Source organism: Paraburkholderia sp. USG1, from assembly GCF_031570135.1.
Lineage (GTDB): Bacteria > Pseudomonadota > Gammaproteobacteria > Burkholderiales > Burkholderiaceae > Paraburkholderia > Paraburkholderia dioscoreae.
In genome coordinates this window covers 1-56951 of sequence record NZ_JAMWXW010000005.1, presented here as the reverse complement: position 1 = coordinate 56951, position 56951 = coordinate 1, and the positions used below count along the sequence as shown (strand labels likewise).

General features: G+C 60.9%; 51 protein-coding genes (1 of these 51 running past the window's edge). 15 read left to right on the top strand and 36 right to left on the bottom strand.

Annotated features, from left to right (window positions below):
• Nucleotides 1–629, bottom strand: the 5' portion of a protein-coding gene (locus NE850_RS08390) for an SDR family oxidoreductase (protein ID WP_165189347.1). The gene continues 145 nt to the left of window position 1, outside the view; 629 of the gene's 774 nt are visible here — the first part of the coding sequence; the start codon lies at nucleotides 627–629; the stop codon falls past the left edge of the window.
• A gap of 334 nt (nucleotides 630–963) precedes the next feature.
• Here NE850_RS08390 and NE850_RS08385 point away from each other — a divergent pair, with 334 nt between their 5' ends.
• The 3 genes from NE850_RS08385 to NE850_RS08375 all read left to right on the top strand — a co-directional run bounded on the left by NE850_RS08385 (nucleotide 964) and on the right by NE850_RS08375 (nucleotide 4103).
• Nucleotides 964–2196 (top strand): sugar ABC transporter substrate-binding protein, encoded by a 1233-nt coding sequence (locus NE850_RS08385; RefSeq protein WP_007178308.1) that lies wholly within the window; start codon nucleotides 964–966, stop codon nucleotides 2194–2196.
• A 168-nt stretch (nucleotides 2197–2364) separates the two neighbouring features.
• Nucleotides 2365–3255, top strand: a complete 891-nt coding sequence (locus tag NE850_RS08380; RefSeq protein ID WP_007178309.1) for a carbohydrate ABC transporter permease — start codon at nucleotides 2365–2367, stop codon at nucleotides 3253–3255.
• Entirely contained in the window at nucleotides 3252–4103 is an 852-nt protein-coding gene (locus NE850_RS08375; protein ID WP_165189350.1) for a carbohydrate ABC transporter permease, read from the top strand. Before NE850_RS08380 ends, NE850_RS08375 begins: the two co-directional genes overlap by 4 nt.
• Before the next feature lie 114 nt (nucleotides 4104–4217).
• On the opposite strand, the gene NE850_RS08370 is transcribed toward NE850_RS08375, so the two are convergent.
• The gene (locus NE850_RS08370; RefSeq protein WP_007178311.1) at nucleotides 4218–4511 is read right to left on the bottom strand and encodes a DUF1330 domain-containing protein; all 294 of its coding nucleotides are present in this window, start codon (nucleotides 4509–4511) and stop codon (nucleotides 4218–4220) included.
• Between the two features lie 277 nt (nucleotides 4512–4788).
• Here NE850_RS08370 and NE850_RS08365 point away from each other — a divergent pair, with 277 nt between their 5' ends.
• Nucleotides 4789–5454 carry a DsbA family oxidoreductase gene (locus NE850_RS08365; RefSeq protein WP_165189353.1) on the top strand — a complete coding sequence of 222 codons (666 nt, stop codon included), beginning with the start codon at nucleotides 4789–4791 and terminating at the stop codon, nucleotides 5452–5454.
• A gap of 175 nt (nucleotides 5455–5629) precedes the next feature.
• Here the strand turns inward: NE850_RS08365 and NE850_RS08360 are convergent, their stop codons facing one another.
• The 8 genes from NE850_RS08360 to NE850_RS08325 form a co-directional block, all read right to left on the bottom strand.
• Nucleotides 5630–6790 (bottom strand): porin, encoded by a 1161-nt coding sequence (locus tag NE850_RS08360; RefSeq protein WP_007178313.1) that lies wholly within the window; start codon nucleotides 6788–6790, stop codon nucleotides 5630–5632.
• A gap of 469 nt (nucleotides 6791–7259) precedes the next feature.
• A complete protein-coding gene (locus NE850_RS08355) occupies nucleotides 7260–7844 on the bottom strand; it encodes a nucleoside 2-deoxyribosyltransferase (protein ID WP_165189355.1) in 585 nt (194 codons plus the stop codon).
• Nucleotides 7845–8041: 197 nt separating this feature from the next.
• Nucleotides 8042–8482: a hypothetical protein gene (locus NE850_RS08350; protein WP_007178315.1), complete on the bottom strand. Its 441-nt coding sequence runs from the start codon at nucleotides 8480–8482 to the stop codon at nucleotides 8042–8044.
• A 326-nt stretch (nucleotides 8483–8808) separates the two neighbouring features.
• A complete protein-coding gene (locus tag NE850_RS08345) occupies nucleotides 8809–10500 on the bottom strand; it encodes a metallophosphoesterase family protein (protein WP_007178316.1) in 1692 nt (563 codons plus the stop codon).
• 452 nt (nucleotides 10501–10952) lie between these two features.
• On the bottom strand, nucleotides 10953–11177 hold the full coding sequence (locus NE850_RS08340; RefSeq protein ID WP_007178317.1) for a hypothetical protein: 225 nt from the start codon (nucleotides 11175–11177) through the stop codon (nucleotides 10953–10955).
• 138 nt (nucleotides 11178–11315) lie between these two features.
• The gene (locus NE850_RS08335; protein WP_007178318.1) at nucleotides 11316–11735 is read right to left on the bottom strand and encodes a hypothetical protein; all 420 of its coding nucleotides are present in this window, start codon (nucleotides 11733–11735) and stop codon (nucleotides 11316–11318) included.
• A 30-nt stretch (nucleotides 11736–11765) separates the two neighbouring features.
• Entirely contained in the window at nucleotides 11766–13697 is a 1932-nt protein-coding gene (locus NE850_RS08330) for a bifunctional diguanylate cyclase/phosphodiesterase (RefSeq protein WP_007178319.1), read from the bottom strand.
• 156 nt (nucleotides 13698–13853) lie between these two features.
• The gene (locus NE850_RS08325) at nucleotides 13854–14792 is read right to left on the bottom strand and encodes a LysR family transcriptional regulator (protein WP_007178320.1); all 939 of its coding nucleotides are present in this window, start codon (nucleotides 14790–14792) and stop codon (nucleotides 13854–13856) included.
• A 98-nt stretch (nucleotides 14793–14890) separates the two neighbouring features.
• Here NE850_RS08325 and NE850_RS08320 point away from each other — a divergent pair, with 98 nt between their 5' ends.
• The 3 genes from NE850_RS08320 (at nucleotide 14891) to trpS (ending at nucleotide 18104) form a co-directional block, all read left to right on the top strand.
• Complete coding sequence (locus NE850_RS08320; protein ID WP_007178321.1) at nucleotides 14891–16330, top strand: aldehyde dehydrogenase family protein; 1440 nt, start codon at nucleotides 14891–14893, stop codon at nucleotides 16328–16330.
• A 168-nt stretch (nucleotides 16331–16498) separates the two neighbouring features.
• A complete protein-coding gene (locus NE850_RS08315) occupies nucleotides 16499–16837 on the top strand; it encodes a hypothetical protein (protein WP_007178322.1) in 339 nt (112 codons plus the stop codon).
• A 238-nt stretch (nucleotides 16838–17075) separates the two neighbouring features.
• Complete coding sequence (gene trpS, locus NE850_RS08310; protein ID WP_310698634.1) at nucleotides 17076–18104, top strand: tryptophan--tRNA ligase; 1029 nt, start codon at nucleotides 17076–17078, stop codon at nucleotides 18102–18104.
• Nucleotides 18105–18158: 54 nt separating this feature from the next.
• Here trpS and NE850_RS08305 read toward each other — a convergent pair whose 3' ends face one another.
• The 4 genes from NE850_RS08305 to NE850_RS08290 all read right to left on the bottom strand — a co-directional run bounded on the left by NE850_RS08305 (nucleotide 18159) and on the right by NE850_RS08290 (nucleotide 20801).
• Entirely contained in the window at nucleotides 18159–18470 is a 312-nt protein-coding gene (locus NE850_RS08305) for a hypothetical protein (RefSeq protein ID WP_007178325.1), read from the bottom strand.
• A gap of 116 nt (nucleotides 18471–18586) precedes the next feature.
• A complete protein-coding gene (locus tag NE850_RS08300) occupies nucleotides 18587–19231 on the bottom strand; it encodes a UdgX family uracil-DNA binding protein (protein WP_007178326.1) in 645 nt (214 codons plus the stop codon).
• Between the two features lie 85 nt (nucleotides 19232–19316).
• On the bottom strand, nucleotides 19317–19724 hold the full coding sequence (locus NE850_RS08295; RefSeq protein ID WP_007178327.1) for a GFA family protein: 408 nt from the start codon (nucleotides 19722–19724) through the stop codon (nucleotides 19317–19319).
• 165 nt (nucleotides 19725–19889) lie between these two features.
• A complete protein-coding gene (locus tag NE850_RS08290) occupies nucleotides 19890–20801 on the bottom strand; it encodes an AraC family transcriptional regulator (RefSeq protein ID WP_165189358.1) in 912 nt (303 codons plus the stop codon).
• 98 nt (nucleotides 20802–20899) lie between these two features.
• Here NE850_RS08290 and NE850_RS08285 point away from each other — a divergent pair, with 98 nt between their 5' ends.
• Entirely contained in the window at nucleotides 20900–21643 is a 744-nt protein-coding gene (locus NE850_RS08285; RefSeq protein ID WP_165189361.1) for an SDR family oxidoreductase, read from the top strand.
• A 24-nt stretch (nucleotides 21644–21667) separates the two neighbouring features.
• Here the strand turns inward: NE850_RS08285 and NE850_RS08280 are convergent, their stop codons facing one another.
• Nucleotides 21668–22372 (bottom strand): SDR family NAD(P)-dependent oxidoreductase, encoded by a 705-nt coding sequence (locus tag NE850_RS08280; RefSeq protein WP_007178330.1) that lies wholly within the window; start codon nucleotides 22370–22372, stop codon nucleotides 21668–21670.
• Between the two features lie 174 nt (nucleotides 22373–22546).
• On the opposite strand from NE850_RS08280, the gene NE850_RS08275 reads away from it, so the two are divergent.
• Nucleotides 22547–23461 carry a LysR family transcriptional regulator gene (locus tag NE850_RS08275; RefSeq protein ID WP_035517412.1) on the top strand — a complete coding sequence of 305 codons (915 nt, stop codon included), beginning with the start codon at nucleotides 22547–22549 and terminating at the stop codon, nucleotides 23459–23461.
• A 46-nt stretch (nucleotides 23462–23507) separates the two neighbouring features.
• Here NE850_RS08275 and NE850_RS08270 read toward each other — a convergent pair whose 3' ends face one another.
• Entirely contained in the window at nucleotides 23508–24671 is a 1164-nt protein-coding gene (locus NE850_RS08270) for an NAD(P)/FAD-dependent oxidoreductase (RefSeq protein ID WP_007178332.1), read from the bottom strand.
• A gap of 53 nt (nucleotides 24672–24724) precedes the next feature.
• On the opposite strand from NE850_RS08270, the gene NE850_RS08265 reads away from it, so the two are divergent.
• A complete protein-coding gene (locus NE850_RS08265) occupies nucleotides 24725–25189 on the top strand; it encodes a MarR family winged helix-turn-helix transcriptional regulator (RefSeq protein ID WP_007178333.1) in 465 nt (154 codons plus the stop codon).
• Nucleotides 25190–25264: 75 nt separating this feature from the next.
• Here NE850_RS08265 and NE850_RS08260 read toward each other — a convergent pair whose 3' ends face one another.
• From NE850_RS08260 to msuE, 8 genes are read right to left on the bottom strand one after another with little or no spacing between them, the layout of a single operon-like run.
• The gene (locus NE850_RS08260; RefSeq protein ID WP_310698633.1) at nucleotides 25265–26095 is read right to left on the bottom strand and encodes an ABC transporter ATP-binding protein; all 831 of its coding nucleotides are present in this window, start codon (nucleotides 26093–26095) and stop codon (nucleotides 25265–25267) included.
• A 2-nt stretch (nucleotides 26096–26097) separates the two neighbouring features.
• A complete protein-coding gene (locus NE850_RS08255; protein WP_007178335.1) occupies nucleotides 26098–27459 on the bottom strand; it encodes an ABC transporter substrate-binding protein in 1362 nt (453 codons plus the stop codon).
• 58 nt (nucleotides 27460–27517) lie between these two features.
• Entirely contained in the window at nucleotides 27518–28585 is a 1068-nt protein-coding gene (locus NE850_RS08250; RefSeq protein WP_007178336.1) for a branched-chain amino acid ABC transporter permease, read from the bottom strand.
• 8 nt (nucleotides 28586–28593) lie between these two features.
• Entirely contained in the window at nucleotides 28594–29475 is an 882-nt protein-coding gene (locus NE850_RS08245; protein ID WP_007178337.1) for a branched-chain amino acid ABC transporter permease, read from the bottom strand.
• A 13-nt stretch (nucleotides 29476–29488) separates the two neighbouring features.
• Entirely contained in the window at nucleotides 29489–30268 is a 780-nt protein-coding gene (locus NE850_RS08240) for an ABC transporter ATP-binding protein (RefSeq protein ID WP_310698632.1), read from the bottom strand.
• Between the two features lie 18 nt (nucleotides 30269–30286).
• Nucleotides 30287–31432: an AMP-binding protein gene (locus NE850_RS08235; RefSeq protein WP_007178339.1), complete on the bottom strand. Its 1146-nt coding sequence runs from the start codon at nucleotides 31430–31432 to the stop codon at nucleotides 30287–30289.
• Nucleotides 31433–31434: 2 nt separating this feature from the next.
• Entirely contained in the window at nucleotides 31435–32538 is a 1104-nt protein-coding gene (gene sfnG / locus NE850_RS08230; RefSeq protein WP_007178340.1) for a dimethylsulfone monooxygenase SfnG, read from the bottom strand.
• 27 nt (nucleotides 32539–32565) lie between these two features.
• Nucleotides 32566–33147 (bottom strand): FMN reductase, encoded by a 582-nt coding sequence (msuE, locus tag NE850_RS08225; protein WP_007178341.1) that lies wholly within the window; start codon nucleotides 33145–33147, stop codon nucleotides 32566–32568.
• A gap of 605 nt (nucleotides 33148–33752) precedes the next feature.
• On the opposite strand from msuE, the gene NE850_RS08220 reads away from it, so the two are divergent.
• The gene (locus NE850_RS08220; RefSeq protein ID WP_165189375.1) at nucleotides 33753–34916 is read left to right on the top strand and encodes an acyl-CoA dehydrogenase family protein; all 1164 of its coding nucleotides are present in this window, start codon (nucleotides 33753–33755) and stop codon (nucleotides 34914–34916) included.
• On the top strand, nucleotides 34913–36028 hold the full coding sequence (locus tag NE850_RS08215; protein WP_157187726.1) for a sigma-54-dependent Fis family transcriptional regulator: 1116 nt from the start codon (nucleotides 34913–34915) through the stop codon (nucleotides 36026–36028). Before NE850_RS08220 ends, NE850_RS08215 begins: the two co-directional genes overlap by 4 nt.
• 117 nt (nucleotides 36029–36145) lie before the next feature.
• Here NE850_RS08215 and NE850_RS08210 read toward each other — a convergent pair whose 3' ends face one another.
• Both NE850_RS08210 and NE850_RS08205 read right to left on the bottom strand, forming a co-directional pair.
• Nucleotides 36146–37387 carry an acyl-CoA dehydrogenase family protein gene (locus NE850_RS08210; protein ID WP_007178344.1) on the bottom strand — a complete coding sequence of 414 codons (1242 nt, stop codon included), beginning with the start codon at nucleotides 37385–37387 and terminating at the stop codon, nucleotides 36146–36148.
• 281 nt (nucleotides 37388–37668) lie between these two features.
• Nucleotides 37669–39789, bottom strand: coding sequence for an EAL domain-containing protein (locus tag NE850_RS08205; protein WP_232064394.1), 2121 nt, complete (start codon nucleotides 39787–39789; stop codon nucleotides 37669–37671).
• Between the two features lie 147 nt (nucleotides 39790–39936).
• On the opposite strand from NE850_RS08205, the gene NE850_RS08200 reads away from it, so the two are divergent.
• A complete protein-coding gene (locus NE850_RS08200) occupies nucleotides 39937–40800 on the top strand; it encodes a LemA family protein (RefSeq protein ID WP_310698631.1) in 864 nt (287 codons plus the stop codon).
• A gap of 41 nt (nucleotides 40801–40841) precedes the next feature.
• Here NE850_RS08200 and NE850_RS08195 read toward each other — a convergent pair whose 3' ends face one another.
• Nucleotides 40842–41978, bottom strand: a complete 1137-nt coding sequence (locus NE850_RS08195; RefSeq protein ID WP_007178347.1) for a porin — start codon at nucleotides 41976–41978, stop codon at nucleotides 40842–40844.
• A gap of 517 nt (nucleotides 41979–42495) precedes the next feature.
• Here NE850_RS08195 and NE850_RS08190 point away from each other — a divergent pair.
• Nucleotides 42496–44010, top strand: a complete 1515-nt coding sequence (locus tag NE850_RS08190; protein WP_007178348.1) for an acetyl-CoA hydrolase/transferase family protein — start codon at nucleotides 42496–42498, stop codon at nucleotides 44008–44010.
• Nucleotides 44011–44111: 101 nt separating this feature from the next.
• Here the strand turns inward: NE850_RS08190 and NE850_RS08185 are convergent, their stop codons facing one another.
• Nucleotides 44112–46295 (bottom strand): FUSC family protein, encoded by a 2184-nt coding sequence (locus NE850_RS08185; RefSeq protein ID WP_165189390.1) that lies wholly within the window; start codon nucleotides 46293–46295, stop codon nucleotides 44112–44114.
• 312 nt (nucleotides 46296–46607) lie between these two features.
• Here NE850_RS08185 and NE850_RS08180 point away from each other — a divergent pair, with 312 nt between their 5' ends.
• Nucleotides 46608–46949, top strand: a complete 342-nt coding sequence (locus tag NE850_RS08180; RefSeq protein ID WP_007178350.1) for a DUF4148 domain-containing protein — start codon at nucleotides 46608–46610, stop codon at nucleotides 46947–46949.
• A gap of 140 nt (nucleotides 46950–47089) precedes the next feature.
• Here NE850_RS08180 and rpoD read toward each other — a convergent pair whose 3' ends face one another.
• The 8 genes from rpoD to hpnK all read right to left on the bottom strand — a co-directional run bounded on the left by rpoD (nucleotide 47090) and on the right by hpnK (nucleotide 56798).
• A complete protein-coding gene (rpoD, locus tag NE850_RS08175; protein WP_310698630.1) occupies nucleotides 47090–48976 on the bottom strand; it encodes an RNA polymerase sigma factor RpoD in 1887 nt (628 codons plus the stop codon).
• A 287-nt stretch (nucleotides 48977–49263) separates the two neighbouring features.
• Nucleotides 49264–50424, bottom strand: coding sequence for a porin (locus NE850_RS08170; RefSeq protein ID WP_007178352.1), 1161 nt, complete (start codon nucleotides 50422–50424; stop codon nucleotides 49264–49266).
• A 278-nt stretch (nucleotides 50425–50702) separates the two neighbouring features.
• The gene (locus tag NE850_RS08165; protein WP_310698629.1) at nucleotides 50703–51005 is read right to left on the bottom strand and encodes a DUF4148 domain-containing protein; all 303 of its coding nucleotides are present in this window, start codon (nucleotides 51003–51005) and stop codon (nucleotides 50703–50705) included.
• A 165-nt stretch (nucleotides 51006–51170) separates the two neighbouring features.
• Entirely contained in the window at nucleotides 51171–52145 is a 975-nt protein-coding gene (locus NE850_RS08160; protein ID WP_310698628.1) for a LysR family transcriptional regulator, read from the bottom strand.
• A 138-nt stretch (nucleotides 52146–52283) separates the two neighbouring features.
• A complete protein-coding gene (locus NE850_RS08155; RefSeq protein ID WP_007178355.1) occupies nucleotides 52284–52811 on the bottom strand; it encodes a flavodoxin in 528 nt (175 codons plus the stop codon).
• Nucleotides 52812–53518: 707 nt separating this feature from the next.
• Nucleotides 53519–54673, bottom strand: coding sequence for a porin (locus NE850_RS08150; protein WP_007178356.1), 1155 nt, complete (start codon nucleotides 54671–54673; stop codon nucleotides 53519–53521).
• 299 nt (nucleotides 54674–54972) lie between these two features.
• Complete coding sequence (locus NE850_RS08145) at nucleotides 54973–55980, bottom strand: lysylphosphatidylglycerol synthase domain-containing protein (RefSeq protein ID WP_165189399.1); 1008 nt, start codon at nucleotides 55978–55980, stop codon at nucleotides 54973–54975.
• 5 nt (nucleotides 55981–55985) lie between these two features.
• Nucleotides 55986–56798, bottom strand: coding sequence for a hopanoid biosynthesis-associated protein HpnK (hpnK, locus tag NE850_RS08140; RefSeq protein ID WP_007178358.1), 813 nt, complete (start codon nucleotides 56796–56798; stop codon nucleotides 55986–55988).
• Nucleotides 56799–56951: the final 153 nt, after the last annotated feature.

The window sequence follows — 56951 nt, the reverse complement described above, 5'->3', positions numbered from 1 at the left end:
GCGAAATCGCGCAACGGGTACCACTTTTTCAGGTCTTCGAAGACCTGCGGATTCTTCTCGACGCGCGCCTGCCAGGCCTGCGTCTTCACCGTGCCCGGACACACGATGTTGGCGCGAATGCCGTAGCGGCCCAGTTCGAGCGCGAGTGCCTTCGTATAACTGATGAGCCCGGCTTTCGCCGCACTGTAGGCCGGATGACCGAGCGCGGCCATGCCGTTCACCGAGCCGATCAGCACCAGCACGCCCTGCCGCCGCTCGATCATGGACGCGCGCACGGCTTCGACCGTGTGATACGTGCCGTTCAGATTCAGATGAATGTCGCGCTGCCAGCTCGCGGCATCCGTCGTGGCCAGCGTCAGACCTTGTGCCGCGCCGGCGTTGGCGACCAGCACGTCGACCGGGCCGCGCGCCGCGACTGCCGCGGCCACTGACCGTTGCACCGCGGCGGCATCGCCGAGATCGACTGCGATTGGCGTGACATACGCCGCGCCGAGTTGTGCGGTCAGCGCGTTCAGTGCGGCGGCGTCGATGTCGACCGCCAGCACCGTATCGCCCTGCTCCACGAAACGCTTGCACAACACGCTGCCGATGCCGCCGCAAGCGCCCGTTACCAACACCGTACGATTCATGTCCGCCTCGTTCTTCAGCCGCGCCGCCAGCACCCGATTAGCTTGTAAATTTCTTACATAACCTGGCTTGACGAGTTACCTGGCCATCCCAAAGATTGGGTATCCGTGACTTCACATTACACAGAATATCGCCTGATTTACAGCATCTTATGCACAAAACCGACCGGGAAAAAATATGGCAGACCCTACGTGACAACCGGTTTTTCGTCATGTAGGATTTTTTCAAACAATCCAACCCAAAGCGGCCGGCGACGGCAGCAAACCACCCCACCATCGCTGGATGGGACCGGAGTAAGCGCTAAACCGCTAACCCCGTTCGACACAGGAGAGAGAAATGTCGTTGCATGCCCGTGCTTCCCTCGCGCTCGGCAAAGTTGCCGTGGCGCTCGCGTTTGCAGGTATCGCCGTCGCGGCTCACGCCGACACGGTCCGCGTGACTGTCGCGCACTACAGCGACGCAACCGCGCCATACTTCGAAAAGATGGCCCGCAACTTCGAGAAGGCCAATCCCGGCACCACCATCAAGATCGAAGACGTGAACTGGGACACGCTGCAACAGAAACTGCAAACCGACATTTCCGGCAACGCCAACGCCGACCTCGCGATCGTCGGCACGCGCTGGCTGCTCGACTTCGTGAAGGACGACGTCGCGGAACCGCTCGACGGTTACATGGACGCAAGCTTCAAGGGCCGCTTTATCGGCCCGTTCCTCGCCCCGGGTGAAATCAACGGCAAGGTGTACGGCCTGCCGATCGCCGCTTCGGCACGCGCGCTGTACTACAACAAGGACCTGCTCGCGAAGGTCGGCTATCCCGACGGTCCGAAGACCTGGAACGACGTGATCGATGCGTCGAAGAAACTGAAGGCGCAGGGCATTGCCGGCTTCGGTCTGCAAGGCAAGGAAATCGAAACGGACGTCTACTATTACTACGCCCTGTGGACCAATGGCGGCGACGTGGTCGGCAAGGACAACAAGGCGGCATTCAATTCGCCGGCCGGTATCAAGGCGGCGACGCTGTACAAATCGATGATCGATCAGGGTCTGACGCAGCCGGGCGTGACCGGCTACAGCCGCGAAGACGTGCAGAACCTCTTCAAGCAAGGCCGCGTTGCGATGGTGATTTCGGCGCCGTTCCTGTCGAAACAGATCAAGAAGGAAGCGCCGAACCTGAAGTACGGTATCGATCCGATTCCGATGGGCACGACGCACGCCACGTACGCCGTCACGGACTCGATCGTGATGTTCAAGAACTCGAAGGTGAAGAAGTCGGCATGGAAGTTCCTCGACTATCTGTTCACGAAGGAACCGCGCGTGGAGTTCACCACGACCGAAGGCTTCCTGCCGACCACCAAGGCTGAATCGACTGACCCGGCGTTCAACGATCCGGACACGAAGGCGTTCGTCGCGTTGCTGCCCACGGCCCGCTTTGCGCCGACGGTGACGGGTTGGGAAGACACCGCGAAAGCCGTGACCGACGCAATGCAGTCGATCTACCTGGGCAAGGCGAAACCGGCTGACGCATTGAATGCGGCGGCCACGCAGGCGAACAAGTCGCTCGGCAAGTAATCGCGCAGTGATCTCCTGCTGAAATCGTACTGACCCCGTCGCGATCTGCTGAACACGGAACGCGCGCCGCCACAGGAAAGGCGGCGCGCGTTTCGGTCGTAATGCACTATCTGGCCCATCCCGTCGCGCCCGCCGATCAACGCGGCCGCGTCTTACGATCGAGCACGCATGAGCCGTTCTGCTTCTTCGCGCCTGCAAGCGCCCTGGTTGCTGATAGCGCCGAGCCTGATACTGGCGCTCTTCATCATCAGCTATCCGATTTTCAACATCGTGTGGCAATCGCTGCACGAGGTCTCGCGCTTCGGCGCAATTCGCGACTTCACCGGCCTGCAGAATTTCTACACGATCTTCGGCGACCCCGCGTTTCTGGCAGCCGCCAAACGAACCATTGTCTGGACCGTGTGCGTGGTCGGCGGCACGGTGCTGATTTCGGTACCCGTTGCGCTGGTATTGAACCAGGATTTCTATGGACGCGGCGTGGCGCGCACGATTGTGATGCTGCCGTGGTCCGTCTCGCTGACCATGACCGCCGTGGTCTGGCGTTGGGCCTTCAACGACGACTACGGCATGGTCAACGTGACGTTGCAGAGGCTGGGCCTGATCAGCGGTCCGATTCATTGGCTGGCCACGCCGGAGCTCGCTTTTCCGGTCGAAATCGCAGTCGGCATCCTGGTGTCGATCCCGTTTACGGTGACGATTCTGCTCGGCGGATTGTCCTCGGTGCCCGGCGATATCTATGAAGCCGCGCGCATGGACGGCGCGAGCGCCTGGCAGCAGTTTCGCAAGCTCACCATGCCGCTGTTGCGGCCGTTCATCAACATGACGATTCTGTTGAACGTGATCTACGTATTCAACTCGTTCCCGATCATCTGGGTGATGACGCAGGGCGGCCCGGACAACAGCACGCATATTCTCGTCACGTATCTCTACGAGCTTGGTTTCCGGCTGGGGCGTCCCGGCGAAGCCGCGGCGGTCTCGCTGATCATGCTCGTCATGCTGTTCGTTTTCTCGATCGCCTATCTGCGCCTGCAGCCCGCGAAAGAAGGAGATCCGTCATGACTCTCAGCATCAAGATGAAGCGTTCGCTGTGGTGCTGGCTCGCACTGTCGCCCCTGGTCGTGGTGGTGCTGTTTCCGTTTGCCGTCATGCTGTTCACCGCTTTGAAGCCGGCCTCAGAGATATTTGTCTACCCGGCGCGGTGGCTGCCGGTGCATTGGCAGTGGAGCAATTTCTCCGACATGTGGGTGGCCGCCAATTTCGGCGTGGCGCTGCGCAACAGCACGGTGATCAGCTTGCTGTCGACCGCGCTTGCGCTGGCCGTCAGTCTGCCGGCCGCTTATGCGTTGGCGAGATTTCCGTTTCGCGGACGCGGCTTCTACCGTCAGTTTCTGCTCGTCACGCAGATGCTGTCGCCTATCCTGCTCGTGGTCGGGTTGTTCCGGCTGGCGGCGATGATTCCTTATGGCGACGGCAACCTGGTGGACTCCAAAATCGGCGTGATCGTTTCTTACGCGGCCTTCAATATCGCGTTTGCCGTGTGGATGCTCTCTTCGTACTTTCAGACGGTGCCGCGCGATCTGGAAGAGTCGGCCTGGCTCGAAGGATGCGGACGGACCAAGGCGGTCTTCAAGGTGTTCCTGCCGCTCGCGGTGCCTGCGATTGTCGTCACCGCGATCTTCACGTTCATCAACGCGTGGAACGAGTTCGCTGTGGTTTATACGTTGATCCGTTCACCGGAGAACAAGACGTTGACCGTGCAGGTCACCGACATGGTTGCCGGGAAATACGTCGTGGAGTGGCATCTGGTCATGGCCGCCACGCTCTGCGCGACGCTGCCGGTTTCGGTTGTGTTCGCGTGGCTACAGCGGTATCTGGTGAAGGGGCTCGCGTTGGGCGCGGTGAAGTAGCTTTTCAGGAAGGCGCGGCAGGTGGCGGCCTGCCATCGCATTCGTCATGCGGCGTTGCGGCGATTGTCAGAGCGCGAACCCGCCTAACGGGCCGCGCTCGCCTCATGCTTCGTGTTACTCCGTACCGCGCACAATCCGCAGGTCGCGCTCGACGCCATCACCCAACGCCTCCAGCGCTTTCTTGTAGGCATCGCTTTCATAGGCGGCGACGGCCGCTTCGTAGGTCGAAAACTCGATGACGACCGTACGCTCCTTCAAGCCTTGCTCACGGGCCTCGTCCGCCACGCCACGCACGATGAACTTGCCGCCGGCAGCCGCCACGGCGGGCGCGGCGAGTTGCGCATACGCGGCCAGTTTTGCCGCGTCCTTCGTTGCGCGATATGACGTCACCCAATATCCCTTGCTCATTTGAAGCTCCTTTCAACGTTGGAAAAGCAGTCGTTGTCGTGCACGACGGCAAAGACGGATTATGACGCTTGCCGGCATCCCTGTTGCTCGCAGGGTCAATCGTCGGCATTGCTGTGGTGAATTGTAAGACCCCGGCTTGCATGCCGTCTCGAGCCAAGTTCTGCAAATACCGGCAATTCCGGTTACGCTGTTTGCGACTGCCGCTCTGGAACCGAAGCCGGCGCGCAACAGATTATCTCCAGCCGCAACTATCTCGCATGGGACCAGGAACACCCCAATGACACAAGCGCTCACCATCGATTTTGTCTCCGATATCGCGTGCCCGTGGTGCGCAATCGGCCTCTCCTCGCTCCAGCTCGCACTATCGCGCCTTGGCGACGCGGTCGACGCTCGAATCGTCGTGCATCCGTTCGAGCTGAATCCGAACATGGGGCCGGACGGCGAGACCATTGTCGAGTATCTCGGCAAGAAATATGGGCGTACGCCGGAGCAGATCGCCGAAACGCATGCGGCGATCCGCGAGCGCGGTGCGAGCGTCGGTTTCACGTTCGGCCCGCGCACGCACGTCTACAACACGTTCGACGCGCACCGCCTGTTGCATTGGGCCGGTGTCAAAGGCGGGCAGTTGCCGCTCAAGCTGGCGCTGCTGCGCGCTTACCACTCCGAAGGCAAGGACACGAGCGACCATGAAGTGCTGATCGAAGCGGCGCAATCCGTGGGACTCGACGCCGCGGAGGCTCGTGACGTATTGCGAAACGGAACATACGCGGCCGAGGTTCGGGCGGAGGAGCGGAATAACGAGGCGATGGGCATCCAGTCGGTGCCGGCCATTATCTTCAACCGTCGCTACCTGGTGAGCGGCGGACAGCCCGTGGAAACTTTCGAGCAAGTCATCCAGCAGATTCTGGCCGAAGCGAAGAACGAAGCTTCGCAGGACACGTAAGGCCGCACGTTGCCATGCGCCGGCAACGCCGCGCGCGGTGGAAGATGGAACGACTGCGCTTCTGGGCCGGAGCGTTCCGGTTGACTGACGGCCTTGAACCCCGCGCTTGCACTGTGACGTATGCCCGGCAGATGCCAGGGCATACGTATTCACACATCACTCGACGCCAGGCCGCCTAGAACGCGTGACGCATACCCACGGTGACCGCCACTTGCGTGTTGGTCGCTGACGGCGACAACGTGTTGATCATGGCATGCGAGAGTACGGAGTCCGCAGGCGCCCCGTGCACGTTCTGATAGACGCCTTCAAGATAGAAGTCCGTGCGCTTGCTGATCGCATAGTCGGTCTGCAGCATGGCCGTGTTCCATCCCGGCGACGAACCGTTATATGCGCCATGTGTGTACGTGTATGCGCCCGATACGGTCACCGCCGGCGTGAGCGCGTACTTGGCGTTCACTTCGTAGTTGTCGAGGCGCAATGAGCCATTCAGCGATCCAGCAGACGTGTCGCCCGAACCGAGGTAGCTGCCCGTGCCGAAGGAGAACACACCCGACGCGTTGTCGATCTGAGTATGGCTCCAGACCAGCCCCACAGTAGCGGGCCCGAATGTATAGTTGCCGCCCAGCGACCAGATACGCTGGCGTTGCGCGAGGAAGTTCGCGCTTGCATCGCCCGACGTCACCGCGCCGCTGCCGTCGCCCGCGTTGTTCAGTTGCAGATAGCCTGCAGCGAGATTCAGCGGACCCTGCGCATACGAAATGCCGAACCCGTATGACCGGTTATTGCCGAAGTCGCCCGCCTTGTTGCTGAACGAATACATCGTTTCGAACGTGACGCCGCGGTAAGTCGGGCTCGCGTACTTGACCGAATTGTTGATGACGACGGAATTCGCAGAAAGGTTGTCGTTTTCGAACGGATGCGCGGCCATGCTGCCGCCCCACGTGTTGAATTCCGCCGTGAGCGGTCCGACCAGGTCGTTCATCACGTCGAACTGGCGACCGAACGTCAAGGTACCGAAAGGATCGCTTTGCAGGCCGACCCATGCCTGAGAGCCGAAACCATCGCCGGAGAATGCCTGGGCGCCATTGTTCAGCAGGAAGCCTTGCTCGAGTTTGAAGACCGCGTGCAAGCCGCCCCCCAGATCCTCCGAGCCCTTGAGGCCGAACACCGTGTTCTGCGTCGAACTGGTCACTTCCTGCCAATTACTGTGCCCAAGCTGATTGTTCGTGTAAACCAATCCAGTATCGATGAGGCCGTAGAGGGTCACGCTGCTTTGCGCATGCGCCGACATCGTAAATGCGCCGAAGAGCGCGACCGAGAGTAAAGACTTTTTCATACTTGTTGGCTCCGTGATCGTGATCAAGCAGTAATTGAGGGGCTCAATTGCTCTTTCCACCAGCGCCATGACCGCACATGCAATACGTTTGCAACCGTTGTTGCGCAAACTGCGAGAAGCATAAGGTGTTGTTTATTGATTATTGCGCGTCACGTGATTTCAATGGCTTGGCCATCGTGCGCGCTGATTTATTGCATGGTTTCAAATCGGCTCAATGAACGCGTAACAGCCAGTGCGGCGGAAAACGAGCAGTCCAATCATAGGGCGATGAAAATAAATGGGGTGTCAAAAAATTAGCCCCGTGGCGCGAAAAGAACAATGAGGGGACGAAGCTTAACGTTTTCCGGTATACGCCGCGAGTCGGCGTGACGGGATGCCGAGGGCGAAAAGGCGGATAGGGCCGCCTTTCTCATAGATTTGAAATTGATTGGAAAGCGTTGTGTAGCATCCGCCCTGGCACGCGTCCGTCTTAGGGTTTCTTGAAAGCGCTATACAGTGTCTTTGCAAGCGTGCTCAACTCGCCACCCTGCTTACGGAGCGAAGCGATCTCTTCGCCGCTCTCCAACGTCCTTTCGACTCTGCGGGTGCGGTCTCGCGCGACGGCATCCAGGATCGCCTGCGGCAGAGCAGCCAGTTGATCGACTACCTCGAAATCACCTAAACCGGTGAGCATCGGATTGTCGGAACCGCTGAGCATGGATCGTGCGTCGGCTTTGAACAGCACCAGCGGCTTGCCCGCGTGCCACGCGAGGGACGCCTCGACAACCGTGCCTTCATCGGCAACGCGGCCGTTGAGATTGGCGACGACCGCATCAGAGCGCCTGAGCAACTGGTACGTATCCAGACTGAAGATTGCACGATCGAGGATATGCGCGGCTTCTTCGACCGAGGCGCCGAGTTTCTCGAGTTCGGGCTTGAGTTTCGCGAATTCCAGACCGTCGCGATGCGGAAGAAATGTCGTCAAGCCCGCGGCCTCCAGCGTAGCTGCGATCGAATCCATTTCCGATCGCTCGGCGGCATTGAAGAGCGGCCCTGCGCAATACACTCGTGGCATCTTTTTGTGTCCCCTGAGGATGGAGGAATCGTGAATTACTCCCGCAGCGAGAGTGTCGGCATTCATTGCACGAGCGTTTACGATAACGACGGGCGAAGCAAAGTCAATGTGGAGCGTTAGTCACGTTACTTCCCGGTGCAGTCGGAGCGAGGGCAAGCAGATGGCTTGTGAACCCCGCTCGCCCCTTTGCCCGCCATTCAGTCGTCATGCCGATGCTTGTGATGACGCTTGCGCGACCCATAGCTGCGGGAATAGTCGTCCGCGTACGAATTGGAGCGCGAGATATTGCCGCCGAGCGCCGAACCCGCACCGCCGCCTAACGCAGCACCGACCAGACCGCCGCCGCGACCGCCCATCGCATTGCCCGCCGCCGTGCCCGCACCGCCGCCGAGCGCGCCGCCGATAATGGCGCCCGTGCGCTCCCTGCGGTTCGACGTGACCGCGCCTCCTGCGCCGCCGCCTACCGCGCCGCCGAGCACGGCGCCGGTGCTGCCGCCCAATGCGCCACCCACAGCAGCGCCGGCGACGCCGCCGAGCGCGCCGCCAAGCGCGTTATTCATATCGCCGGCCAGCGCCGACAACGATGCCGAAGCGGTAAGCACTGCAACGGCAACCATCCGGAGGATTCTGTTCGACATAAAAGTCCTTTCATTGTTTGGGACGGCGCCGAGTATAGCCGTGCTTTTGAAAGGTTTTTGTAACTACGCCGCTTCACGTCCGTAAGACGTGTAACAAATAATCCGTGGGTTTGAGGGGGCGTATTTCGGTGGTGGCGTGCGATGCCATATCGGCAAGCCGGTGTGCCGCATGAGTCGCGCTTTAAGAACCCTTGGCTGGGCAGGAGAAGAAAACCGCCGGCTTTTCTTAGCCATCTTACGGATCGCTAATCATCCGCCTTTTCGTGTCAATAGTGCCGGCGGGCAGACGCCGTTACGCCGTCTGCCCGCCAACCGCTCTTCGAACCTTATCTGCGCCGCGTCTTCTTCAGTTCGATGGTTTCGAACAGTTCATAGTTCTGGGTCGGTGTTTGATCTGCACCGGGCGCGTGATAGTAGTTCATCGTAATCGTGGTCTCGCCACCCGGGTGCCCCGGATCATGATCGAACACGGCGATGCCATAACCGGTGCCGGTATCGCGTTGCGCCGACCAGATCGCATCCTCCACGGCGTCCGCACCCGCGCGCACGAAAGTCCCTGCCGCCGTACCGGCAACCGGGCGGTTGGGCCGCGTGAAAATACGCGCTTGCGGCAGCCCTGTACCGGCATCCACGCCATAGACATCAAGCGGCGCGCTCGTGCCGCCGCCGCCGAGAATCAGGTGAATCGTGCCGCGGCTCGTGTCGAACGTCGACGCGCCCGAAGACATCGCCGACATCACCGGTTTCGGCTGCAACGTATCCACCGGACGACCCGTCGCGATGTCGGTGCCCTTGTTGTGATTGCAGCCACGCACGGGGTAACTGCGCTCATAGTCGTGATCGTGACCGCACAGCACGAGGTCCACACCGTAGCGGTCGAACAGCGGCAACCAGGCCTCGCGAATTCCTTTGTCGGAACCGTTGCCGGTCTTCGATGAACTGAGCGCGTCCTGATGCATCTGAACCACGATCCAGTCGACCTCGTCGTCTTCGGCCGCGCGGTGCAATGTCTTCTCGAGCCAACGTGTCTGCTCGCCGGCGCTATATCCGCGCACATAGAGCGACGTGCCGGGCTGAATGGGCGGATTGCCCGTGCTGGCAACCGGCACCAGCGCATCCGGGCCGGCGACGAAGGCCGCCGCGTCCTGATAGACCACGTCGTCTGCATCGAGCGAAACGAAGAGCACGGAGCTCACGCGAAAGCTGTACCAGCGGCCCTGAAAGCGCGTGTGATTGTCCGGCAGCGTATAGCGCGCGAGATATGAGGCAAGCCCTTGCTCACCGTTATTGAACTCGAGCTCGTGGTTGCCCGGACACGGCATCCACGGCCGGTTCGACGCCGACGTCTGGCAGTTGTTGCCGAAGTCGCGCCATACGTCCGGCTGCTGCGCGGGATTCAGATTGGCGTAGCAAAGGTCGCCATTGAGCAGGTGGAACAGCGGCTGAAAGCGCTCGACCGCCTGCACCGCGAAGCGGCTTTGCGGCGACGACAGCACCCAGCCCGTGTTAGGCGTCGCGAGATCGCCATAGCTCGTCCAGCGAAACGGCGCGCGTCCGCGCGGCGCCGTGCGGAAGCTCGCCGTAAAAGGCTGCGCCGCATTGCTGTCGTTCTCCGCACTCACCTGGTATTCGTAGCTTGTATCGGGCTTCAGATCACGCAGACGCGCGTGATAGGTGAACACGACTTCGCCGTTGAGGCCGTCCGTGTACGTGGACTGGATGCCATGCACCGTATGCTTCGCCGCACTCGCCCCGCCGAAGCGTACCTGTGGGTTCACCGCAGGTGCAAGCGACGCCCACGACACCGTGACCTCGCTGGTCGGATCGCTGCCCCATGTCAGGTGAATCTGTTCCGGTGTGCCGTCGGGCGCGCTGTTCGCCGCGCGCGCCGCCGATGAAAGCGTGCCCGCCGCCGTAGCGAGACTGGACGCGCCGGCCAGCTTCAGGAACCCACGTCGCGAGACGATGGAAGCGCCCTGCTCGGCCGGCGAAGCCTTAGCGATTTTTCTGTTCGACATGTCTGTGTTTTTTGTGCGGAGGTGGAAGGACGCGGACCTGTGAGCCTCGCGACGAGTCATCCTAGTCGACAGGTTATGACACTCGGATGAAAGCACCGAAAGCGGACAATCTAACCCACCCATTCCGCATTGAAACATTGAAAATCAGGCGGCTAACAGCTTGGTAGACCGATATATACCTCGACTGAAAGACGGACGGCGCGACTCTAAAAAAACATCCGCCCAGAAGTCGAGTTTTTAGTGTGAGGTCTAAATAAACGGCACTAGCAGGAATAGTTTCCCAATGGCATCCGCCGCAACCTTCTTACGCGACTAGACAATTGATTTGCAGACACGCGCGAATGCTAACTCGAACGGCGCAACCTGGAATTTGGCGGCACTCGGCAAAGCGCGCCGAAGAGAAGCCGGCGCATGCATCCATTGCGGATCATGCGCCGGCAACAAACCTGCGCTCAGGTCTGCGGATTCATGTCGTCGGTGGGCTGGGCGTTGTCGGCAACGTCCTGCTTATCGTCGTCCTTCTTTTCCAACATTGATTCCAGCTTACCGGCACCTTCGAAACCAGCAACAGCGGCGATGCCTTTTGTAAGCAAACCCGCCTCGGGATCCACTTTTTCTGCTGCTTCAACGGCGGCGATCGCCCCCGCAATCTTTCCTGCTTCGTCCAAGAGTCCCATCTCGCTCTCCTCGAGAAAAAGTGAGCTTCCATCCTCTCATGAACTTGACACCTTGTCGTCAAATGTAAAATGGACAATGACGTTTCGCTGACGCCGCGTAGAGGCGCCACAGACCTTCAAGTCTGGCAGGCGTGACAGCTAGCGCCCCGGCGGCTGCGGATTATTCGCCGGATTGGTATCGAATCTGGAAACGCGCTGTATTCCATCTTCGCTGACCAGTTCAAATAGTTCGTTCTCCATTGTATCCGCAACGTCCTTGCCGTAAACTTCGCTGCCGTTTACGTAGACAGTAAACGACCGCAAGTACCTGGCTTTCTTCTCGGGGTTCTCGATTGTCTCGCGGGTCCATTGATAAAGCGGATAGTTCTGCGTGCCCTGCCGTTGCGCTTCGCTCACATAGTCGGCGAAGGCATCGAACTGACATTTCAATGTCGCGTCGTGTCGGCGCAGCACCTCCCAAAGCGCGCCACGCGGCGCGCACGCCGGGTCAGCGCGTAAAACGTCGGCCAGTTCCGGCGAGACGGTAATCCGTAGTTGGAATTGCAAGGTCGGTTCCATATCGGCCTCCGTGCCGGAATTGATGAGCGCTCATTCCTTCGCGGAATGCGCGGCAGCCTTTTCATCGATCTGCGCAATCTCGTGCCCCTGCACCGGCCTGCCAAGCAGAAAACCCTGAGCATGCGTGCATCCGCATACGCGCACGAAATCCAGTTGCTCCTGCGTCTCGATGCCCTCCGCCGTAGTCGGCATGCCGATTTCCCGCGCCAACGCCACGATCCCACGTACCACCGCAGCGGATTCCCGCCGATGCACGGACTCCTTGACGAATGAGCTGTCTATCTTGAGCTGGTCGAATGAAAAACGCACGAGGGTCGACATGGTCGAAAAACCGGTGCCGAAATCGTCGAGCGCGAGACCAATACCCAATGCTCGCAGCCTCGCGACGTTGCGCCGGGTCACGACATCGTCATTCAACAACACGGTTTCCGTGACCTCGATGTTCAGGCGCTGCGGCGGCAGTCTGGTCTTGCGCAGAATCCCCGCGACGGCCGAAGCAAACGACTCCTCCCTCAATTGCACCGGCGATACGTTGACGGCGACGGTGACCTTGTCGCGCCAGGTCACCGCTTCCTTGCACGACTGCAGCAAAGCCCATTGTCCCAAAGCCAGAATGAGGCCCGTGCGTTCGGCAGTAGGAATGAATGAGGATGGCGGCAACTCGCCGCGGGTCGGGTGGGTCCAGCGTATCAGCGCCTCACGGCCGCACACCGCGCCGCTGCTGAGATCGACAATGGGCTGGTACTCCATGCGCAAGCCGCTGAACGAATGCAGCGCGCCTTCCAGATCGCTGCGCAGCAGGCTCAGGCTTTCATCCGACGCATGCTTCGCGGCATCGAAAATGGTGAACGCGCTCTTGCCGCTGCGTTTCACGGCATATAGCGCGCGATCGGCGCAAATCAGCAACTGCGGACCGGTTCTCGCGTGGTCCGGATAGAGCGAGACGCCCACGCTCGCACCGATATGCACGAGCGCCTCGCGCAGTGCGAACGGGCGTGCCAGAGTCTTCACGATGCGATCCGCCAGAATCCGGACGTCGCGGGCCTGCCCCGCACCGTCGCAAAGCGCCACGAACTCGTCGCCTGCCAAGCGCCCGACGAGGTCGCCGCTCGGCAACACTTCGCGCAATCGAATAGCCGCTTCCTGAAGAATCTGATCGCCGGCCGCGTGGCCGAGACTGTCGTTGATGGCCTTGAATCCGTCCAGATCGATCAGTAAAACAGCGAATGATTGGTCTTTACTAACCGCGCCCATCTCCGTGCGCTCCAGCAGAAGTTCACTGAGACGCGCGCGATTAGGCAAGCCCGTGAGGCTGTCATGATGGGCGAGACGATGGCTGCTTTCCCGCGCGAGGAGCAACGCGACCGTGTCGCGATTGCTGCGCAGCGCAACCGTAAAGAAACCGGCGGCGCAGAAAGGGGCCTGAAACAGCAGCACCAGTTTGCCGGAGCCGGGAGAGAGCGCCGCGCCGAGAGCAAGCGGTAAAAGAATAAAAGTAATCTGCAGCATGACGAGCCGGGGAGTGCCCGCGTTACGTCCGGCCAATCCGCCGATAACGCCCACTGCACACACGTTGCCGAGCAGAAATAGCGTTTGATCTCCGCTGATATTGCAAAGCAGCGCGCCGAACCCGAACAGCACGCTCCAGAACAGGCTCGCGAACAGAAATGCCGAGGTGGGTGTCGGCTGGTTGCTGGCGCTGCGCGAGCAGCACACCCAGATCAACGCGAGCCGGGCGATCAGCAACGCGATAACTGCGCTACCCCAACCTGCGTAAAGGGGTATGGGATGAAGATAATAAGCCGTTGCGCAGACGCTGATTTCACAAACCGATGCAAACACGATCGACGAGGTTCGTGTGAACAGGTTGGCCAGCAATATCTGCCGATTGTCTGCGCTCAGACTCTGGGAGGAAGAGACGACCCACTTGAAAAATGGAGACCCTGGTTCGCTGAAAGCCATGACCTACGCATTTTTAGTGGTGGATGGATCAAAAACGGCGAGCGTTGCAAGTATTACGTGAAACATAAAGTAGCAGGTTTATTCGACTGAGGAAATGCCCGGTTCATCGGGAAGAAGAAAAAATTACGGATCGGCGCGGGTGGTTGGCTTTGCGGCTCACCGCGCACCGCGCGGCTTGCGCTTTGCCCTCGCGTGTTCACGGTGTGCGTCGGCCCGTTCGTGGATCATGTCGATGAGCGCTCGCAACCCGGCAGGCACGTGACGACGGCCGGGATAGTACAAACACAGACCGTCCAGCGGCGGCGTCCAATCCTCCAGCACGCGCACCAGCGTGCCCGCCTCCAGATCGGCGGCGACATTCCATTCGGTCAGATAGGTCACGCCGAGGCCGGCGCGCGCCGCTTCCAGCATCAGGTTCGGCTCGTCGAGCGTCAGCGCGCCTTTTCCGTCGATTCGGATCGTCTCGCCGCGGCGCTGAAACTCCCATTGATAGATCGCGCCGCTCGGCATGCGCGTGCGAATACAACGGTGCGCCAGCAGATCAGCGGGCGTGCGCGGCGCTTTGTGCTGCGCGAAATAAGCGGGACTACCGACAACGGCGAAGCGTTGCTGGTCGCCGAACGGCACCGCAATCATGTCCTGCGGCACCGTTTCGGCCAGACGGATACCCGCATCGAAACCTTCCACGACGATGTCGATCAGCCTGCCCTCGGTCACCAGATCGATCTTCATGTCGGGATAACGCTGCAAGAACGCGATGAAGACCGGCATTGCCTGCCTTGCCGCACCCACCGACGTGTTGATGCGCAACGTGCCCGACAGCGTGTCGCGAAAGCTGCCGGCCTGTTCGATCGCGACGCGGATCGTAGATATCGCGGGCGCGACGCTGTCGACGAACTGCGCGCCCGCCTCCGACAGCGAGACGCTGCGCGTGGTGCGATTGAAAAGCCGTACGCCGATACGCGCTTCGAGCGCCGCCACCGCGTGACTGAGCGCGGACGTCGACACATCCAGTTCAGTGGCGGCCGCCCGAAAGCTGCGATGACGCGCGACGGCCAGCACAGCCTCCAGTTCGCCCAAACCCGATGTTTTCATTGTCCTGGATTGCTCAATGCGATGTGCTTGATTGTACGGCTAGTCAACTCAATGGCACAGGTCTATCGTGATTCGTTCAGAGCCTTCATGGAGCAATCATGCAATTCATCGACAAGATCTATATCGACGGCGCGTTCGTCACGCCGCACGGCAGCGAAATGTTCGATCTCTTCAATCCGGCGACAGAACAGGTGATCGGCCAGGTTCGCCTTGCCGACGAACAGGACGCCCGCGACGCCATCGCCGCCGCAAAACGCGCGTTTCCCGCCTTTTCCCGCACCGGCAAGGGTGAGCGCATCGACATGCTGAAGCAGATGCATGAAGCCGTCGTGGCAAGAGAAGACGAGCTTTACGAAGCGATCACCGACGAATATGGCGCACCGGTATCGCGCGGCCGCTGGATGGCGCAGCATGCCAGCAGCGTCCTGCTCGAAGCGGCGAAGGTATTGCAGGACTATGCATTCACGCGCCGCGCGGGCAGCGCCGAAGTCGTGATGCAACCTCTGGGCGTCGCCGGTTTGATCACGCCGTGGAATAGCGACGCGGGCTTCATTTGCGGCAAGCTCGCCGCCGCTCTGGCAGCGGGCTGCACGGCCGTCGTCAAGCCGAGCGAGATGAGCGCGATCCAGACGCGCATCGTGACCGAGGCGCTTCATGAAGCGGGCTTGCCTGCCGGCGTGTTCAACATCGTGACGGGGCGCGGCGACACCGTGGGCGCCGAAATCAGTTCGCATCCCGATGTCGCCAAGCTGTCGTTCACCGGCTCCACGGCCGTCGGCAAGACGATCTTGCGCGCGGCGTCCGAAACGTTGAAGCGCGTGACGCTCGAACTCGGCGGCAAGTCGCCAGTGATCGTGCTCGACGATGCGAACTTCGATCAAGCTGTGCCTCTCGCCATTCAGGCCGGCTTGATGAACAGCGGGCAGGCGTGTATCGCAGGCACCCGCATTCTGGTGTCGCGGCATCGGCTCGCGGAGTTCGAAGCGCGCGTGCAGGAAGAAGTCGCGCACATCCAGGCCGGCGATCCGCGCGACCCGAAAACCACCGTCGGGCCGATGGTCAGCCAGAAACAGTGGGAGCGCGTGCAGCGCTATATCCGCATCGGCATCGACGAAGGCGCGCGTCTGATCGTGGGCGGCCCGGGGCGGCCGGATGGTGTGGACGCCGGCTGGTTCGTGCGCCCGACCGTTTTCAGCGATGTCACGAACGACATGACGATTGCGCGTGAAGAGATTTTCGGCCCCGTGCTGTCGATCATCGGCTATCGCGACACCGAAGAGGCCATTGCTATCGCCAACGACACGAGCTATGGCTTGCAGGCTTATGTTTTGTCGCGTGACAACGAGCGAGCGCATGAGGTTGCGTCGAAGATCGAAGCGGGACGCGTACTTGTCAACACGCTGGCCCATGAGCCGGCCGCGCCGTTCGGCGGCTTCAAGCAATCCGGCATTGGGCGTGAATACGGCACGTTCGGGCTCGAAGCGTTTCTCGAACCCAAGTCGGTGCTTGGCGTTTTCCGACACCCGGCGGCGGACTGATCGCCTCGAGCTCGTGGCAAAACTCTGCGTTGCGTGAGTTTCCAAACACCGGCGGTATCGTGCAAGACATTCTGCATGAGTCGAGTATCGATGTACGATGCCGTATAGTGGATGCACCGCTGATCTCCAGCGGCCTGCCCGCACATTGGCGCGATGGGGGACCACAAGATGACCGTTGCAAATACATCGATGAACGGGTCTCACGAACCCGTGCCGGAGTCGCTGCAGACCTTGGTCGAATATCTCGAACTATCGCTCGACAAGGCGGCGAGCGTGGTGATGACGCGTCATACGGCCGACGCCTGTACCGTCTACCTGGGCGATCCGGCCGGCCTGCTCGAGGAAATGAAGAGGCTCGGCACGATTGCCATCCCGCTCGCCAATGAGATGCTGGAACTGACCCGCTCCGGCGTCAATGAGATGGAGATCGGCGGCCAGGCCTACCGCTTCGTTCGCACTTTCACGCAGGTCGAAAACGCCGCAGCAGTCGTTTTCTCCGCGACCTAGGAGCAGCGCGAGGCGCCGGCCAACAATGCTGTCCGGCGCGCCGTTGACGGCACGGCGATCCGCCGCGTTATACTCTCTGAATGAATACGAAACCGATCACGCTGAATTGTTGGTGGCGCGCCTGACCCAGGCGGCCCGTTTCCACTCGACCATCGAAACGTGATGCCGCCAGTCCTGGCGGCATTTTCGTTTCTGCGCGCTGACGGCTGGCGGTATCGACAAACGCAGAACTCTGACCATGACAGACGCAAACCAGACTACGAACCCGTCCATTATCCTCACCGGCGACCGCACCACCGGCCCGCTGCATCTTGGCCACTACATCGGCTCGTTGCGCTCGCGCGTGCAGCTTCAGCACGAAGCGCAGCAATTCCTGCTGCTTGCCGATGCGCAGGCCATGACCGACAACGTCGGCCGCCATCAGAAAGTCACTGAAAACGTGATCGAGGTGGCGCTCGACTATCTCGCGGTCGGCATCGACCCGGCCAAATCGACTATTTTCATTCAGTCGCAGGTGCCGGAACTGGCGGAATTGACCCAGTATCTGCTCAATCTCGTGACGGTCGCGCGCCTTGAACGCAACCCGACCATCAAGGCGGAAATCGTGCTTCGCGGTTTCGAGCGCGACATCCCCGCCGGCTTTCTGACGTATCCGGTCAGCCAGGCCGCCGACATCACCGCGTTCAAGGCGACGCGCGTGCCTGTGGGCGACGATCAGTTGCCGATGATCGAACAAACCAATGAACTGGTGCGCCGTTTCAATAACACGGTCGACAAACAGGTGCTGGTCGAATGCGAAGCGGTGCTCTCGCACGTCGCGCGGCTGCCGGGTATCGACGGCAAAGCCAAGATGAGCAAGTCGCTGGGTAACGCGATTACGCTGGGCGCGAGCCCGGACGAAATCACCAAGGCCGTGAACAACATGTACACGGACCCTAACCATTTGCGCGTCAACGACCCGGGCCAGGTGGAAGGCAACGTTGTGTTCGCGTTCCTCGACGCCTTCGAGCCGGACGTACCGAAGGTCGACGAGCTCAAGGCGCACTACCGCCGCGGCGGTCTCGGCGACAGCGTGGTCAAGCGCGTGCTCAACGAACGGCTGCAAGCGATGCTCGCCCCCATTCGCGAGCGCCGCCGCGAGTTCGAAACCGACCGTGCAGAGGTGCTGAACGTTCTGCGCCTCGGGACGCTGCGGGCGCGGGAGGTGGCAGGCGCGACCGTGTCGGAGGTGAAGGGCGCGCTCGGCCTGAATTACTTCCAGAACTGAGCGAAGCGCGGCGGCGGGGCGGGCACCGTATAGCCGGGAGCCCGCCTTGCCGGTCTACGGTTTGCCTTTCAGGGTGAACGGAGCCAGCAGGGACTGGACATCGACCCGCTGCCCCTGAAGCAGAAGCAATCTGGCATGAAGCACCGTGTTTTCGAGCACAAGCTTGGCGGTGCTCAGCAGATACAGCGCGTGGATGTCGGATACCGACAGATTGCCGGATTCAACCTGGTGGTGGCGCTCGACGAGAGAGGTCATCACAAGACGCCGGAGTTCCTGCTCTCCGAAAGGGAGGTCGGCGTAGTCGATCGGGTCGTCGGCTTCGACTTCTCTCAGCATGTCAACAAGCGCTTCTGTGCTCACTTCCATGTTTCGGCTCCCACGTTGTCGGTCAGGAACAGCATCCGCCAAACTACGTCCAACACGCTCAGACTACCGGGTCTAATTGTGAGAGTCCAGCGCGAGGGGTTACGTTATGCGTGCGATCACTTATGGCCCAGCTTGTCCGCCGTCTGGAGTGCCGCAACGATCGTGTCATAGACGTGCCTACGGGTTTCGGGATCCGGCGCGCGCAATGCGAATGACGGATGATAGGTCGCCACGACCAGATGCTCGCCGTGCCCGATCGTTTTGCCGAGCGAGTCCTGTAAGCGCGCGTGCGAATCGTCCAGTACCGCTTTTAACGCCGTGGCGCCCAAAGCAACGATCACGCGTGCCCCTACCGCGCGCAGTTCCTGTTCAAGCCAGTATCCGCATGCCTCGATCTCTCGCTGCCCCGGCGTTTTGTGCATGCGGCGCTTGCCGCGCGGCGTCCATTTGAAATGCTTGACCGCATTCGTGACATAGACGTCTTTACGCTTCAGTCCGGCCTCTTCGAGCGCTTTGTCCAGCAATGCGCCGGCCGGTCCGACGAAAGGCCTGCCCTGCAGATCTTCGGCGTCCCCCGGCTGCTCGCCGACCAGCATGATCGACGCGCGCTGCGGTCCTTCGCCGGGCACTGCCTGCGTCGCGTTACGCCATAACGCGCAGCGGCGGCATTCGTCCAAGCTCGACGGTTGCTGGTCACGCTCGACATCCGGATCGGATCGGGCGCTGCTGCGCGAATGTCTGGTCTGCTTGTCGTCGGCCATAGTCGGCAATCTCCGCCTGCATCGCCAGCAAGGCGCGGACCCGGCCGGTCAATCCACTGCGCTTTGCGCCGTGCACATTCGCGCGCTACTTCGGCCTGCCCTCTTCGTATTCGGTGCGCACGCCCGCGGGCAGCCACGGCTCCTTGTGGCAACACCAGAGTTCATAAACCGGCTCAAAAAGACCCACGCGATCGAAGCCGCCGAGCGGCACATCCAGTTCGTCGCTGTCGAGGAATTCCATGAACGCGACCGAGCCACACGTTGGGCAAAAATGTCTGCGCGCGCCAGGCGAACTCTGCCACGCCTGGGTCGGGCCGGTGAATTCCACGGCACTGCGTTCGAACATGGCATAGCCGCCGAACACATTGCCGTGTATACGCCGACAGTTCATGCAGTGGCATATCGACACTCGCCTCGGTTGCGCGCTGACGCGGAATCGCACTGAACCGCACGCACATCCGCCGGTTTCTTCGAAGGCTTCGCTCGTTGTCATCACACACACTCCTTTGCAAACCATTCTCACGCTCGTCCACAGTCTCGACGATACGGGCATGGATGTCGAGACTGGTCGTGGCCGTTCGCCATCTGCCAGCAATCGGCGAGCCGCAATCCGGGTCGGAGTCGAAGCCTCGACATACAGGCACTCACCCCGGTCGCGTTACGGCGCTGGCGTGTCCATCTGCTCCTTTGCGTACTGAGTGGGCGGTAGTCCGACATGGCGGGTGAATGCGACGCTGAATGCGCTCGCCGAACTGTAGCCGACGCGCTCCGCAACGTTTGCAACGCCGCCTTCTTTCCGTCTCAGCAATTTCTTGGCCAACGCCATGCGCCAGGACAACAGGTATTCCATCGGAGCGACGCCCACGGCACGGCTGAAGCGCTCGAAAAACGCCGAGCGTGAAAGTGCCGCTGTGTCCGCCAGTTGCGCAACCGTCCAGCGCTTCTGGGGACTCTCGTGCATCTGACGTATCGCAAGTGCGAGCCGTGCATCGCCGAGCCCGCGCACAAGGCCGGGCGACGCTGCGGTTCCCGCCGACCGGAGCGCCTCGATTAGCAGAACCTCCAACAGACGGGCGAGGACGACGTCCCGCGCGGGACGCTGCTCCCGAGACTCCTCCCGCACAAGCTTCACGAGCGTGGCCAGCCTGCGTTCGCCGCGAACATGCACGAAATCGGGGAGAAGCGACACCAGCAAGGCCGCGTCAGGTGAACCGAAGACGCAATGGCCCACCAGCAGTTGCACGTCAGACGGCCCGTTTCCGTCACCAAGTCTGAATCCGCCGTCGAGCAGCGCCACGGGCACGGTATCCGCGCCCTCCGCTTCGGGTGGCTCGAGGCTCGACATTGTGAAGTCGTACACCTCGGGAATCAGAACGAAGTCGTCGGTCTGGAGGATGATCGGCTCGCGCCCGTTGGTGACGAGGCGGCACGATCCGTCGAGGATCACGCAGTAGAACGGTTGTCCGGCTTCCGAGCGGTGAACGCGCCAGCGACCCGCCCCGCTGACGACCTTCGAAAAGGCGGCGACCGGCTGGAGCAGCGTGACGACCTCCGCGAGCGGGTCGACCATAACCGGACTCCTTCTAATGAAACCTGGACGCTCGATTGTAGCAAGTCCGGCCGTGGCGACTTATGGTGTGGGTACTGCCACCTTCTACAGGAGTCGCCATGAAAACCGTCCTGATCACCGGATGTTCGTCCGGATTCGGCCTCGAAATCGCTCGCTATTTCCTCGATCGCGACTGGCACGTCATCGCCACGATGCGCACGCCGCGAGAGGATGTTCTGCCGCGCTCCGAGCGTCTGCGAGTGCTCGCGCTCGATGTCACAGATCCGGAAAGCGTCCGCCGGGCGGTGGATGCCGCGGGGCCGATCGACGTCCTCGTCAACAACGCGGGGATTGGCGTGCTGAACGCGCTCGAAGGCACGTCGATGGAGACTGCGCGCGAAGTCTTCGAAACGAACACGCTCGGCACGATCGCCATGACCCAGGCGGTTCTGCCGCAGTTCCGCCAACGGAAGGAAGGCGTTATCGTCAACGTCACGTCGAGCGTGACATTGAGGCCGCTCCATCTGCTCTCCGTGTACACCGCCAGCAAGGCGGCGATCAACGCGTTCTCCGAATCCGTTGCTCTGGAACTCGAACCATTCAATGTGCGAGTGCGCGTGGTTCTGCCGGGACGGGCGCCAGAGACGCGCTTCGGCGAAAACGCGCAGTCCCGGATGCAGGGCGGGTTTCCCAAAGCGTACGCGGCCCTGGCGCAGCGCGTCTTCGACCACTGGCAGCAGGAGACTGCGATCACGCGCTCGCTCGACGTGGCAGAAGCTGTGTGGCGCGCAGCGAACGACCCATCGTGCCCCGCTCGCATCGCCGCCGGTGCCGACGCTATAGAGTGGGCCAATTCGCGGTGAGCTGAAATTGCGTTGTGCGATCCGTCACCACGGAACGGTCCTTCCCAGATAGTCGAGGTAATGCAAGCCGGGGCGCCCTTCATAAGCCTCGATCGTATTGACCAGGTTCGGAATGCTTTCTTCAATGGTCAGGCGCGCCGTAGGACCACCCATGTCTGTCTGGACCCAGCCGGGCGCCATAATCAGAAGGGTCCGCGGATACCCGGCGCTGCGGGCTGCGAAGGTACGCATAAACATATTGAGCGCGGCCTTGCTCCCCCTGTAGACTTCATAATTCGCGTTAGTGGCGTTTGTGATGCTGCCCTGCCCCGATGACATGACACCGATAGTTCCCGTCGGCGGCACAAGATCCTGAAACGCCTCGATGACTCTCATCGGACTCAGCGAATTCGTTACTATCACGCGTACGAATTCCTCGGTCGAGACGTCCGCTATCGTTTCGCGATCATCGTTCTTGACACCTGCATTCACAAAAAGCACATCTATGCGCCGATCGGCAAGACGGGCGCGCAGCGCTGCAACCTGCTCCGGAATCGTGATATCGGTAGTTTCCACTTCGAGCGCACCAGCGGAGGCTTGTGCGATCTGCCGAAGCTTCTCTGTCGAGGCGGCTCGCCCGGTGGCGATGACCCGGCAACCGCGCTTCAGATACTCCTCGACCATCGCCAAACCAAGGCCGCGGGAGGCACCGACAATGAGAACGGTTTTCTGCGAAGGTGTGTCTTGCATCGGTAGCTCCGATAAATGAGGCCGCCCCCGAGCATGAAAGTGACGGGCGTGATCCTCTTGAGTGAATCGCACGAACCAATATAGTGGTACACGGGAGATGGCGGAAGCCGCGCTGAATGCAACCAATCTATGCATCAAACGCCATACCTCAACTCTGCCAATTACGATCAAGAGATGCCTGAACCGGACCTCAACCTCCTTTTCGCGCTCGACGCGTTGCTCACCGAGAAAAACGTGACGCGCGCCGCCCGGTCGTTGCATTTGAGCGCTTCCGCAATGAGTCGCACGCTTACCCGCCTTCGCGCTGCGACCGGCGATCCTTTGCTGGTCCGGGCCGGGCGCAACATGGTGCTGACTGCCTATGCCGAAGAGATTCGGAAGCAAACGAAAAATATCGTTCATGAGGCGCGTTCCCTGCTCCAGCCGTCACCGGTGATGCCGGATTTTTCAACGCTGCGTAGAACGCTTAAGATTCGTGCCAATGAAGCTTTCGTGGAAGCCTTCGGTGCAACATTGATTGCTGAAGTGACGGCACTTGCGCCGCATGTGCGTTTGCACTTTTCGTCCAGATCGGAAAGGAACGCGGAATATCTGCGAAACGGCTCCGCCGATCTTGAGATTGGTGTACTGGAAGGAATGGGGCCGGAAGTCCGTGTCCAGGCATTGTTTCGGGACCACTACCTGGGCGTTGTCAGAAAGGGGCATCCGCTCGAAGCGGAACAGGAAGTGACCATCGGGCAGTACGCAGCGTTTGGCCACGTAGTTGCCCCGCACGGTCGCCATATCATCGACTCGCTTGACGCTGCAATTGCCCTGTCAGGATTCGAACGAACAACCGTGGCGATCGTGCCGAGCTTTCCCGCAGCGTTGGCGGTGGCTAGAGCGTCCGATCTGGTAGCGCTACTGCCTGCGTCTTTCATGAAAAGTCAGTACGACTCATCCGTCGACGCCTGTTCCTTTGAGCTTCCTGTGGCGACTGATCGCTTTACGATTTCTCAAATGTGGCATCCTCGTTTGGAGAATGACCCTGTTCATCGTTGGCTTCGGCAACGGGTTCTCACAGTGTGTCGCCAGCGGGTGCCGTTCTGAGCGCAAGTGATCGGTTTCGGGAAAGCGTTGTCCTCGTCCGCTCACGTCAACCGCCGCCAGCGGACGCCTCGTGCTCCGATTGGTGACGACGATAGAGTTCGAGCGTGAGCGCCTGCCCGTCGTGCGATAGAAATGTCGCGGCCCCTTCGGCGGAACCTTCAGCGGACTCGGCAACACGGGCGAACATCGATGCCTCGTATTCCATCACGGCGTCGTCCCAAGGCGAGTCCGAAGCCAGCAATCGCGCAAGTTCGGCCGCGTCGAACATGGCGTTATTCACTCCTTCTCCACCGAAGGGTGACATGACATGCGCCGCATCACCGATCAGCGTAAGACCTTTTCGATGCGTCCAGCAGTGCCCTACAGGCAGGGCATAGATCGGCCGTATTGCAAAATGCTCGTTACTGGCCCGAAACAGATCGAGGATGTTGTCGGCAAATCCCGAGTACTCGCGTATCAGCCCTTCGCGGACGGCATTCGGCGATGTGAAATCGAAGCGACGCTCCACCCAGCCAGGCGGAACGCGTAAGATCGCATAGCCGCGAAAGTGCGAGTTGGCATTGCGCTGCACGATGAGTGCCTTGCCGTCGCCTTCCACGCTCATCTTGCCGCGTCCGACCAGTCGCGCCAGCGCCGGATGGGAGCGGTCGACGTCGTCGATACCGAATTCGACGAAACAAAGGCCGCTGTACTGAGGCTTGTATGGCGACAAGAGTGGCCGCACGCGCGACCAGGTACCGTCGGCGCCGACCACAAGATCGAAGGGCCCTTCAAGGCTGTCGTCAAATGCCAGCGTCCAGCGCCCGTCGCCATTGTCGCGAACCTCGCGCAGTTGCCGGTTCCATTGAACCACGCCGTCAGGCAGTGCATCGAGCAGCATGGTGCGCAAAGCCGTCCGGTCGACTTCGGGCCGATTGCCGCTGGCCGCATCCCGCTCCTCGAACAGTAACTGTCCACGCTCGTCCAGCAAACGCGTACCTTGATCCTCATAACGGGCGATAGCCTGGAACGCATCCGTCAACCCGGCGCGTTGCACCGCCAGCAGGCCGGATTCTTCATGCAGGTCCAACGTACCACCCTGCGGCCGTTCGAGCGAATGCGCCTCCCGCTCGAATACCGTGACGGCCATGCCGTGAAGATGAAGAATACGGGCGAGCGTCAGTCCGCCGGGACCACCGCCGACAATGGCAATCTTCGGGCTTGCGTTCATCGGAGAATCCATTAAGATAGGTACCTATTCAATATATATAGGCACCTATTTAGATGTCAAGTGAATCACAAATCGAAGACCCGGCTCGCCCCATGCGGCTAATCGGTCAAGTGTCCCGGGCATTTGCGAGATTGGTCGACGCGCCGCTGCGTCAGTTGGGATTCGCGATCGGCCAGTTGCCCGTTCTGGTCACGCTGAAAAAGGCCGGCGCCTTGTCCCAGGCAGAATTGGCACGCATGGCGCAGGTTGAGCAGTCCAGCATGGCCCAACTCCTGAATCGCATGGAACGTGACAACCTGGTCAGGCGCGTGCCTGATCCGGCCGATGGGCGCAGCCGGCTGATCTCGTTGACTGCGCGCGCGTCCAGACAGATGCCCAATGGCAAACTGATAATGGACGAAGTCTGCGAAACGGCCTTGACGGGCTTTACCAGCGAAGAGCGATCGCAGCTGGTGAGTTTGTTGCTGAGGATCGACGCAAATCTGGAACAGGCGCTAGCGGATAGGGACAGTGGCTGATAGCGTGCTGACCGATATGGCCTGGCGCGGCGGGAGGGGTCTGTTCATCTTCACCGACGCTTGATACGCAGCATCTCACCCCAATGCCGCCCCGGCGTCCGGGACTGCACGCAGAGTCCGCAAACGGCGCGACCTGTGCGGCGGTCCGTCAACAGCGGATTTCCCGCTCCCCAGATACGCATCCCGCAGGGTATCGAGTTCCAGCAGCGTTCGCGCATTGCCTTGCGCGACTACCCGGCCACTCTCGAGCACGTACCCGGATTGGGCATAGCGCAGCGCAATCGCCGCGTTCTGCTCGGCCAATAAGAAGCTCACGCCATCGTCCCGATTGAGGGCCGCCACGATCTCGAAGATCTCTTCAACGATTTGCGGAGCGAGTCCCATAGACGGCTCATCGAGCAGGACCAGCGCAGGCCGCGCCATCAACGCGCGGCCAATCGCGACCATCTGCTGTTCTCCGCCGGACGTATAGCCCGCAAGCGTCCTGCGACGCTCCTTGAGCCGCGGAAAAATCCCGTAGATGCGCTTGAGGTCCGCCTCGAGGTCAGCCCGTCCTGGCCGCCGTACGAAAGCGCCCAGCCGCAGATTCTCCTCGACGGACAGATGCGCAAAACAACGCCGCCCCTCCAATACCTGCACGAGCCCGCGCCCGGCGAGCGTCCACGGGTCGGCGTCGGTAATCGCATCGCCACGATACGCGATACGGCCAGAGGTCAGCTCGCCTCGCTCGGCACGTATCAGGCTCGAGATAGCCTTCAGCGTAGTGGTCTTGCCGGCGCCATTGCCGCCCAGCAACGCGACAATGGCGCCGGCCGGCACCGTCAGAGAAACACCGCGCAAGGCCGCAATGAGCTGGCCATACGTCACGGCGATTTCTTCGACCTGCAGAATCGGGGCGGCACTCATGCTCAGATATCCTTGCTGCAATCGCGCGGCGTAATGCCTTTTTCCCTGGCGTACGCATTGGCCGACTTCTCGATGATCGGACGCAGCAGCGCACGATCTGCCTGAACCCAACCGCTAATGACTTTCCACTGCTGGCCGTCCCATTGCTGGAAGCGTACGGCGCCGCCGCCTTCGTGATCGGCGCACGAGAGTTTCAACGGCTGAACCAGCCCGTACGCACCCAGTTGCCTGAGACGCGCGTCGTCGAGATTCAGATGCTCGAAGCCCCAGCGTACCTGTTCGCCGGTGAGCGGTTTGTTGCCGAACTTTGCCTGTGCCACGCGCAACGCCTCGACATTCAGAATACCGTTGACCACGCCGAGGTTGTAGTACACCGTCCCGAAGCGCGCGGGGTCTTTCAGGTTGCCGTTCCCCGGTTTGATCACATACTGATTGATGGCCTGAATGACGGGGAAGTCGGTACCTGAAGGATGCGTCGTGATCGAAATGAAGCCTTTTGCGGCGTCGCCTGCCGGCCGCGCGTCTTCTTCCGAATTGCTCCAGATATTGCCGATAATGTGATTGGCAGGAAAGCCCACTTTTTGCGCCGATTTCAACGCGACCGGATTCATCACCCCCCAGCCGCGCAGAATCACCCAGTCCGGATTGATCCGGTGAATGGTGAGCCACTGCGAACCTTGCTCGTTACCCGGATGCGGCACTTCGATCTGCGTGAGTTCGAAGCCGTACTTTTTGGCGAGTGCATCCAGCACGGGAATCGTCTCACGGCCGTACGGCGAGCCGTGGTAGAGCACCACGATCTTCTTGCCCTTGAGCTGATTCAACCCGCCCGATTGCTGGCCGATGTAATTGACGATCGCGGAGACTTCGCTGTACGGATTGAGTTGCAGCGGAAAGACATACGGAAAGACCGCGCCGTCGGTGGAATCCGTGCGGCCGTGGTTGATCGTGATGAGCGGAATCTTATCGGCAGTCGACCGGTCGAGCGTCGCATACGCAATACCGACCGACAGCGGATTGGTCGCCGCCGCGGGTGCGCCGTTCAGCCCGCTCTTGAGCCGTTCATAGCATTCCACTCCTTTTTCCACGACGTATTCGGTTTCGCATTCGCTCCAGGTCAGCTTCACGCCATTGACACCGCCATCGCGCTTATTGATGAGGTTCATATAGTCGATGAAGCCGCCAAAGAACCCGCTGCCGCCCGCCGCATACGGGCCGACGCGGTAGCTTTGCAGCGGGAAGTATTCCTCGCCCGCAGCCTGAGCGGTGGATAAGAATGCAGCGGTGAGCGCAAGCGTCAGGCTCGCGGCAGCCGCCACGCGCGACACCGTCCCGCGCCTTTTGAAGGAGTCGATGAAATTCATGCTGTGTGGACCTTGAATGGTTAAGCGGTGATTTGAAAAGCGACGAGAGAAATGAGTGCTATGCGCGCAGCGGCCAGTCACGCAGACGATTACGCACGGTCTGGACCAGTCTTGCGAGTCCGTCCGGCTCCTTGATCAGAAAAACGATAATCAGCGTGCCGAACAGGATCTTCTGCAGGTTCTGCAACTGGCCGGCTTCGATACCGACGGTAGCGAGCGCGCCGGCCGCGTTCGAGAGAAGAATAGGGAGCAGGACGATGAAGGCCGCGCCCAGAAAATTCCCGCCGATGCTGCTCATGCCGCCAATGATGATGATGAACAGAACCTGAAACGACAGGTTGAGATCGAAACCGTGCGGCTCGACCGTGCCCAGATAAGCGAATGCCCAAAGCGCGCCCGCAATGCCGGTCACGAACGAACTCAATGCGAATGCGAGCAGCTTGGTCCGGCCGATGGGAATGCCGATCACGCGCGCGGCAGTGTCCATGTCGCGCACGGCCATCCAGCGCCGGCCCAGTTCGCTACGCACGAGACGGGCTGCCAGAATGAACAGCACAGAGGTGACGCCCAGCACGAACAGGTATCGCGCGGCGGGCGTATCGATCTTCCAGCCGAACGCAGTCAGGCGCGGCGCGCTGAGTACGCCCGAGGTATCGTCGTTGGAAAACCAGCTCACCCGCGTAAAGATCCACTCGACAAAGAACTGCGCGGCCAGAGTCGAGACAATCAGATAAAAGCCCTTGATCCGCAGACTCGGCAAGCCGAACAGCGCACCGACAACGGCCGAAATCAGGCCGCCAAGCAGTAGATCGACGGCCAGCGGCAAGGCCGGCACTCGCACCAGAAGGTTGTAGGTCGCGTACGCGCCGACCGACATGAAGGCAGCGGAGCCGAGTGAGAGTTGTCCCGCATAGCCGGTGACGAGGTTCAGACCCAGTCCCGCCAGTGAGAGCACGAGAAACGGAATCAGAATCGCGTTGAGCCAGTAGTCGTTGCCGAATACCGGCACGACAACGAAAGCGATCAGCACGAGAACCGCAGCAAGCCAGACCTTCAGCAGCGGCCGTTGCTGTGGGTACGGTTTAAACGTGCGCGGAGCGCTCAGCGTAGTGTCAGGAGATGACATAAGCGGCCTCACACGCGTTCGACGGCGGGTTCGCCGAATAGACCGACCGGCCGCGCAAGCAGGAAAAGCATGGCGAGCAGATAAGGAAACCAGTTTTCTATGCCGCCGCCGAGCAGGCTGCCCACATACACCTCGGCGAGCTTCTCCGACGCGCCGATCAGCAGACCGCCCACAATCGCCCCGCCGATCGACGAAAACCCGCCGATGATCAACACCGGCAGCGCCTTCAGCACGACCAGCGACAGCGAGAACTGCACGCCGAGCCGCGCGCCCCACAGCAGCCCCGCCACGAGGCTGACGAAGCCCGCCAGCGCCCAGACGATCGCCCAGACACGCGGCAGCCGTACGCCGATGGCCAGTGCCGCAAGTGGGTCGTCGGCGACCGCGCGCAGCGACAACCCGAGCCGCGTACGGTTGGTCAATAGCGAAAGGCCGATCACCAGCACGCCGGCGGTGGCCGCGGCAAAGATGTCGAACTGACTGATCATGATGCCGCCGACGTTCAGCGGCTTGTCGTCGATGCCCAGATCCAGTCCGTGCACCTGCGCGCCCCAGAACAGCTGCGCGGCACCTTCGAGAATGAAGCTCAGACCCAGGGTCGCCATGAACAGAACGATGGGCGGCCGGCTGACCAGCGGGCGCAGTACGAGACGGCCGATCAGCAAGGCAATCAGCACGAGCGCGCCGAGGGTCACGCCGAACGCGAGCACCGGCTTGACATGCCGCTCGACCAGGCTCACGTAGGTGAGCGCGCCGAACAGCACCATCGACCCCTGCGCGAAATTGAACACGCCGGACGCTTTATAGATCAGCACGAAACCGATCGCGACCATCGAATACATCACGCCCGCCAGCAAACCACCTACGAGCACTTCGAGGAAAAATCCCATAATCTCCAGTCTCTCAATGACGGGTGCCGAGATAGGCGGCGAGCACGTCCGGGTTGCTGCGGACCTCGGCGGGTGCGCCGTCGGCGATCTTCTTGCCGTAGTCGAGCACGACCACGTGATCCGACAGACCCATGACCACGCCGATGTCGTGCTCGATCAGCACCACGGTCACGCCGAATTGCGTGTTGGCGTCGAGCACGTAGCCGGCTATGACGTGCTTTTCGTCGGCATTCATACCGGCCATCGGCTCGTCGAGCAGCAGCAGACGCGGCTCGGCGGCGAGGGCACGAGCCAGTTCAACGCGCTTCTGCACACCGTAAGGCAGCGTGCCGACAGTGGTGTGCCGATAACGCTGCAAGTCGAGCGCGTCGATCACCACCTCGGCATAGCTGCGTTGCACCGTTTCGTCGCTGCGCGCGCGGCCTACGTTCAAGGTCTGTTCGAGCCACGTGCTGCGCCGGTGCAGATTGCGGCCGGTGAGCACGTTGTCCAGGACGCTCATACGGCGAAACAGCGCGATGTTCTGGAACGTGCGCGCAATACCGCTATGCGCGGCGTGATACGGATTCATCCGCCGATAGGCGTGGCCGTCGAAATGCACGCTGCCGCGCTGCGGCTGATAGACCCCGTTGATGACATTGAGCAGCGAGCTTTTGCCCGCGCCGTTCGGGCCGATCAATGCGCAGATTTCACCCGCGCGCACCGCGAAGCTGATATCGGTGATCGCGTTCACGCCTTTGAAAGACAGCGAGATGTGATCGAGCGATAACAGCGCGTTGGAAGACGTAGTCATGGAATGTTCAGTCATGCATCAATACGCCGGTTGTTCCGCCGCGCCGTCCGCCGCGTGGCGCTGGTGTGCCGGTGCTTCACGCCGATGCTCGATGCGCCGCCACTCGCCGGTATCGGGCCACGCGCGCACGTCCACACGTAATGCGGCGAATAGCGCGGCGGTCGTCCCGTCGAGCGGCGGCCCGATGACGAGCGCCGCATGCGTGCGCGAAAAGCCGATTACTTCACGCAACGGCCGGCTGATGAACCACCACGTCAAGACGCGCAAAAGCGGGCCGCCCTGCCTGCGCTGCGCCCGGTTGATGAGGCGCCGCCGCCAGGAGCGTGCGCCCGGCAAACGGTCGTCGACGAGTTGAGCCACCCGCGCGTAGGTTTCGCGTGTGCCGGCCACCAGCGTCGGCGCAAGTTCGCGGCGATCGTTGTCGCGGGTCGCGAGCGACTCCGGAAAATTCAGGCGAAAGCCGCTCAGCAGCCAGGGCGCGATCAGGTAGCGCGCCTGAGAGGCAGCGGCGAATGCGCGTGCGGCAAACGCTTCGTCGTCCGCGCCCAGTTTCTCCGTGCCGACGAGCCGCTGCGCTTCCTGTGCCAGCGTCGCATGGGACAGACGCTGCGCGACGAGTTGCCGGTCAGCGTCGAGACGCACGAACGCGAAGGCGTCGTCGTGAGGTTGGGCAACGGAAGCGAAGCCGCCTTCATGCGGGATCGCCAGTGTGCGATAGTCGGTCACGGCGGGATGCGGGTGTGGCGTCAGATTGCGCGGGTTGGCGTCGATCACTCGCAAGCCTTCGTGCGCCAGCAAACGATCCACCTGGGTGTCGTCTTCGGCGAACACGAAGCGTGGGGCAAGATGCGTGAGAACGGCGCGCAACGCCTCATCGGAGAGGTGCGGGTCGAGCGGTATCGCCACGCCGCCGTTCCACTGCGCCGCGAGCGACAACAGCAACGCCTCCTCGCGCGGATGACTGACGAACAGCAGCGCGTCGCCCGCCGCAAAACCGCGTTGTGCGAGACCGGCTGCCAGCTGTTCGACCGCCGTAGCCACCTCGTGCCACGACAACGCGTGCCATGCGCCCAGCCGTTTATGGCGCAAGGCGACGGCATGCGGCCGGTGCTGCGCCTGATGGCGCAGCCAGTCCGGTAGCGTCGACGGCTGTGGGTTCGCCATGATCAGGCGGCTCTCGCCTGCTGCTTGCGTTCGAGCTCGCGCACCAGCGGCAGGACCCGTTTGCCGAAGTACTCCACTTCTTCGATGAAATGAAGGAAGCCGGTCAGCACGAGATCCACGCCCACCGATTTCAATTCGACGATACGCTCGGCGATCTGCTGCGGCGTACCGATGAGATTGGTGCGGAAGCCGTCGTTGTATTGCACGAGGTCTTCGAAACTCGACCTGGCCCAATTGCCTTCACCTTCCGGCGATGCCTGGCCCGCCTGCTTGACGGCGTCGCCGAACGCATGCACGGCTTCGACGTGCGCGTGCCTGATGATGTCGGCGAGTACCGCCTGGGCTTCTTCTTCGGTATCGCGCGCGATCACGAACGCGTTCACGCCAATGCGCACCTTGTGATTGTTTTTGGTCGCCTTGGCCTGGATGTCGTCGATCTGGGTTTTCAGGTTCTCCGGAGTATTGCCGTTGGTGAAGTACCAGTCGGACACGCTGGCGGCGTTATCGCGCGCGGCACGTGAACTGCCGCCCTGGAAGATCTCCGGATGAGGCTTCTGGATCGGCTTGGGACTCAGCGTGTAATCGTTGAAGCGATAGAAGTCGCCCTTGAACGTGAAGTTGTCCTGCGTCCAGATGCCTTTGAGCGCCTGAATGAATTCTTTTGAACGGCGATAGCGTTCATCGTGTTCGAGCCACGGCTCGCCGATCGCCGTGAACTCTCCCTTGAACCAGCCGCTTACCACGTTGATCGCAATGCGGCCATTTGAAATATGGTCGATCGTGGCCAGTTGTTTGGCGACAACAGCGGGGTGCCACGGGCCCGGCAAAATCGCCGCCAGGACTTTGAGTCTGGTCGTTGCGTGCAACAGGGCCTGACTGAACGAAACCGACTCATGCTGAAATTCGGCACCGTAGCCGGCAGTGAAACGGATCTGGCTCAGCGCGTATTCGAACCCGGCCTGTTCAGCGGTCTGCGCGAGTTTCTCGTTGTACTCGAGACTCCAGTCGGTGCGCTGTTCGATCGTGCTGACGACAAGGCCGCCGCTGACATTGGGCACCCAGTAGGCGAACTTGACGGCGTCGTCGTGAGAGTGGTTCTGGCTCATGGTGGTCCTGATGATTGAGTGAAGGGTTTATGCAGCCCCTGTTGCGGCTCGCGGAAACGAAGCGGGCAGGCGGCCCGCGTGCAGCCACGGCAGCGCGCGCGACACCGCCAGTTGAATGCGCTCCTCCAGTGCAGGATTGGAAATCGCATAGCCGCTGAAATCGGCCTCGGACGCATACACGCCGATCGGCAGCGTGCGTGCCTGAAAGAAGCTGAACAGCGGACGTAACTGATGATCGATGACGAGCGCGTGACGATCGCTGCCGCCGGTTGCCGCGAGCAGAACCGGCACATCGAACAGCGCCTCGTGATGCACGAGATCGAACAGATGCTTGAAAAGTCCCATATACGACGCCCGATAGACCGGGCTCGCCGCGATCAGCAAGTCGGCCGATTCAATCGCCTCGATGTGTGCTTCGACGTCAGCCGGGACGTGCGCGCGACGAACCGCGCCGGCGAGACCCGGCGCAATCTCACCGAGCTCGATGAGGTGCGTGTCGACTGGCACCGCGTCGCCGAGTGCGGCGAGCACACGTTCGACCACCACCAGAGTGCGTGACGGCCGCTGCAATCCACCGGAGACCGCGACCACTTTCAATCTGTTGCTCATTCGAACAATCCTTTCAATCGATAGCGAATTAATCGGGACTGCAGCCTGTTTAGCGAAGACCATGCCATCCGGTTTTTCGCGGACGCACGCTGCCCGGGACGAGCAGGCCGATTTAACCGGATTGCGCGCCAAACCAAAGGGCATAACCGTTTGAGAATGTTGGCCGGCCGCATATCGCGATGGCATGGAACCATTGCAGCCTGACGTATGAAGCTGGTGAAGCAATATGGCCTCAGCGCTGCTGCTGGAGCAGCAGCGCCGGGTGTCGAATACACGCATGCAGGTGTTCAGTATTCCGACATGTATGCCTCCCCGAGTAGCTCCATGCCGGAATGCTGATGCAGAGGCAGCATCCATAACGACGCTGCTGCGTAATCAGCAATTCGACTTTGGTTACCACAACAAAATGCATCCGAAGTTGCGGCAGATCGTCAGAATACGTCTCTCAGGAAGCAACTCTGAGCGACGCCGTTCCACATCCATCGGCCGACACATGATGGTCCACGCCCGCCAGCAGCACAGCGAGTGTCTTTATCCCTATGAATTCGACCTACCTACTGCCGGACGCCCCGGCATCCCTGCTATCGGGCACAGAGACAGCCCCGATGACTGAAACACCGCTGCGGATCGCGCAGCGGCTCGCGGTGTCGTTTGCCACGACGGCCGCCGAGCGCGACGCGCAGGGCGGAACACCGAAAGCCGAACGCGACGCACTGCGCGCCAGCGGTCTGCTCGCCATGAGCATTCCCGTAGCGCACGGCGGTCTCGGTGCGAACTGGCGGCAGACTCTGGACGTGATACGCACGCTTGGCCGTGCCGACAGTTCGCTCGGCCACGTCTTCGGCTTTCATCATCTGATGCTGGCGACCGTGCGGCTGTTCGGCTCGCCGCCGCAGTGGCGCGCGTGGTTCGAGCAGACTGCCCGCCATCAATGGTTCTGGGGGAACGCGCTAAATCCGCTCGATGAACGGGCCGTCAGCCACTCGTACGCGGATTGGCGGGAGTTCACTGGACAGAAGAGCTTCTGCTCCGGCGCGCTCGATTCCGAAATGCTGATCGCGTCCGCGCGGGACGCCGGGACAGGAACGTTGCTGGTCGCGGCAGTACCGACCGGGCGCACAGGTATCTCTGTCGCGGAGGACTGGAATAACATCGGTCAGCGGCAAACGGATAGCGGCACGGTGACGCTGGAAAAAGTGCGAGTGGAGAATCACGAGATTCTGACCGACCCTGGGCCATTGTCGACGCCGTTTGCGTGCCTGCGTCCGTTGCTCGCGCAATTGATCCTGACGAATATCTATCTCAGCATCGGCGAAAGCGCATTCAACGATGCCCGCCACTACACATTGCATGAGGCGCGTCCGTGGCATGCGTCCGGCGTGCAAACCACTTCAGCGGATCCTTATATTCTCGGCCAGTACGGTGAGTTCTGGGCGGGCCTCGAAGCGGCGCGATTATTGACCGACCGCGCCGCCGATCGCTTCGACGCCGCGTGGAGCGAGCAGGATGCGCTGACCGATGCCGAGCGCGGCGAAGTCGCATTGGCGGTCGCCACGGCCAAAGTCGCCGCCACTGAAATCGGGCTCCATATCTGTACCCGCATGTTCGACGTAGCCGGCGCGCGCGCGACGCATGGCGCACTGAGGCTGGACCGCCACTGGCGAAACTTGCGCACCCATACGCTCCACGACCCCCTCGCCTACAAGCTTAGAGAAATCGGCGAATGGGCCCTGACGCAACGATATCCGACGCCGAGCTTCTACTCATGAACTATTCACTCAATCACGGGATAACGGACAGGCCAACCGTAGTGCGAACCGATGCGCCGCCGTTGCTGACCATGCCCGACAAGCGTGCGCTGACCACCTCCATTCGCGCCACGGCACAGGTCTTCTCGGACCCGCAATCGCTGGCACTGCTCGAACGGATTCGCATGGTGGCGCCGAGCGACGCCAACGTGCTCGTGATCGGCGAAACCGGTACCGGCAAGGAACTGGTTGCGCGCCACGTGCATAACCTCAGTGCCCGCAAGGACGGGCCGTTCGTGGCGGTCAACTGCGGCGCGTTTTCCGAGTCGCTGGTGGAAAGCGAATTGTTCGGCCACGAGAAAGGTGCGTTCACCGGCGCGTTCTGCGCGAAACCCGGCTGGTTCGAAGCGGCCAACGGCGGCACGCTGTTTCTGGACGAAATCGGCGATCTGCCGCTCTCGATGCAGGTCAAACTGCTGCGCGTGCTGCAGGAGCGGGAGATCGTGCGGCTCGGCTCACGCAGGAGCATTCCGATCGACGTACGCGTTCTGGCCGCCACCAATGTGCATCTTCAGGACGCGGTGGCGGCGGGACATTTCCGGGAGGACCTGTTCTATCGCCTGAACGTCGTGCATCTGGCGGTGCCTACGTTGCGCGACCGGCCCGGCGATATCTTGCCGCTCGCCCGGTATTTCATAGAAGAGTACCGGAACCGCCTGGGCTACGGCCCTGTCGGCATCGAACCGCGCGCCGAGCGCAAGCTGCTCGCGCATAGCTGGCCCGGCAACATTCGCGAGCTTGAAAACGTCATCCATTACGCGTTATTGGTGTGCCGCAGCGATTCGCTCGGCGAGGGCGATCTGCAGATCTCGTCCTTCGGAACGCATGCGCCGCGACGCACAGCCAGCGAGCCGGTTTCGACTACACCGCTTGAAGGATTGGAGGAGGCGTTGCGTCATCTTTTCGGTAACGCGGAAGGCAACCTGTTCGAACAGATCGAAGATACCGTCATGCGTGTGGCGTTCGACTTCTGCTACCGGAATCAGATTCAGGCGGCACGACTGCTGGGCATCAGCCGCAACGTGCTGCGGGCACGCCTGATTCGCGCCAAACAGATTTCGGCGCAGAAATAGGCGCAATTGCATCTGGCGGGGCCGATACGTCATTTTCTGCACCGTTGAACCGATAAGCGAGCCGACCGTAAGACCGGCCCACATGACACTGCGTGCTAACCGCGAAACCGGATCAGATCACACTGCTCTGCTGTTGCCGATCTGCCAGACGAAGGGCGGCTCCTTGCCATTGATTTCCCAGTCACCAATGATCCGTTCCTTGTAGATAAGCGGATTGTGCGATGCCGCTGTGCGTGCGTTCCGCCAGTGCCGGTCCAATAGTTTGCTTTCGCTGACGCCCGACGCGCCGAGCGCATTGAACAGATCGGTCGTCGCCTGAAGAATCAGACCTGCCACAGCCACCTGCGCCTTTGCGGATTCTATTTCGGCCGCCACGTTTGCAGCCTGTTCGGCCTCACGGTCCGCGCCGAAGCGGGCTTCGTACGCTCTTTGCGACGGCTCTGCCGCGCGCACTGCCGCAGCCTCCGCAGCGTACACGCGCGCCGCGATCTGCCCCACCACCTGCTGAACCTGAACGTCTTCGCTAACGCGTGGCGCGTTGCCGTGGCTATAGATCCGGGTGCGATTGCGCACCTCACGCGAGATGTCACGCAATGCCGCGCGTCCCGTACCCGCGATCACGGCGATCAGTACGAATTGATAGAACGCCGTCTGGTATTTGAAGCGCGTAGAGAAGTCGATGATGTTCTCTTCTTCGACCACGGCGTTTTCAAACACGGAGGTCCCGCTTCCGGTGGTACGTTGGCCAAATCCGTCCCAATCGTCGCTTTGTTTGACGCCGGCCTGATGCGTATTCACTGCGGCGATGACATCCGCGCCGTTGTCGTCGCGCTGCGCGTATACGTCGATCCAGTCGGCAAAGATGCTCCCCGTGCTGTAATACTTGGTTCCGTTGACGACCCATTGGTTGCCGCGGCGCGAGACGCGCGTGATGACGTCGCCTATCTTGACTTCGCCGACTTCGGTCCACGCATTGCCGACTATTTCACCCGCTACGAAGCGCTGGAGCCATTTGTCCCGCGCCGCGCCGGGCGCGGCATTAATCCTGTCCTCGACGAAAGCGAAATGGCCGCGCAACGCCTGCGGCAGACTCGAGTCGGCCTCGGCCAGTTCGATCAGTAGCTGCACGAGTTGCGGAAGCGTCGCGCCGGCGCCGCCGTACTCGATCGGTACTCTGACCGCGCCGAAGCCGGCAGCCTTCAGCCAGGCAATCTGCTCGTGCGGCAATGCGAGAGTGCGTTCGCGTTCGAGCGCGCCTTCTGCAATCCGGTTGAAGATGGGGCGGAATCTGGCGGCCAGCTGTTCATAGTCGGTACCGCGTGAAAGTGGCGATGTTTCGTGTTGGTTTCGTGCTGTCATGCGCCAGCTCCAAGGTCGATGTGTGGAATGAGGCGGAGCGATCCGGCTCCCGTCATGAAGAACAGAGAGCACAAGATATGCCATCGCGCTAACCGTCTATCGGCCTTGATGAATGAGGAGAGCAAAGAATTTTCGCTGCTGGCGCCGAAGCAGTGTGCTGGTGAACTGCTTGCTTGGGAGCAGCGCACAGCGTTGTAGCGCCGGCTTGTCCGCTGAAGCTCGAACCACTGGTTGGCCGCCGCAGCGTGGCAGATGTCTGCGCGGAGGCCCGACATGGCTGCTCATGCCGATGTCGAGAGAATCGCTTCGACCACCGCCTCCCGCGCCAGCAGATAACCTTCGCTACGCGGTCCGCCGTTGATCGCCGCATCGATAAATGCACGCTTGGCGGATTCATCCGCGAATCCGGCCGGAAAGATCGAATCGATATCGGAGAAGAAAGTCGAGAACGGGCAGATCTGGCAAGCAGACGCGAGCGGAGCCTGCCAAAGCGCGCCGCCCACGTTCGCCACAGGCGCCATGTTGTTGATGTCGGCCAGCCGGGTCAATGCGTGCCGGTCTTCGGACACGAGATGCAGGCGCTCTTCCCAGATCAGCAGTTGCGCCAGCTTCACGAATGCGCCATTGCGCTTGAGGCCCTGTGGCGCGCGGGGGCGAGTCGCCAGCCAGCCCGCCAGTCGCTCGGCCGGCATCGGCGCAGCGATCGCGTAACCTTGCACGGCATCCGCGCCCAGAATTCCAATGGCGTCGAGCAGGTCGACGTGTTCGATACCTTCGACCACCACCGACTTCCCGAGCGAGTGACCGAGCCTCGTCAACTGATAGATGAAGCGCAATACGCTATTGGCATCCTGATCGGCAAGGTTCGTGATGTTGCGATCAATCTTGATCCAGTCGAACGGCAACTGCCGCAGACGGTTCAGGCTGCTGTGACCCGAGCCCAGATCGTCTTCCGCGAGAATCACGCCCAGCGCCTTGAAGCGGTTCAGTGCCTGAAGGATGTCGTTGCTCGCGGGCAGATCGTCGGTTTCCAGCACCTCTAGCGTGAGAACATGTGGCGGGCAGCCGTGCTGCGCGAGTGCGTGCTGCGTCGCGGTGAAATAGCGGGCATCGCTGAGCGCAGCGGGAGGAAGGTTGACCGATACCGCAAGGTCGATGTCGTCCCGCAACCATGCATTTCTCTGCGCGAGAGCCTGGTTCAGGCCGCTCACGTAGAGATCGAAAAAGTCGTTCGAGGACAGGACCGGAAAAAATGCAGCGGGGCTCAGAATACGGTCCCCGTCCCGCAAGCGGGCGAGCGCCTCGATTTTCGTCACCTCTCCCGTCCCGAGGTCGAGTAAGGGCTGGTAATACATCAGCAACGCTTCAGAGTGGAGAAGCTCGGTCCAGCGCTGCCGTTGCGTATAGGGCACGGTGCGCGTGCGACCTTCGAAGTTTTCGATCCTGTCGATCGCGAGCCCCAGCAGACTCTGGAGCATGGCAACAAACGCGCTCTGATCTTCCGACGAATACCCGCCCGGATACGCGCTATAGAGCGAAAGAATCGCCTTCGCCGTTCTGCCCGGCTGCCGCAACGGAATCGCGATGCTGGAGCGAAAGCCGGCTATTCCTGCCCGCTCCCGCCAGGGTTTCATGCTTGGGTCCGTTGCAATATCGATCACCCGGTGCACCTCGCCGCTGCGCCACGCGCGCCCTGCCGGCCCCTGCCCTTGCGGCTGCAGCGGATCTGTGGTGATCTGGTATTCGGCACCCGCCTCGACGTGCGACACATACGTGCGGATCGCGCCGCCCGACGCGGACTCGAACCGGAACACCCCTTGTGAGTCAGGCCGGCCGACGGAACACCCTGCTACTTCTTCGTGGCGGCCAAGCAGATTCACCGTGAGGCTGATCAGGTCGGTGTAAGTCTCAGCCTCCCACGCAACGCGCGTGAGGGACATCAAAACCTGCTGCCGCGACGCCTGAATCTGTTGATATGCCTCGGTCTGGAAGGCAAGGTCACGAGTCAAGCGACGCCCCAACAGTGACAGTGCTTCGTTGTACGGCGCCGGGTCAATGCAACGGCGAATCTCCGCCGAGAGAATGATCCTGCTGCGCACCAGTTCTTCCCGGTCGAGGCCGACAATCGCGTGCACGCGGCCCACCCTCAACGCCATCTCGCGATGTGCCTGTGCGGTCAGATCGGGGGAGGCCATCTTCAGGAGCGTTTCTCGCTGCTTCGCTTTCAGGTGCGCCAGCTCGGCAGGCGAAAGCGCATCGAGAATGGCTTGCGACCTCGGCAGTGCTGCCAGTTTCAGGTAGAAGGCGTCGACTATATCCGCAGCGTGATCAGTCAACGCACTGAACAGCGAGGTAAAAACGAACCCACGTTCCGGACCGTAAAGATCCGCTTCGTCATCCATCAAATGATTACTTCCGCCGCTGCTTTGCGCAGGATTCGCCATAAGCTTGCAGTCTCTTGTGTCAATAGCGCGACGCATGTCCGGCGACGAACACCGGCGCTGACAATGCAGTTTCGATGAGCCGCCTGCACTCCCGGCATCGCATGAATGGATGTACGTGAACCCTATCATAGGGCATCCGTGCCCCATCCCGACATACCGCATATTCAGGGCCGCAGCGCGTCGCGCTTGATCGCCGTCAAACCCGGCCGCGCCGCATCGTCTACCGTGTTCAGAGTAGAAGGTCGACGGGGGCTCGCCGCCGCGCGGCAATGTCCACCGCCAATGCCTGGTCACCCGGAAGGAATCATGATGGCAGCGACGCTGAACGCCGCATTCAATGCAGCAGCCAGACCGTTCACGAAAACGGTTTGCTTCATTGCTGCTGCCTTCGCGCTTCTGGCAGCAGGCGGCTGCCAAACCTACGTCGTGCCGCCGAACGACGCTGAACTCAAGGCCTCATTGACAGACGTACTGGATCTCTATTCGCAGCGGCTGCGTCTCGTCAGCCGGATGACGGTAATCGCAAAAGACAAACTGAAGCGCGGGACGTCTACCCTCGCGGCGATTGCAAGCGCGCGCACGCGGGTTGTTGCCGCAGCGGCCACGCCCGCGCTTGCAAATGATCCCATTGCGTTCGCGCGTTTCGACGTTGCGCAAAGACAGCTCACCGAAGCAGTGTCCGCATTGATGGTCGAAGCCGAATCCGAACCGCGGCTGAATTCGGACGCCACTTTCCGTGCGCTTCAGGGCAACCTCGCCATCTGGTCGACTCGTATTGGATCCGCCCGCACCCGCTACGACCAGGCGGCCCAGATCTACAACGCAACGCTGCATACATTTCCGCATAACATTGCAGCCAGGCTGTGCGCTGAACAGGAGAAACCTGTTTTCAGCGTAATGGACCGCCGGCCTTCAGGAAGCCTCCCGCACATCGACTTCCGGGAATTGCGTGGGACTCTACGCGTCTAGCCGCCAGAACAAGGGGCCACGCTGTTTCCAGTAATGGCTGGCTAGAACCGGTGGCGCAGACCGACAGCCGCGACGAATTGATTCGCCCCCGAGGCACGCGAAAAGTTCGAGATCTGGGCGCCCTGAATTCCCGTGCCCTGTAACTGGTTCGCACGTTGATATAACGCCTCGGCATACACGTCGGTTCGCTGTGAAAGGAAATACGTGTTCAACAACCCGAGCTGATGCCATTTCGGATAACGCACGCCGGCAGGTGTGTCGAACCGGCCATATGTAAATACGTAATTGGCCGAGACATGCCATTTGGGCGTAATGAAGTAGCGCAAATTGACCTCGGCATTTTCGAAGCGGACATCGTCGTGTGGCAGCGAAATCGCCGTATCGGCGACGTTGTTGATCGACGTTGCGTTGTCGAGCCGTGTTTCGCTCAGCACCAGACCGACAAGCGCGTCGTTGTACCGGTAGTTTCCGCCCAATGCGTACGTCCGTTGTCGATCGGCGTTGAAAGGCGCTCCCGCCGGTTCCGAGCCTTCCGTATTGGCAGTAGCGAGGTTCGAAGCGTGGTTGAACTGGAAGTAACCCGCACCAACGCGCATGCCGCCATAGTGGTAGCTGGCGCCCAGGCTGTACTCGCGGCTGTCGTCAAATGCGCCGGCCTTGTTTGAAAAGCCATACGTGCCGCCGAACGTCAGCCCGTGAAACTCCGGGCTCGAGTATTTGACCGAATTGTTCGTACGCGTGTAGTTATCCAGATTGTCGTTGTCGTACGGATGCGCGAAAGCCGTACCGCCGTATGCTGTTCCGCCGAGTGCGAAAGGCTCGACGTATTGAACCACTGCGTCGAACTGGCGGCCCAGCGTGACCGTTCCCGTACTCTTCGAAGCGAGCCCCACAAACGACTGAAACCCGAACAATCGCCCCTGCTGCGCGGCTGTTCCCGTCATGACGGAAAAGCCGTTGGTCAGCGTAAAGAGCGCATTCAGGTCGTGGGTAATGGGTTCTTCGCCCGTCAGCGCCCAGCGGCTGATGTTGACGTCACCGTTTTTTGCTTGCCAGGCCGACTGATGTCCCGACGTGTTGCCCGCATCGCTAACGTATGCAATGCCGGCGTCCATTGATCCGGTCAGCCGCAGCGAAGCTTGTGCATGAACGAGCGGCGACGTCATGGCCAGAAGCATGGTGAGTCGCAGCCGTGCGTGACGCCCAGTACCACGGCGATGCCAGTGGTTGTCCCCAAAGTGCGCGCAACGCGCGGCGGCGCGGCTTTGAGCCGCTTGCCTATGATTTTTCATTGGATGATGCGTAGAGTTGATATCGACGCCGGTCAGTGGTCCCCGTGACCTGTTTTCTATGGCGTGCGATTGTTGAGCGAATATTCCGCTCGCCTTTTTACCATCGCACTATCGCGGCTATATAGATGTCAATGTGCAAGGCACTCTTCCACCGGGCGTCGCTAATGGCGCTGCGCAATGCGTTCGATATGACGGGCGCCATGAGAGCCGCGCCCGGCCCGCCTGCCTTGATATGAGTCAATTGCCGCGCAGGCGATGCGCGCTACCGTCTCTTCTACCGTCCGCCATTTCAGTGCGATCATGCGGGGTGTCCTGCCGGGGTTGCCGAAGACATCCGCCCCGTTGCAGCCGGCGCGTGCGCGTTACCCGAGATTGTCCATCCTCCGTCAGGCGAATCCGAATCATGAGCTCCCCTCGCATTCTTTCCTCTGCGCTTCTTGCGCGCGTCTGCAGCGCCGACCAGGCGGCTTCATTCATCCAGCCGGACATGACCGTCGCCATGAGCGGCTTTACGGGCGCGGGCTACCCCAAAGCGTTGCCGGGCGCGCTGGCGGGTCACATCGAAGCCGCGCATGCGCGTGGCGAGGCGTTCAGGATCAACGTGCTGACGGGAGCGTCGACCGCGCCGGAACTCGACGGCGTACTGGCGCGAGCGAACGGCATCACCATGCGGCTGCCGTATCAGTCGGACCCCTTGTTACGCGACAAAATCAACGCAGGCGAGATGGAATATCTCGATCTTCATCTGAGCCATGTCGCCCAGCATGCGTGGTTCGGTTTCTTCGGAAAGATAGACGTCGCCATTGTGGAAGTGAGCGGCATCCGCGAGGACGGCCTGCTGATTCCGTCGTCATCTGTCGGCAACAACAAGACATGGCTCGAACTGGCCGATAAAGTGATTCTGGAAGTCAACTCGCGTCAGCCGGCCGGGCTGGATGGCATGCACGATATTTACTACGGCACGGCCCTGCCACCTCACCGCGTACCCATTCCGTTACTCACGCCCGGCGACAGGATCGGCGAAGCCTACCTGCGTTGCGATCCGGACAAGATCGTCGCGATCGTCGAAACCGATGCGCCGGACCGGAGCAACAGTTTCTCCCCACCCGATGCCACGTCCAGGCAGATTGCCGGGCACCTGATCGAATTCCTGCGTCATGAAGTGGCTCACGGCAGGCTGCCTGCGGGGCTCCTGCCATTGCAATCCGGAGTGGGCAACATCACGAATGCCGTGCTGGCGGAACTGGCGGAAGCCGGCTTCAAAGGACTGACTGCGTTCACCGAAGTGATTCAGGACGCCATGCTCGATTTGCTCGAGAACGGCACACTCAGCGTCGCCTCGGCCACCGCGCTTTCGTTGAGCCCGCCGGCGACACTTCGTTTTGCCGAGGAAATCGACCGTTTGCGCGAGCGCATCGTCTTGCGGCCGCAGGAAATCAGCAATCACCCGGAACTCGTCAGACGCCTCGGTTGCATTGCCATGAACGGCATGATCGAAGCGGACATCTACGGCAACGTCAATTCGACTCATGTAATGGGAAGCCGCATCCAGAACGGCATCGGTGGCTCCGGCGACTTCGCCCGCAATGGCTATCTCGCCTGTTTCATGTCCGCCAGCACCGCGAAGGGCGGCGACATTTCCCGGATCGTGCCAATGGCGAGCCACGTCGACCACACCGAACACGACGTCTCGGTGATCGTGACCGAGCAGGGTCTTGCCGATTTGCGCGGCCTGTCGCCGAAGCAGCGCGCGCGTCAGGTGATTGCGAACTGCGCGCACCCGGACTATCGTCCGCTTCTCGAAGACTACTTCCAGCGCGCCTGCTCCAACAGCTTCGGCAAGCACACTCCGCACCTTCTGGATGAATCGCTCGCGTGGCATGAGCGATATATCCGTACGGGTTCGATGAAGCCCTGAGAAAAATCGCGTACCAGGTGCGCTACGAACCGTGGAACTGGAACATGACCTGAACGCCGCCGTGTCGATGTTCAAGTTATAAGTCCCTCGGGTTCGCGCGCTCAGTCGCGCGGAAACGGCGCATCGCGATCGAGTAGCGCGGTCCGAACGAAATGCAGGCAACCGATTATCCTCAACATGCGATAGCGCTCCGCCGTATGAGGTTCCAGTTCCTCCAGATGCGTCTGTGCCGTGCTGATCGCCACGTTGACGGTCGCCAGCGCGCTTCTCAGATGCTTCACATTGGGTTGATCGAACAGCACGGGCAGCGCGCGCACCGCCATATCAATCGACGCTAGCCAGCGAGGCTTTGGTGTGCGGCCACTCACTCCGTTCGCCAACTGCAACTCGCCGCGGAGGTCGATGGTGGCGTGCCCCACTTCGAGTGTCGCAAGCATCCATTGCAAGGCGTCGCGGTGCCGATGCGATTGCGTGATGAGCAGCGTGCGCAATTGCGACATCAGGTCGTGGGTGCTCGACTGGAAGCGCCCGTCGAGACCGGGCAGCGGCGCGGTGCATGCCATTGCGATTTGCCCCCTCAAATGACGCTTGATCTTCTCGACGAGCCAGGGCATCTGGGGCGGAAAGATCACCGCGAACGCGAGTGCGCACAGCAGCATCGACACGAGAATGGAGAGCCCATTGTTCATGAGGACGTCGGGCGCATAGTCGATCACGTTATCGGGGCCGGCCAGCAGGCAGAAGAAAACGGCGAAGCCGACACCGTAGGCCGCCGTCGACCGCCGCGCCATGAGAAACGCGCCGAGGCCGAGCGGCAACAGAAGGGCGGCGCACAACAGCGGAAAGCCGTCGATCTTCGGGTAGACGTAGGACAGGAATATGCAGCCGAAGAGAAGCGAGAGCGCGGCCCCGGCTGCAATCTGCAAGGTGAATTTCGGCGGCACGGGCGAGGTCGAGCTCAAGGCGCAGGTGATGGCCGCGCCCGTTACCAGAAAGCTGCCGCCCGGCCACCCGGAGGCGATCCAGAACCAGCTTGCGGCGCCGACCGCCACTACCGTGCGAACAAATGCGAGTCCCACGACGTACGGGCTGGTCTGCGGCTCGTACCGCACGCGCGATTTGTCGAGCACATGCTTGCGCGAGTTGGCCAGCGAGAGGTAGATATCGCAGTACGACAGGAATTCCCCGACGAACCGGTGAACCAGTTCCATCGCCGTGACGTAATCCAGCATGGAACGTGGCGCGACCCGTTCGATCTCCCGCTGCGTTTCGCGTGCACGCCGCGCCAGACCGGTCTGGAAAGCCTTGATGCGCTCCATTAGCTCCGGCATCTCGGGCTCGCCCTTCTGCACCTTCCTGCCGACGTCCACGAGTAGCACGGACAGTTCATCAAGAAACGGGGAAATGGCCGCAATCGTTTCAGCAGCGCCGCTGCCGCGTAAGCGCTTGAGCAGTTGGTGCAGTGCATGCAGGCGGGCGCATGCATTCATGAAATCGCTATTCAGGCGTGCAAGCCGCGCTGCCCGGGCTCGCATATCGGGGTCTTCGTATGAGGCGAAGGTGCGCGTTGCCTCGAATCCGACGATCTCGTCGACAAGCGCGGCAAACCGCTTCTCGAACAGATCCGCTGGCAATGCCGTCGACAATACGCCTGCGGCGAAATCGGTGAACTCGATAGTCCGCTGTTTCAGTGTGCGGAAGAGCGTGGTCGTCGCCTGAATCGGAAAGACGAGCGCGCTCACCGCGCTCGAACACAGAATCCCGATCGATACCTCGGCAGCGCGCGTCAAAGCGGCCAGAAAAAGCGCATTGGGCGCCATTAGCGCCGGAACACCGATCAGCGCCGCCGTATAGCCGGCCAGTACGAAGCCGTACCAGCGAAAGTGGCGGTTTCGGACCGCCGCCGCTGTGCATACGCCAATCCAGCAGGTGAGGCCGAACAAATATAACTCCGGATCCTGCACGCAGACGCCGGCCAGCAGAATCGCAAACACAGTGCCTACGGCTGTGCCAATCACCCGATAGAAACTCTTTGCGAGCACCATGCCGCTGACGGGCTGCATCAGAACGAACACGGTCGTCATTGCGGTGCGCGGCTGCTGGAGGTCGAGCAGCATGGCAATGCCCAGCGCGAGCAACGCCGCCGCAACCGTCTTGAACAGATGCAGCCAGATCAGCCCGTCGTTGAGCGCCCAATGGGACGATGCCTTTCTCGCCAGCCTCAGCCAGCGCGAAACGTCTGTTCTTTGGCTCAATGACGGATTGCGTGAATATCGGATATCCATAGGAGAGCGCGGTGATTGCCCGTTGCGGAATTACACCGCGTCATGGCCTCATCCGGCGCCAGGGGGAAAGACTTTGATTCTAGGGCTGTCAAATACGTCTATTAAGCGGGTTCGCAAGGAACGTCCCTTGTCGCCAGGGTAACAATGCACCAGAATGGCGCGCACACATCATTCCCTTGCCCACTGGTGGATGAGGTCGGCATGGGCGATCCATCCTCATTCACCAAGGGTCCGTTCCACGCGAGGCGGATAATTTATTACGTCCTGCTTGCTAAAATTGGCCACATCAATCAGATACATGTGAGGTCCATGATGTTCAGGTCAGTTTTCCCGGTTGTTCTGGTCGCCGCCATTCTTTCCGCGCCGGCAATCACTTTTGCCCAGCAGTCCAATCAGCCGGTAACGCGTGCCCAGGTGCGCGCCGAACTCGTCGAACTGGAAAAGGCCGGCTACAACCCGGCGCGCGGCGAAGATCCGACGTACCCCGCCGACATCCAGGCGGCTGAAGCCAAAGTCGCAGCGCAACGGGCGTCGGCAAACGCATACGGCGGTTCGACCGGCGGCACCTCGGCGACGGGCACGAGCCGCGCTGTGGTTCCCGCTGTGATTCCGGTAGCCGGTCCGGATAGACAGTCGCTTTACAGCAAGCACTAAAGCGAACAGTGCGATCAGGGGGCGCGGGGCCGTAAGGGCCGCCGCGCCGTCGGCGTTGTTGGTGCTGGATAACTTCGGCTCGCGAAAAATGAGCCGCTTGCCATGCGGCTCACGTTGCTGCGAACCGCTCAGTGATCGACTCAGTGATCGAGATAGCTTTTCAAGGTGCTGATACCGTCGGAATGACGTAGCTTCTGCAATGCCTTGTTCTGTATCTGACGAACCCGTTCACGGGTGACATCGAACTGATCCCCGAGTTCTTCCAGCGTATGTTCGGAAACCGCATCGACACCAAAGCGTAGCTTGATCACTTTCGCTTCGCGCGGCGTCAGGACACCGAGCGCCGCGTCGATGGCCACGCGCAGATCGGCTTGCAGCAAGGCGTCGAGCGGCGCCAGTGCGGACGGGTCCTCGACCATTTCGCCGAGCGTGGTGTCTGCGTCTTCGCCGATCGGGACATCCAGCGAAACCGGTTGCCTCGTAACTCGCTGCACGCTGCGCACCTTTTCTTCGCTCATGCCGAGCCGCGCAGCGAGTTCGCTGGAACGCGCCTGACGGCCCGTTTCCTGGCGCATCTCGCCCGCCACCCTCTTGACGCGGTGCATGGCGTCAGCCATATGAACCGGCACCCGTATGGTACGGCCGTAGTCTGCTATGGCTCGCGAGACCGACTGACGGATCCACCAGGTGGCGTACGTGGAGAATTTGAAGCCACGCCGGTATTCGAAGCGATCCACTGCTTTCATCAAGCCGATGTTGCCTTCCTGAACAAGATCGAGCAACGGCATGCCGCTTTGCACATATTTCTTTGCAACTGAAACGACGAGCCGCAGGTTCGCTTCGATCATCGCGCGGCGTGCGTCCTGAAGCTCGCGATCCGCCACGTTCATCTTTCTGCTGATCCGTTTCAGCTCCTGCAATGACAAACCTTCGCGCGCCTCGATTTGCGCGAGTTTTTCCTGCTGGCCATGAATCGAAGGCGCGCAGCGCATCAACGCCGCACTGCAGGCCGGCGCCGCTGCGGCCGCGCGTGCAAGCCATTCAGGATCGGTTTCGCTTCCGACGAAGGTTTCGACGAACATGTCACGCACCATGCCACCTTGATTCACGGCAAGGCGTAAAACGTTTCTCTCGATTCCGCGAATCTCCTCGACCGCTCGTCGCACGTCGGCACTGAGTTCGCCGATTGTCCGTGCGCTGAAGCGGATCTGCCCGAGTGTAGATGCGATCAGAACGAGCGTGGACTGTGCCTCTTCGCGCCGGCCGGTTGTTCCAGCAACCGCTGCCCGCCACGACGCCAGCTGTTCGCGCACCTGCAAAAAGATTGCATTGCAACCCGCCGTCAATCGGGCGATGCGGGCTTCATCGGCCTCGATCGCGCCGGTTGAATCGTTGGCGTTGGAGGGAACACCGTCGTCGACTTTGCTGCCCGCGGCGCCCTCCGCCGTCGCACCCTGCATTGCCGGAAGCATTTCATCGGGCTGCTGTTCGAGGAATCCGTCAACCAGATCGTCGATGTCGAGTTCGCCCGCTGCGACGCGATCCGCGCGCGCGAGTATCGCGTCAACCGTCGCGGGGCGCAAGGCGATCACCTCGAGCATTTCCCGCAAGCAGGCCTCGATACGACGCGCGACGGCAATTTCGCCTTCGCGCGTCAGGAGCGGGGTCGCGCCCATTTCGCGCAGATAGGCGCGCATCGGATCCGCTGCCGGCCCGGGTTCGGATATGGCGATTGTCAGCGCCGTGGCCGTTTCGTCTTCGGCGACGTCGTCGGGGGCTGATTGCTGGGCCGCGTCGCCCAGCAGAAGCGCATCGCCCGTAGGCGCGAAATCGCGCACGGCAATGCCCACGTCGTTAAACGCCTTGACGATTCCTTCAATGGCGTCTGCCTGTGCAACGCAATCCGGCAGGTGGTCGACTATTTCGGTGTGGGTCAGGAAGCCGCGCTCCTTGCCGAGCTTCATCAACGCGCGCAACTGCATTTCCCTTGAGTCTTGTTCCATCGACACGTGCACCGCTTTCTCCATCCTGGCTGCATGCCTCCACAAGCAAGGTCGACGCGCGTAGCCGCATGCGTTGGGTGGCGCCGACACACTGGCACGGCGCCCGATATGGGCGTAGGCCGAGTGCTTCAGGTTAAAATTCTAGAAGTCCTATAGGGCGAGATCAATCGGACATCGAAAGAACATCAGTTCCAGATTACACAACAATGGTGCAATACCGCCTGCTGCCGCAATGTGCGGGAACCTTCACCGGCGCCAGTCAGGGCGGCGGCGAAGGCAGACTGGACACCCGGCAGTTTCAAACTGACCGGTCAGAACATGTGCAACAGTGCAAGGCGATAGACCATCTGGTTACGTCCCGAGGAAACATCGGCCGAGCCAGGAATATTGGCAAAGTCGAAATCGGTGCCCGTGTTCGCGCTGACCGCGTGTTGATAGGCGCCCTCGAGAAACACAGACGTCCGCGTCGACAGATCGTAGTTGAGCTTCAGGCTAAGCTGGTGCCACTTGGGATCGAATTTCCCGACGGTCGAGGAAAGACTTGCCTGCGTATAGGTATAGCACGCACCGAGGTAGAGCGCGGGCGTGAAGTGATACAAGCCGCTCACTTCGAAGTTGTCGAACTTCCACGCGTTCCATGTGCCGCCAGCGGGCTGCGTGGTACCCGTGAAGTATGCGTTTGCCGTCGGATCGTAAACATCCACATGCGAATACGCGAAGCCCACCAGTGCCTTGCCGATCGTGTAGTTGATGCCGATGCCGATGTTTTGCTGCGACCGCGCATTGAAGGTATTGTCGCTGGTCACCGCGCCGGACGAGTTGGCGGACGCAACCGTGGCAGAACTTGCGTTGTTCAGCTTGAGATACGACGCACCGATCTGCAGGCCGCCGTTCTGATACTGCGCACCGAAGCCATACAGCCGGTTATTCGAAAAGCCGCCCGCCTGGTTGCTGAACGCGTACATGCCTTCGGCAGTGAAGCCGTGAATGGTCGGCGTGACGTATTTGATCGCGTTGTTGACGCGGAAGGAATAGTCGGTGTTGTCGTTGTCGTAGGGATGCGAGAAGAGATATCCCGTCCAGTTGCCATTCGCGGTCATGGGCGAAAACATGTCCACGCTAGGGTCGTACTGGCGCCCGAACGTCAACGTGCCGTATTGGTCCGACGCGATGCCGACATACGCCTGGCGGCCGAACTCCCGGCCGCCTTGCGACATCTTGCCGGTGTTCACGTCGAAGCCGCTTTCGAGCTGGAACACGGCGTGATACCCGGCACCGAGATCTTCTGTGCCCTTCAGGCCCCAGCGGCTCCCGTAGTCATAGCCGCTTTGCATCTGGTATGCGTCATTACCCCTCGCATTGGTCGTGTAATTGAAGCCGTCTTCAATCTTCCCGTACAGCGTCACGCTGCTTTGTGCATGCACGGCTGTCGCAATCATGATTGCGGGCAGCGCTACACCAATTCGTTTCATCACCACCGCTAATCCCCTTCCGTTGAATGTTTTGAATACCTTCGTTTTTGTCGACCAGTCATGTCTGTCACGCGTCACGGCGTGAAGCCATCGATTGATTGATGCCAAACGTTAAGTGATCCAAATTTCTTCGCGTATCCGCGAAATCGGAAGAGTCCTTTCCAACCAGCGCAACAACCCGGTTTGCAGCGGTAATTCGTTGACAGGCAAGGCACCGGCGAACATCAGCAATGGGAGAACGGTTACGATCGCTCCTGCGTGTTGCTCGCGGCAGACACTTATTTCCGGGGGCCGCCCGACTCCGAGGTGCCCTGGTCATCCGCACCATAGCTGGCCTGCGCGCCTGTGTGGCCAGCGGCACGATTCGCGGCGACTGCAGCTTCGGCCGCGAGGATGTCTTCCGGGTAATGCGGGTCGCTGCCTGCACCCGGGCGCCATCCCGTCAGTTCCAGTTCAACCAGTTCTGCTCTTACCTGAGCTCGCGTGAGGGGAGCCGCCGATTGAGCAAACGCAAGTGCGGGAATAGCGGCGGCAAGCGCGACGGACGCGACGAGCACGCCATGTGCGAACGTAGACTTCATGTCGAGGAACCTCGTAGGGACTTGATGGTTTGAGCAACAGCGAGTGTTTGTACAGGCTCGCGCAGTCTAGCCATGTCCCTGCGAATCGTTAACCGCCGCACCTGGAAAGAATTGTTGCCGAAAACGCGTGTTTCGGACGCAGATCGCAATAACGGCAACTCGAACTCACGCAGCGTTCAACGAATCCGACGGCACCTCGCCTGCGGCGCACTCCCCGATGCCGTCATGCAGATCGTTAGTCGCCGCAGTCAGTCGTGCGACGAACTGCTGCAGAAACTCGATCCAGGTGCGGATCTTTGCGTCGACAAAGCGTCGGGACGGGTAAAGAGCGTAGATGTTCATACTGCCGCCTGTGTGAGCCGGAAGTACCCTCAAAAGTGAACCGTCCCGCAATCCTCCCGCGACGGCAATCGCCGGGACCATGCCGATGCCCATTCCCTGCCGCATTGCACAGATGAGCGAATCGACGCTCGTTACGATCAGTTTTCCGCTCATGGGGAGCGCGCCGTCATCCTGAGTGCGGTCGAAAAACCAGTCGTACGACGGGAGTCCGGGCACGTCCGCAACCAGCCCCGCGTGAAACTTCAGTCCGCGCAATTCACGTGGCGCGCGATGCTCGCGCAGATAAGCCGGCGACGCGCACAAGATGTTACGGGTCGTGCCCAGCACGCGGCACACAAGATCGGAATCGGCGAGTGACGAGGCCGAGATCAACGCCACATCGGCAATGCCGGAGAAAAGATCCGGCGGCTGCACAAACGATTTGAGTTGCACAGCGACGTTCGGATAAAGCTTGCGGTACTCGCCGGCGGCGAGCATTACCCACTCCTGTCCGACTGCCTCATTCAGAGCGACGCGCAGTACGCCTTCCGGAGTTTCATGAGCGCTTCTTGCTTCGCCCTCTGCGTCCGCGACATCGGCAAGGATGCGCAGCGCCGAGCGCGAATAGATCTTACCCTGCTCGGTTAACGTAACGCGACGCGACGTTCTGTGAAGCAACCGCACTTTCAGGCGTTCCTCCAGCTCCGATACCGCACGGGAGACGGCACCCGTCGTCAGGTTGAGCGATCGCGCAACGGCGCTGAAGCTGCCGGCCTGCGCCACGAGGGTAAAGATTCGCATGCTCCGTAGCGTGTCCATGATGTTCGTTTCTTCCGCGCTTGTGTGCAGACTGTGTCTTGCCATGCAAGACCGGCTGCGGGATGCAGATCACGCCTTGACCGCACCGACGTCCGGGTGCCTTCCATCGGATCTTGCCGGGGCGGCAATGCGCGCGGACTATGCCGCACACTCCATTGCCAGCAGCATATCGAGCCGGCGGCAGATTTGCGCTTCGAACTTCTCGCGCAGTGTTCCGTCGTAGCCGCGCCGCAGATCGGGCGCATCAAAGGCACAGGTTGCTATTGCGAACTTGCCCGACGCTTCGCCCATCTGGTCGAATGCCGAGTCGCTGCCCCGCTTGCGGAGCGTGCAGAAGAACGCGATATGCTGGACGCACGCGCCGTTATGCTTTAACCACGCCTCTACCGGCGCAGACGCGAAACCGGCCCACACCGGAGAGCCGACTACAACGGCGTCGTAGTCCTGCAAGCGGTGTATGGGCGGCATGACATCGACAGGACGGTGCCACAGTATGTCTACGAGCGAGCGCAAATATCCGCGCACGCCCTTGCGAGCTGCATGCCTTGCCGTCTCGCGAACAGGTTCGATATCCGCGCCGAGCTCAAGTGCGAGCATTTCCGCAATGCGGCGAGTCGTACCGCTACGGGTGTAATAGACGACCAGAATTTTGTATTGATCCGACACGGCTCTCCTCCTTCATGCGTCATCCGGATTGGATACGCACAGCTTCAGCTTAAAGAGCCAATGGCTTCGCAGCATGATCCAGGTCAACCTGTCAGGCAGCGACTCGGAGGCAATGAACCACGCCCCCTGCGACAAAACCGCGCAACGGTCTTTCGTATTACGTAACCTTCAACAAGCGGAGGAGTGCGGAACAGAGGTTGGCCGAAGCACGCCGCGCAATCGTCTCTCGATCCGCCCTATTGCTCACGGCCCGTTCGTGTTGAATCGTCTGGTAAGTAATTGATGACTACGTTTCTTTCGGACGATCGCCGAAACTATCTGACTGCCCAGACAAAACCACAATCTTTACAGGCGACAACGGCCGCTAACGCGGCCTCGATGTGTGCAGAACGCGCCTGCTCGTTGCTGGAAAAGCAAAGCGACTCATGCATGTCGGCCCCGTAGGCATACGTCAGATCGTGCGAGTCGCATATGACACACTCTCCAGGGGCGCCTCCCCTGGCGGAGCGCGCGCCCTTATCACGTGAGGGTGCGGGCTGAACTGGCGTTTGCGTCATCTATGCTTTTCCACCTTGATTATGTCTGCTGTGCTGTGTAGCCGGTGCGGCGTAATTAGCCGCAAGGAACATCGAAGCCGATAAGGGATCGGCTTCGATGTTCATCACGCGTGGACTACCAATCCACGTCGTCTGATACGAACTGGCGGCTTAGAAGCGATGGCGCATGCCAATAGTACCGACCACCTGATTGCCGTTCGACGACGGCGAAACGCCATTGACGACAGCGACGTTCGCAACACCGTTGCCGAGTTCGCCCGATGCGTGTTGATAGACACCACCCGCATACACGTCCGTGCGCTTGCTAAGCGAATAGTCCGCCTCGAGCGACACTGTGTGCCACTTCGGATCGCCCGTTCCCGTACCGGACACCTTGCCGTCCGTGTACGTGTAGGCTGCCGCGATGCCCAAGGCCGGCGTCAGCGCATAGCGGCCATTGATTTCGAAGTTGTCCAGGTGCAGATTGGTGCCCGGCAGCCCCGCGGAGAAATTCGATCCGCTGAAGCCGTTGCTGACTGCGCCGATGCCGTCAAGTTGCGTGTGCGTCCAGACGAATCCAACCACCGCCGGACCGTAGGTGTAATTCAGGCCAACACCATAAGTGCGTTGCAGCGCTGCGCCGATGTTCGCCTCGCCTGCCCCGACCGACGTTGCACCGCCCGAAGTACCGCCCGAGTTGTTCATCTGCAGATAGGCGGCGGCAACGTTGAATGGGCCGTTCGCATACGATGCCCCAACGCTCCATGCGCGGTTATTCGAGAAATCCCCTGCGCCGTTACTGAAGCCATACAGGCCGCCGAACTGGAAGCCTGCGTAATTCGCGCTCGAGTACTTAACCGTGTTCTTGAGCGAGAACGAGTTATCGAGGTTATCGTTATCGAGCGGGTGGGCGGCCAGGTTGTTACCGAAGCCGGCGCCAGCAGCCGAAATCGGCGCGAGGTAGTCGACCACGGAGTCATACTGACGGCCGAGCGTGACTTGCCCGAACTGGTCGCTCTTCAGGCCGACATACGCCTGGCGATTGAACATCGTGCTGCCGTCCTGGAACTGGCCGTTGTTCAGGTTGAAGTCGCTTTCCAACGTGAAGATCGCATGCAGACCGCCGCCGAGATCCTCATTACCGCGCAGGCCGAAGTACGTATTCGACACTACGCCGCTACCTTCCTGCCACGCGCTGTGACCACCCTGGTTGTTGGAATAAACCAGGCCGGCATCAAGAGAACCGTATAACGTGACGCTGCTTTGAGCGTGAGCGGTCACGGCGAATAAACTCACGATTCCCGCAACAATAAATGACTTTCTCATGATCTGGACTCCGATACGTGCATAGAATTGCGTTCCACTGCCCACGGCAAGTGACGCATGTTGTGTGACAAATGAAGTCTACGCCCGCGGTTTAAGCCTTTAGTAACGCATCTCGCAACAGTGCCTCCTGCAAACTCGCAAGATCCGGATGGCAGAGATAAGTCCATGTGATCAAACGATTTTCAACGCAATCCTGGACTCCATGACCGCCTCACCTACTTCTGCGGTGTTGTTCTTACACCACGGCAAATTCATCGAAAATACACACGATTCGAGCGTCGCGCTCTGCAGCACGAAATTCACTCGCGCAAATTCGGTAGCTGCTGGCAAAGGAGCTTCTTGTGGCCCTTGCGTCCATGAACGATTTCAGCCACCTGCCATGAAGCAAGCGCAACGCAGCCGAATATCACTTCGCGTGCGCGTTTAACGAGTGCCAGCGATAGCGCCGTCTCCCGATCCACGCCGACCACGACCGCGAGAAGCAGCACCGCTGCTTCCTGCACACCAAGACCGGCCGGCACCATAAACGCCGCATGACGCACGGCCTGCGTCAAGGCCTCGATTGCCAACGCGCCGCTCACCGACACCGGATGCCCCAGCATTGCCAGAGCCCAGTATGTTTCCAGCGTGCCCGACACGTAGCCGGCGAATTGCCAGAGGAAAGCACTTGCTAGCAGGCCCGTGCGAGACATCAGTGCATCGATATCCGCATCGAGACGTTTTCCGTCGATATCGCGCAGCAATGGGTGCGCGTCACCCAGCAGTTTCGCGGCGAAGCGTTCGATCCTGTGAAATACCCGCCCGCGGCGGATGAGTACAACCGTCAGGATTGGCAGCGGTAGTGAAAGCGCCAGTGCGAGCCCGATCGTCTTTATCGCGCTGACCTGATGCGCCGACGTGGCGATCAGTACGAGCCCAAGCGCGGAAAACGCGTACTGCACGGCCATCGTGACCAGCACTTCGACTACGACCGACGCGCTGACCGTGCTCGCGTCCGCTATGCGCCAGCGTGCAAGTCCGATTCCGACGATTTCGCCGCCAATGCTCGCCACCGGCAGCAGCCGGCTGATCGCCTCGCGCACAGTCGCGACCCACCAGAGAAACGGCAGCGACGCACGCTTGCCAAGCAACAGGCTCCACGCATAGGCATCGAGTAATAGGGGCAATGCGTGCAATGGCACTAACAACAGCAACGCGAACCCCGCGCCGGCAATAACGTGCATGACGTCGCCAGCACCTTCATGCAACACGAGCGCGATGAGCATCGCGATACCGGCGGGCAATCCTATCCAACGCAGCCATTTCATACCGATTACCCGCGCAGTGCGAGCAGGTCGGCAAAGGCGCCGCGCGTCGCACCAGCGGCACCGATCGCTTCTGCCACGCGCGGGGACAGCAGCGCGTCGAGTTCGTCCGCATGACGGTAGGACTGCATTCCCGGCGTCAATGGAGCGTCGCCCGCTGTGGCCGGGTGACAATAGATCTCGCCGACACCACCGGGGAGCCCTTCGAGCGCGGCAAGCCACACCGACTCGGTCATGCGTCCGGTGTCCGCGAGACCGATCACATAGTCGTTATGGGCAATGCCCGCGCGGTCAAGTCGCGCGCGCACCAGGTTCATCCACGGCCGTAACCAGAGCGGCGCATCGCGCTCGCCTGGCAGACGCATTGCGCGCATTCCGAAGTCGCGCCCGATCTCGATGATCAGCGAGAGTACCGTTGGATGAAGGTGAAAATGCTTGTGTGTATTGACGTGATCGAGTGGCAGGCCCGTCTTCGCAAACGCCTCGAACTGCGCGCGGATTTCCAGCGCAAGTTGCGCGCGAACGTGCGGTAGAAAGTAGAACCTGAAACCGTCGCGCACCATGTTGCTACCGAACCGGCCTTGCGCGCCCACCAGCGCGGGAATCGACTCGCGTGGCAGCACAGGCATGCCATCGGCGAGGACCAGATGGAGGCCCACGCACAGTCCCGGAAGCGATCGGGCACGCGCTATCGCATCCTCTGCAGCGGGCGCGCCTACCATCAGGCTCGCCGCGGTCAATACACCATGCCGGTAGGCGAGCTCAACCGCCTCGTTCACGCGAGGATGCAGGCCGAAATCGTCCGCCGTAATAATCAGCATTCTCTGACGCATGCGATCATTGAAGATCACGCCTCGTGGGCGCGCAGGAAACGGAAGAATTCGACGCCCTCGCGCAGGCGCCGTTTCATCATGTCCCAGCTCGTCAGCATCTCCCGCAGGATTTCCCAGATCTTCGACGGCCGGAAATAGAAA

What these genes read in the sequence shown, in the direction of transcription:
- NE850_RS08385 (WP_007178308.1), top strand. Translation starts at nt 964, where the DNA reads ATGTCGTTGCATGCCCGTGCTTCCCTCGCGCTCGGCAAAGTTGCCGTG.
- NE850_RS08380 (WP_007178309.1), top strand. Translation starts at nt 2,365, where the DNA reads ATGAGCCGTTCTGCTTCTTCGCGCCTGCAAGCGCCCTGGTTGCTGATA.
- NE850_RS08375 (WP_165189350.1), top strand. Translation starts at nt 3,252, where the DNA reads ATGACTCTCAGCATCAAGATGAAGCGTTCGCTGTGGTGCTGGCTCGCA.
- NE850_RS08370 (WP_007178311.1), bottom strand. Translation starts at nt 4,511, where the DNA reads ATGAGCAAGGGATATTGGGTGACGTCATATCGCGCAACGAAGGACGCG.
- NE850_RS08365 (WP_165189353.1), top strand. Translation starts at nt 4,789, where the DNA reads ATGACACAAGCGCTCACCATCGATTTTGTCTCCGATATCGCGTGCCCG.
- NE850_RS08360 (WP_007178313.1), bottom strand. Translation starts at nt 6,790, where the DNA reads ATGAAAAAGTCTTTACTCTCGGTCGCGCTCTTCGGCGCATTTACGATG.
- NE850_RS08355 (WP_165189355.1), bottom strand. Translation starts at nt 7,844, where the DNA reads ATGCCACGAGTGTATTGCGCAGGGCCGCTCTTCAATGCCGCCGAGCGA.
- NE850_RS08350 (WP_007178315.1), bottom strand. Translation starts at nt 8,482, where the DNA reads ATGTCGAACAGAATCCTCCGGATGGTTGCCGTTGCAGTGCTTACCGCT.
- NE850_RS08345 (WP_007178316.1), bottom strand. Translation starts at nt 10,500, where the DNA reads ATGTCGAACAGAAAAATCGCTAAGGCTTCGCCGGCCGAGCAGGGCGCT.
- NE850_RS08340 (WP_007178317.1), bottom strand. Translation starts at nt 11,177, where the DNA reads ATGGGACTCTTGGACGAAGCAGGAAAGATTGCGGGGGCGATCGCCGCC.
- NE850_RS08335 (WP_007178318.1), bottom strand. Translation starts at nt 11,735, where the DNA reads ATGGAACCGACCTTGCAATTCCAACTACGGATTACCGTCTCGCCGGAA.
- NE850_RS08330 (WP_007178319.1), bottom strand. Translation starts at nt 13,697, where the DNA reads ATGGCTTTCAGCGAACCAGGGTCTCCATTTTTCAAGTGGGTCGTCTCT.
- NE850_RS08325 (WP_007178320.1), bottom strand. Translation starts at nt 14,792, where the DNA reads ATGAAAACATCGGGTTTGGGCGAACTGGAGGCTGTGCTGGCCGTCGCG.
- NE850_RS08320 (WP_007178321.1), top strand. Translation starts at nt 14,891, where the DNA reads ATGCAATTCATCGACAAGATCTATATCGACGGCGCGTTCGTCACGCCG.
- NE850_RS08315 (WP_007178322.1), top strand. Translation starts at nt 16,499, where the DNA reads ATGACCGTTGCAAATACATCGATGAACGGGTCTCACGAACCCGTGCCG.
- trpS (WP_310698634.1), top strand. Translation starts at nt 17,076, where the DNA reads ATGACAGACGCAAACCAGACTACGAACCCGTCCATTATCCTCACCGGC.
- NE850_RS08305 (WP_007178325.1), bottom strand. Translation starts at nt 18,470, where the DNA reads ATGGAAGTGAGCACAGAAGCGCTTGTTGACATGCTGAGAGAAGTCGAA.
- NE850_RS08300 (WP_007178326.1), bottom strand. Translation starts at nt 19,231, where the DNA reads ATGGCCGACGACAAGCAGACCAGACATTCGCGCAGCAGCGCCCGATCC.
- NE850_RS08295 (WP_007178327.1), bottom strand. Translation starts at nt 19,724, where the DNA reads ATGACAACGAGCGAAGCCTTCGAAGAAACCGGCGGATGTGCGTGCGGT.
- NE850_RS08290 (WP_165189358.1), bottom strand. Translation starts at nt 20,801, where the DNA reads ATGGTCGACCCGCTCGCGGAGGTCGTCACGCTGCTCCAGCCGGTCGCC.
- NE850_RS08285 (WP_165189361.1), top strand. Translation starts at nt 20,900, where the DNA reads ATGAAAACCGTCCTGATCACCGGATGTTCGTCCGGATTCGGCCTCGAA.
- NE850_RS08280 (WP_007178330.1), bottom strand. Translation starts at nt 22,372, where the DNA reads ATGCAAGACACACCTTCGCAGAAAACCGTTCTCATTGTCGGTGCCTCC.
- NE850_RS08275 (WP_035517412.1), top strand. Translation starts at nt 22,547, where the DNA reads ATGCCTGAACCGGACCTCAACCTCCTTTTCGCGCTCGACGCGTTGCTC.
- NE850_RS08270 (WP_007178332.1), bottom strand. Translation starts at nt 24,671, where the DNA reads ATGAACGCAAGCCCGAAGATTGCCATTGTCGGCGGTGGTCCCGGCGGA.
- NE850_RS08265 (WP_007178333.1), top strand. Translation starts at nt 24,725, where the DNA reads ATGTCAAGTGAATCACAAATCGAAGACCCGGCTCGCCCCATGCGGCTA.
- NE850_RS08260 (WP_310698633.1), bottom strand. Translation starts at nt 26,095, where the DNA reads ATGAGTGCCGCCCCGATTCTGCAGGTCGAAGAAATCGCCGTGACGTAT.
- NE850_RS08255 (WP_007178335.1), bottom strand. Translation starts at nt 27,459, where the DNA reads ATGAATTTCATCGACTCCTTCAAAAGGCGCGGGACGGTGTCGCGCGTG.
- NE850_RS08250 (WP_007178336.1), bottom strand. Translation starts at nt 28,585, where the DNA reads ATGTCATCTCCTGACACTACGCTGAGCGCTCCGCGCACGTTTAAACCG.
- NE850_RS08245 (WP_007178337.1), bottom strand. Translation starts at nt 29,475, where the DNA reads ATGGGATTTTTCCTCGAAGTGCTCGTAGGTGGTTTGCTGGCGGGCGTG.
- NE850_RS08240 (WP_310698632.1), bottom strand. Translation starts at nt 30,268, where the DNA reads ATGACTACGTCTTCCAACGCGCTGTTATCGCTCGATCACATCTCGCTG.
- NE850_RS08235 (WP_007178339.1), bottom strand. Translation starts at nt 31,432, where the DNA reads ATGGCGAACCCACAGCCGTCGACGCTACCGGACTGGCTGCGCCATCAG.
- sfnG (WP_007178340.1), bottom strand. Translation starts at nt 32,538, where the DNA reads ATGAGCCAGAACCACTCTCACGACGACGCCGTCAAGTTCGCCTACTGG.
- msuE (WP_007178341.1), bottom strand. Translation starts at nt 33,147, where the DNA reads ATGAGCAACAGATTGAAAGTGGTCGCGGTCTCCGGTGGATTGCAGCGG.
- NE850_RS08220 (WP_165189375.1), top strand. Translation starts at nt 33,753, where the DNA reads ATGACTGAAACACCGCTGCGGATCGCGCAGCGGCTCGCGGTGTCGTTT.
- NE850_RS08215 (WP_157187726.1), top strand. Translation starts at nt 34,913, where the DNA reads ATGAACTATTCACTCAATCACGGGATAACGGACAGGCCAACCGTAGTG.
- NE850_RS08210 (WP_007178344.1), bottom strand. Translation starts at nt 37,387, where the DNA reads ATGACAGCACGAAACCAACACGAAACATCGCCACTTTCACGCGGTACC.
- NE850_RS08205 (WP_232064394.1), bottom strand. Translation starts at nt 39,789, where the DNA reads ATGGATGACGAAGCGGATCTTTACGGTCCGGAACGTGGGTTCGTTTTT.
- NE850_RS08200 (WP_310698631.1), top strand. Translation starts at nt 39,937, where the DNA reads ATGGATGTACGTGAACCCTATCATAGGGCATCCGTGCCCCATCCCGAC.
- NE850_RS08195 (WP_007178347.1), bottom strand. Translation starts at nt 41,978, where the DNA reads ATGCTTCTGGCCATGACGTCGCCGCTCGTTCATGCACAAGCTTCGCTG.
- NE850_RS08190 (WP_007178348.1), top strand. Translation starts at nt 42,496, where the DNA reads ATGAGCTCCCCTCGCATTCTTTCCTCTGCGCTTCTTGCGCGCGTCTGC.
- NE850_RS08185 (WP_165189390.1), bottom strand. Translation starts at nt 46,295, where the DNA reads ATGGATATCCGATATTCACGCAATCCGTCATTGAGCCAAAGAACAGAC.
- NE850_RS08180 (WP_007178350.1), top strand. Translation starts at nt 46,608, where the DNA reads ATGTTCAGGTCAGTTTTCCCGGTTGTTCTGGTCGCCGCCATTCTTTCC.
- rpoD (WP_310698630.1), bottom strand. Translation starts at nt 48,976, where the DNA reads ATGGAGAAAGCGGTGCACGTGTCGATGGAACAAGACTCAAGGGAAATG.
- NE850_RS08170 (WP_007178352.1), bottom strand. Translation starts at nt 50,424, where the DNA reads ATGAAACGAATTGGTGTAGCGCTGCCCGCAATCATGATTGCGACAGCC.
- NE850_RS08165 (WP_310698629.1), bottom strand. Translation starts at nt 51,005, where the DNA reads ATGAAGTCTACGTTCGCACATGGCGTGCTCGTCGCGTCCGTCGCGCTT.
- NE850_RS08160 (WP_310698628.1), bottom strand. Translation starts at nt 52,145, where the DNA reads ATGGACACGCTACGGAGCATGCGAATCTTTACCCTCGTGGCGCAGGCC.
- NE850_RS08150 (WP_007178356.1), bottom strand. Translation starts at nt 54,673, where the DNA reads ATGAGAAAGTCATTTATTGTTGCGGGAATCGTGAGTTTATTCGCCGTG.
- NE850_RS08145 (WP_165189399.1), bottom strand. Translation starts at nt 55,980, where the DNA reads ATGAAATGGCTGCGTTGGATAGGATTGCCCGCCGGTATCGCGATGCTC.
- hpnK (WP_007178358.1), bottom strand. Translation starts at nt 56,798, where the DNA reads ATGCTGATTATTACGGCGGACGATTTCGGCCTGCATCCTCGCGTGAAC.